At 37.4% G+C, this 57,671-nt stretch carries 65 protein-coding genes, 1 tRNA gene and 1 riboswitch (1 of these 67 running past the window's edge); of the genes, 63 read left to right on the forward strand and 3 right to left on the reverse strand.

Features of this window, described 5'->3' with window-relative positions:
* From Q7U95_RS00070 to Q7U95_RS00245, 36 genes are all read left to right on the forward strand, one after another.
* The coding region (locus Q7U95_RS00070; RefSeq protein WP_308751229.1) for an aminotransferase class I/II-fold pyridoxal phosphate-dependent enzyme at positions 1-766 on the forward strand (766 nt) is incomplete at its 5' end.
* Positions 763-2,142: a cobyrinate a,c-diamide synthase gene (locus Q7U95_RS00075; RefSeq protein WP_308751230.1), complete on the forward strand. Its 1,380-nt coding sequence runs from the start codon at positions 763-765 to the stop codon at positions 2,140-2,142. The genes Q7U95_RS00070 and Q7U95_RS00075, both read left to right, overlap by 4 nt.
* Entirely contained in the window at positions 2,142-3,197 is a 1,056-nt protein-coding gene (gene cobT / locus Q7U95_RS00080; protein WP_308751231.1) for a nicotinate-nucleotide--dimethylbenzimidazole phosphoribosyltransferase, read from the forward strand. Before Q7U95_RS00075 ends, cobT begins: the two co-directional genes overlap by 1 nt.
* 1 nt (position 3,198) lies before the next feature.
* A complete protein-coding gene (gene cobC / locus Q7U95_RS00085) occupies positions 3,199-3,798 on the forward strand; it encodes an alpha-ribazole phosphatase (protein ID WP_308751232.1) in 600 nt (199 codons plus the stop codon).
* A 129-nt stretch (positions 3,799-3,927) separates the two neighbouring features.
* Positions 3,928-5,028, forward strand: coding sequence for a histidinol-phosphate transaminase (hisC, locus tag Q7U95_RS00090; RefSeq protein ID WP_308751233.1), 1,101 nt, complete (start codon positions 3,928-3,930; stop codon positions 5,026-5,028).
* Positions 5,029-5,276: 248 nt separating this feature from the next.
* Positions 5,277-6,299 (forward strand): 3-deoxy-7-phosphoheptulonate synthase, encoded by a 1,023-nt coding sequence (gene aroF / locus Q7U95_RS00095; RefSeq protein ID WP_308751234.1) that lies wholly within the window; start codon positions 5,277-5,279, stop codon positions 6,297-6,299.
* 1 nt (position 6,300) lies between these two features.
* Positions 6,301-7,419, forward strand: a complete 1,119-nt coding sequence (locus Q7U95_RS00100) for a prephenate dehydrogenase (RefSeq protein ID WP_308751235.1) — start codon at positions 6,301-6,303, stop codon at positions 7,417-7,419.
* A gap of 28 nt (positions 7,420-7,447) precedes the next feature.
* On the forward strand, positions 7,448-8,746 hold the full coding sequence (gene aroA / locus Q7U95_RS00105; RefSeq protein ID WP_308751236.1) for a 3-phosphoshikimate 1-carboxyvinyltransferase: 1,299 nt from the start codon (positions 7,448-7,450) through the stop codon (positions 8,744-8,746).
* Positions 8,743-9,414: a (d)CMP kinase gene (gene cmk / locus Q7U95_RS00110; protein WP_308751237.1), complete on the forward strand. Its 672-nt coding sequence runs from the start codon at positions 8,743-8,745 to the stop codon at positions 9,412-9,414. Before aroA ends, cmk begins: the two co-directional genes overlap by 4 nt.
* Positions 9,404-10,027, forward strand: a complete 624-nt coding sequence (locus Q7U95_RS00115) for a lysophospholipid acyltransferase family protein (RefSeq protein WP_308751238.1) — start codon at positions 9,404-9,406, stop codon at positions 10,025-10,027. Before cmk ends, Q7U95_RS00115 begins: the two co-directional genes overlap by 11 nt.
* Positions 10,028-10,030: 3 nt before the next feature.
* The gene (locus Q7U95_RS00120) at positions 10,031-10,864 is read left to right on the forward strand and encodes a 4-hydroxy-3-methylbut-2-enyl diphosphate reductase (protein ID WP_308751239.1); all 834 of its coding nucleotides are present in this window, start codon (positions 10,031-10,033) and stop codon (positions 10,862-10,864) included.
* A 44-nt stretch (positions 10,865-10,908) separates the two neighbouring features.
* Positions 10,909-12,213: a DUF512 domain-containing protein gene (locus tag Q7U95_RS00125; protein ID WP_308751240.1), complete on the forward strand. Its 1,305-nt coding sequence runs from the start codon at positions 10,909-10,911 to the stop codon at positions 12,211-12,213.
* Positions 12,214-12,219: 6 nt separating this feature from the next.
* A complete protein-coding gene (der, locus tag Q7U95_RS00130) occupies positions 12,220-13,515 on the forward strand; it encodes a ribosome biogenesis GTPase Der (RefSeq protein WP_308751241.1) in 1,296 nt (431 codons plus the stop codon).
* 137 nt (positions 13,516-13,652) lie between these two features.
* Positions 13,653-14,324 carry a glycerol-3-phosphate 1-O-acyltransferase PlsY gene (gene plsY / locus Q7U95_RS00135; protein WP_308751242.1) on the forward strand — a complete coding sequence of 224 codons (672 nt, stop codon included), beginning with the start codon at positions 13,653-13,655 and terminating at the stop codon, positions 14,322-14,324.
* On the forward strand, positions 14,308-15,354 hold the full coding sequence (locus tag Q7U95_RS00140; RefSeq protein WP_308751243.1) for an NAD(P)H-dependent glycerol-3-phosphate dehydrogenase: 1,047 nt from the start codon (positions 14,308-14,310) through the stop codon (positions 15,352-15,354). Before plsY ends, Q7U95_RS00140 begins: the two co-directional genes overlap by 17 nt.
* A 314-nt stretch (positions 15,355-15,668) precedes the next feature.
* Positions 15,669-16,097 carry a helix-turn-helix domain-containing protein gene (locus tag Q7U95_RS00145; RefSeq protein ID WP_308751244.1) on the forward strand — a complete coding sequence of 143 codons (429 nt, stop codon included), beginning with the start codon at positions 15,669-15,671 and terminating at the stop codon, positions 16,095-16,097.
* Between the two features lie 223 nt (positions 16,098-16,320).
* Positions 16,321-16,397, forward strand: a tRNA-Pro gene (locus Q7U95_RS00150).
* A gap of 344 nt (positions 16,398-16,741) precedes the next feature.
* Positions 16,742-17,428 (forward strand): permease, encoded by a 687-nt coding sequence (locus Q7U95_RS00155; RefSeq protein WP_308751245.1) that lies wholly within the window; start codon positions 16,742-16,744, stop codon positions 17,426-17,428.
* Positions 17,429-17,540: 112 nt separating this feature from the next.
* Positions 17,541-18,503: a magnesium/cobalt transporter CorA gene (gene corA, locus Q7U95_RS00160; RefSeq protein WP_308751246.1), complete on the forward strand. Its 963-nt coding sequence runs from the start codon at positions 17,541-17,543 to the stop codon at positions 18,501-18,503.
* Positions 18,466-19,023: a CDP-diacylglycerol--glycerol-3-phosphate 3-phosphatidyltransferase gene (gene pgsA / locus Q7U95_RS00165; RefSeq protein WP_308751247.1), complete on the forward strand. Its 558-nt coding sequence runs from the start codon at positions 18,466-18,468 to the stop codon at positions 19,021-19,023. Before corA ends, pgsA begins: the two co-directional genes overlap by 38 nt.
* Positions 19,024-19,027: 4 nt before the next feature.
* Positions 19,028-21,526: a mannose-1-phosphate guanyltransferase gene (locus tag Q7U95_RS00170; RefSeq protein WP_308751248.1), complete on the forward strand. Its 2,499-nt coding sequence runs from the start codon at positions 19,028-19,030 to the stop codon at positions 21,524-21,526.
* A gap of 9 nt (positions 21,527-21,535) precedes the next feature.
* Complete coding sequence (locus Q7U95_RS00175) at positions 21,536-22,948, forward strand: phosphoglucomutase/phosphomannomutase family protein (protein WP_308751249.1); 1,413 nt, start codon at positions 21,536-21,538, stop codon at positions 22,946-22,948.
* A 114-nt stretch (positions 22,949-23,062) separates the two neighbouring features.
* Positions 23,063-23,791 (forward strand): DUF881 domain-containing protein, encoded by a 729-nt coding sequence (locus Q7U95_RS00180; protein ID WP_308751250.1) that lies wholly within the window; start codon positions 23,063-23,065, stop codon positions 23,789-23,791.
* The gene (locus tag Q7U95_RS00185; protein WP_308751251.1) at positions 23,791-24,138 is read left to right on the forward strand and encodes a small basic family protein; all 348 of its coding nucleotides are present in this window, start codon (positions 23,791-23,793) and stop codon (positions 24,136-24,138) included. Before Q7U95_RS00180 ends, Q7U95_RS00185 begins: the two co-directional genes overlap by 1 nt.
* Complete coding sequence (locus Q7U95_RS00190; protein WP_308751252.1) at positions 24,135-24,830, forward strand: DUF881 domain-containing protein; 696 nt, start codon at positions 24,135-24,137, stop codon at positions 24,828-24,830. The genes Q7U95_RS00185 and Q7U95_RS00190 overlap by 4 nt, the downstream gene beginning before the upstream one ends.
* Before the next feature lie 2 nt (positions 24,831-24,832).
* Positions 24,833-26,683, forward strand: a complete 1,851-nt coding sequence (locus tag Q7U95_RS00195) for a VanW family protein (RefSeq protein WP_308751253.1) — start codon at positions 24,833-24,835, stop codon at positions 26,681-26,683.
* A 133-nt stretch (positions 26,684-26,816) separates the two neighbouring features.
* Positions 26,817-27,248 carry an ACT domain-containing protein gene (locus Q7U95_RS00200; protein WP_308751254.1) on the forward strand — a complete coding sequence of 144 codons (432 nt, stop codon included), beginning with the start codon at positions 26,817-26,819 and terminating at the stop codon, positions 27,246-27,248.
* Positions 27,249-27,274: 26 nt separating this feature from the next.
* Entirely contained in the window at positions 27,275-27,694 is a 420-nt protein-coding gene (locus tag Q7U95_RS00205) for a secondary thiamine-phosphate synthase enzyme YjbQ (protein ID WP_308751255.1), read from the forward strand.
* A 34-nt stretch (positions 27,695-27,728) separates the two neighbouring features.
* A complete protein-coding gene (locus Q7U95_RS00210) occupies positions 27,729-27,953 on the forward strand; it encodes a DUF3006 domain-containing protein (protein ID WP_308751256.1) in 225 nt (74 codons plus the stop codon).
* Positions 27,943-29,115, forward strand: a complete 1,173-nt coding sequence (locus tag Q7U95_RS00215) for a D-alanyl-D-alanine carboxypeptidase family protein (RefSeq protein ID WP_308751257.1) — start codon at positions 27,943-27,945, stop codon at positions 29,113-29,115. Before Q7U95_RS00210 ends, Q7U95_RS00215 begins: the two co-directional genes overlap by 11 nt.
* Before the next feature lie 61 nt (positions 29,116-29,176).
* Positions 29,177-29,440: a hypothetical protein gene (locus Q7U95_RS00220; protein WP_308751258.1), complete on the forward strand. Its 264-nt coding sequence runs from the start codon at positions 29,177-29,179 to the stop codon at positions 29,438-29,440.
* Positions 29,441-29,471: 31 nt separating this feature from the next.
* Entirely contained in the window at positions 29,472-29,696 is a 225-nt protein-coding gene (locus tag Q7U95_RS00225) for a hypothetical protein (RefSeq protein ID WP_308751259.1), read from the forward strand.
* A 55-nt stretch (positions 29,697-29,751) separates the two neighbouring features.
* Positions 29,752-30,018 carry a hypothetical protein gene (locus Q7U95_RS00230; protein ID WP_308751260.1) on the forward strand — a complete coding sequence of 89 codons (267 nt, stop codon included), beginning with the start codon at positions 29,752-29,754 and terminating at the stop codon, positions 30,016-30,018.
* Between the two features lie 4 nt (positions 30,019-30,022).
* Positions 30,023-30,484, forward strand: a complete 462-nt coding sequence (locus Q7U95_RS00235; RefSeq protein WP_308751261.1) for an FHA domain-containing protein — start codon at positions 30,023-30,025, stop codon at positions 30,482-30,484.
* 18 nt (positions 30,485-30,502) lie between these two features.
* Complete coding sequence (locus Q7U95_RS00240; protein ID WP_308751262.1) at positions 30,503-31,216, forward strand: MerR family transcriptional regulator; 714 nt, start codon at positions 30,503-30,505, stop codon at positions 31,214-31,216.
* Between the two features lie 32 nt (positions 31,217-31,248).
* A complete protein-coding gene (locus Q7U95_RS00245; protein WP_308751263.1) occupies positions 31,249-31,716 on the forward strand; it encodes a Mut7-C RNAse domain-containing protein in 468 nt (155 codons plus the stop codon).
* Here Q7U95_RS00245 and ccsA read toward each other — a convergent pair.
* The gene (ccsA, locus tag Q7U95_RS00250; protein WP_308751264.1) at positions 31,713-32,165 is read right to left on the reverse strand and encodes a cytochrome c biogenesis protein CcsA; all 453 of its coding nucleotides are present in this window, start codon (positions 32,163-32,165) and stop codon (positions 31,713-31,715) included. The genes Q7U95_RS00245 and ccsA overlap by 4 nt on opposite strands.
* A gap of 80 nt (positions 32,166-32,245) precedes the next feature.
* Here ccsA and Q7U95_RS00255 point away from each other — a divergent pair, with 80 nt between their 5' ends.
* Positions 32,246-32,656: a hypothetical protein gene (locus tag Q7U95_RS00255; protein ID WP_308751265.1), complete on the forward strand. Its 411-nt coding sequence runs from the start codon at positions 32,246-32,248 to the stop codon at positions 32,654-32,656.
* Between the two features lie 78 nt (positions 32,657-32,734).
* A complete protein-coding gene (hpt, locus tag Q7U95_RS00260) occupies positions 32,735-33,322 on the forward strand; it encodes a hypoxanthine phosphoribosyltransferase (protein WP_308751266.1) in 588 nt (195 codons plus the stop codon).
* On the opposite strand, the gene Q7U95_RS00265 is transcribed toward hpt, so the two are convergent.
* Complete coding sequence (locus Q7U95_RS00265; protein ID WP_308751267.1) at positions 33,319-34,932, reverse strand: Na/Pi cotransporter family protein; 1,614 nt, start codon at positions 34,930-34,932, stop codon at positions 33,319-33,321. The genes hpt and Q7U95_RS00265 overlap by 4 nt on opposite strands.
* A gap of 112 nt (positions 34,933-35,044) precedes the next feature.
* Here Q7U95_RS00265 and Q7U95_RS00270 point away from each other — a divergent pair, with 112 nt between their 5' ends.
* The 6 genes from Q7U95_RS00270 to thiD all read left to right on the forward strand — a co-directional run bounded on the left by Q7U95_RS00270 (position 35,045) and on the right by thiD (position 41,071).
* A complete protein-coding gene (locus tag Q7U95_RS00270) occupies positions 35,045-36,091 on the forward strand; it encodes a peptidoglycan DD-metalloendopeptidase family protein (protein ID WP_308751268.1) in 1,047 nt (348 codons plus the stop codon).
* Between the two features lie 67 nt (positions 36,092-36,158).
* Positions 36,159-36,268, forward strand: a riboswitch (TPP riboswitch).
* 45 nt (positions 36,269-36,313) lie between these two features.
* Complete coding sequence (gene thiE, locus Q7U95_RS00275; RefSeq protein WP_308751269.1) at positions 36,314-36,958, forward strand: thiamine phosphate synthase; 645 nt, start codon at positions 36,314-36,316, stop codon at positions 36,956-36,958.
* Complete coding sequence (locus Q7U95_RS00280) at positions 36,945-37,718, forward strand: sulfide-dependent adenosine diphosphate thiazole synthase (protein ID WP_308751270.1); 774 nt, start codon at positions 36,945-36,947, stop codon at positions 37,716-37,718. The genes thiE and Q7U95_RS00280 overlap by 14 nt, the downstream gene beginning before the upstream one ends.
* A gap of 1 nt (position 37,719) precedes the next feature.
* Positions 37,720-39,015 carry a phosphomethylpyrimidine synthase ThiC gene (thiC, locus tag Q7U95_RS00285; RefSeq protein WP_308751271.1) on the forward strand — a complete coding sequence of 432 codons (1,296 nt, stop codon included), beginning with the start codon at positions 37,720-37,722 and terminating at the stop codon, positions 39,013-39,015.
* A 250-nt stretch (positions 39,016-39,265) separates the two neighbouring features.
* Positions 39,266-40,267, forward strand: coding sequence for a thiamine-phosphate kinase (gene thiL, locus Q7U95_RS00290; RefSeq protein WP_308751273.1), 1,002 nt, complete (start codon positions 39,266-39,268; stop codon positions 40,265-40,267).
* On the forward strand, positions 40,268-41,071 hold the full coding sequence (thiD, locus tag Q7U95_RS00295) for a bifunctional hydroxymethylpyrimidine kinase/phosphomethylpyrimidine kinase (RefSeq protein WP_308751274.1): 804 nt from the start codon (positions 40,268-40,270) through the stop codon (positions 41,069-41,071). It begins immediately after the preceding gene.
* 5 nt (positions 41,072-41,076) lie between these two features.
* Here thiD and rpmB read toward each other — a convergent pair whose 3' ends face one another.
* Entirely contained in the window at positions 41,077-41,265 is a 189-nt protein-coding gene (rpmB, locus tag Q7U95_RS00300) for a 50S ribosomal protein L28 (protein ID WP_308751275.1), read from the reverse strand.
* A gap of 149 nt (positions 41,266-41,414) precedes the next feature.
* On the opposite strand from rpmB, the gene Q7U95_RS00305 reads away from it, so the two are divergent.
* The 19 genes from Q7U95_RS00305 to fabF all read left to right on the forward strand — a co-directional run.
* Positions 41,415-41,768: an Asp23/Gls24 family envelope stress response protein gene (locus Q7U95_RS00305; protein WP_308751276.1), complete on the forward strand. Its 354-nt coding sequence runs from the start codon at positions 41,415-41,417 to the stop codon at positions 41,766-41,768.
* A gap of 27 nt (positions 41,769-41,795) precedes the next feature.
* Positions 41,796-43,376 carry a DAK2 domain-containing protein gene (locus Q7U95_RS00310; RefSeq protein ID WP_308751277.1) on the forward strand — a complete coding sequence of 527 codons (1,581 nt, stop codon included), beginning with the start codon at positions 41,796-41,798 and terminating at the stop codon, positions 43,374-43,376.
* Positions 43,377-43,430: 54 nt separating this feature from the next.
* Positions 43,431-44,282 (forward strand): DegV family protein, encoded by an 852-nt coding sequence (locus Q7U95_RS00315; protein ID WP_308751278.1) that lies wholly within the window; start codon positions 43,431-43,433, stop codon positions 44,280-44,282.
* A gap of 4 nt (positions 44,283-44,286) precedes the next feature.
* Complete coding sequence (gene recG / locus Q7U95_RS00320) at positions 44,287-46,587, forward strand: ATP-dependent DNA helicase RecG (RefSeq protein ID WP_308751279.1); 2,301 nt, start codon at positions 44,287-44,289, stop codon at positions 46,585-46,587.
* Positions 46,588-46,627: 40 nt separating this feature from the next.
* Complete coding sequence (gene rsmD, locus Q7U95_RS00325) at positions 46,628-47,185, forward strand: 16S rRNA (guanine(966)-N(2))-methyltransferase RsmD (protein ID WP_308751280.1); 558 nt, start codon at positions 46,628-46,630, stop codon at positions 47,183-47,185.
* Positions 47,186-47,195: 10 nt separating this feature from the next.
* Complete coding sequence (coaD, locus tag Q7U95_RS00330) at positions 47,196-47,684, forward strand: pantetheine-phosphate adenylyltransferase (protein WP_308751281.1); 489 nt, start codon at positions 47,196-47,198, stop codon at positions 47,682-47,684.
* A 22-nt stretch (positions 47,685-47,706) separates the two neighbouring features.
* Positions 47,707-48,165: a hypothetical protein gene (locus Q7U95_RS00335; protein WP_308751283.1), complete on the forward strand. Its 459-nt coding sequence runs from the start codon at positions 47,707-47,709 to the stop codon at positions 48,163-48,165.
* 110 nt (positions 48,166-48,275) lie between these two features.
* Positions 48,276-48,800 (forward strand): DUF177 domain-containing protein, encoded by a 525-nt coding sequence (locus Q7U95_RS00340; RefSeq protein ID WP_308751284.1) that lies wholly within the window; start codon positions 48,276-48,278, stop codon positions 48,798-48,800.
* 16 nt (positions 48,801-48,816) lie between these two features.
* Complete coding sequence (gene rpmF / locus Q7U95_RS00345) at positions 48,817-48,996, forward strand: 50S ribosomal protein L32 (protein WP_308751285.1); 180 nt, start codon at positions 48,817-48,819, stop codon at positions 48,994-48,996.
* A gap of 3 nt (positions 48,997-48,999) precedes the next feature.
* A complete protein-coding gene (plsX, locus tag Q7U95_RS00350) occupies positions 49,000-49,989 on the forward strand; it encodes a phosphate acyltransferase PlsX (protein ID WP_308751286.1) in 990 nt (329 codons plus the stop codon).
* A gap of 23 nt (positions 49,990-50,012) precedes the next feature.
* The gene (locus Q7U95_RS00355; RefSeq protein ID WP_308751287.1) at positions 50,013-51,011 is read left to right on the forward strand and encodes a beta-ketoacyl-ACP synthase III; all 999 of its coding nucleotides are present in this window, start codon (positions 50,013-50,015) and stop codon (positions 51,009-51,011) included.
* An 18-nt stretch (positions 51,012-51,029) separates the two neighbouring features.
* On the forward strand, positions 51,030-52,187 hold the full coding sequence (locus Q7U95_RS00360; RefSeq protein ID WP_308751288.1) for an acyl-CoA dehydrogenase family protein: 1,158 nt from the start codon (positions 51,030-51,032) through the stop codon (positions 52,185-52,187).
* Positions 52,188-52,204: 17 nt separating this feature from the next.
* Positions 52,205-52,990, forward strand: a complete 786-nt coding sequence (locus Q7U95_RS00365) for an electron transfer flavoprotein subunit beta/FixA family protein (protein ID WP_308751289.1) — start codon at positions 52,205-52,207, stop codon at positions 52,988-52,990.
* A gap of 40 nt (positions 52,991-53,030) precedes the next feature.
* Positions 53,031-54,221, forward strand: a complete 1,191-nt coding sequence (locus Q7U95_RS00370; protein WP_308751290.1) for an electron transfer flavoprotein subunit alpha — start codon at positions 53,031-53,033, stop codon at positions 54,219-54,221.
* 3 nt (positions 54,222-54,224) lie between these two features.
* Positions 54,225-55,178 carry an ACP S-malonyltransferase gene (fabD, locus tag Q7U95_RS00375; RefSeq protein WP_308751291.1) on the forward strand — a complete coding sequence of 318 codons (954 nt, stop codon included), beginning with the start codon at positions 54,225-54,227 and terminating at the stop codon, positions 55,176-55,178.
* Positions 55,168-55,911, forward strand: a complete 744-nt coding sequence (gene fabG / locus Q7U95_RS00380; RefSeq protein WP_308751292.1) for a 3-oxoacyl-[acyl-carrier-protein] reductase — start codon at positions 55,168-55,170, stop codon at positions 55,909-55,911. The genes fabD and fabG overlap by 11 nt, the downstream gene beginning before the upstream one ends.
* Positions 55,912-55,944: 33 nt before the next feature.
* Positions 55,945-56,181 (forward strand): acyl carrier protein, encoded by a 237-nt coding sequence (gene acpP, locus Q7U95_RS00385; protein ID WP_308751293.1) that lies wholly within the window; start codon positions 55,945-55,947, stop codon positions 56,179-56,181.
* 11 nt (positions 56,182-56,192) lie between these two features.
* The gene (locus Q7U95_RS00390; RefSeq protein WP_308751294.1) at positions 56,193-57,179 is read left to right on the forward strand and encodes a nitronate monooxygenase; all 987 of its coding nucleotides are present in this window, start codon (positions 56,193-56,195) and stop codon (positions 57,177-57,179) included.
* Positions 57,161-57,671 carry the start of a beta-ketoacyl-ACP synthase II gene (gene fabF, locus Q7U95_RS00395; protein WP_308751295.1) on the forward strand. It continues 728 nt past the right edge of the window, so the window shows 511 of its 1,239 coding nt (coding positions 1-511); its start codon is at positions 57,161-57,163; the stop codon falls past the right edge of the window. The genes Q7U95_RS00390 and fabF overlap by 19 nt, the downstream gene beginning before the upstream one ends.

Below are 57,671 nucleotides of genomic sequence, written 5' to 3' on the forward strand. Positions count from 1 at the left end.
TGCCATAATTTCTACCGGTGGCGAAAGAAAGAATCTGAATTTACAAAAGGATAAAAATTTTGCTTTCCCGCTTGATTTGACAATATCGGAACTTAATGATGTTGACATGCTTTTTCTTTGTAATCCAAACAATCCTACGGGCAATCTTTGTTCAAGGGATAATCTGGTTGAGTTGCTAGGGGAAGCGAGAAAAAAAGACGTGTTTGTTGTGGTTGACGAGGCGTTTATGGATTTTGTGTTAAAGAAAGAAGACTATACTTTAAAGCCGCTGGTAGATGAATATAGTAACTTGGCTATTTTAGGCTCGCTCACGAAGTTTTACTCGCTTGCGGGATTGAGGGTAGGATATATTGTTTCAAACGAGTCTTTAATCTTTGAGTTGAAGAATAAGACGTCCGCCTGGAATGTAAATGGACTTGCCCAAAAATCTGCTGTTCTTGCACTTAAGGATGGAGATTTCGAGAGATTTTCTTTAAAGAAAAATATTGAGGCAAGAGATAGGCTATTTTCTTCTCTGAGCAAAATTTCCGGTCTAAGAACCTATCCATCACAAGCTAATTTTTTGTTAGCCGAGGTCATATCGGCTGATTTTAATCCGGAGAATTTCCACGCGGATTTACTTGAGTGCGGTTTTTATGTAAGAAACTGCGCCTCGTTTGACGGTCTCTCAGAAAGATTTTTTAGAGTGGCCATTAGAAGCGAGGAAGAGAATTCAAACATAGTTGAGGCAATCGAAAAAGTTTTATTGGAGTGTGGACGCAAGTGAAAATTCCAAGGATTGTCATAGCCGGAACGCATAGCGGTGTGGGTAAGACCTCGGTTGCAATTGGGCTCATGGCTTCGCTTAAGAAGAGGGGGTTTAAAGTTCAGCCTTTTAAGGTTGGCCCCGATTACATTGATTCTTGCTACCATGAACTTGCTTCTTGCAAAAAATCGAGAAATCTTGATAGTTGGATGGTTGAGAGAGATGCGCTTCCGGAGATTTTTCTTCATGGCGCGAAAGGCTCGGATATTTGTGTAATTGAGGGCGTAATGGGCTTATTTGATGGGTACGATGGCACGAACGAGGTTGGGAGCACGGCTGAAATTGCAAAAATTCTCGATTCACCGGTGATTTTGGTTGTTGACGCGGGCAAGATGGCAAGAAGTGTGGCTGCTTTGGTTAAGGGGTATGCCGAATTTGATAAAGATTTAAATATTGAAGGAGTTATTTTAAATAACATTGGTAGCAAGGGTCACTATGAAATGGTTAAATCAGCGATAGAAAATAATCTTGATTTAAAAGTCTTGGGATATTTGCCACGAGATAAAAAACTTAAGATACCTGAGCGACATCTGGGTTTAATTTTCCCGAATAAAAAACCCATTGCGCGTGAGATGGTTGGGTCAATTACGGAATTTGTGGAGAAATTTATAGATGTCGATGATATAATTTCTGTTGCTCAAAGAGCACTTCCAATTGAGATGACTTCTAATAGTTCGTTTGCCGAGAATGTTTTTGGGAAAGGGATTCGTCTCGCGGTGGCAATGGATGAGGCGTTTTTCTTTTACTATCCAGAAAACCTTGAATTAATTGAGTCCCTCGGTGTTGAGATAGTTCCTTTCAGCCCGGTAAATGACGGGGATTTACCTCAAAACATTCATGGTATTTACATCGGCGGTGGATACCCGGAGCTATTCGGGGAAAAACTGGAAAAAAATATATCCCTTAGAAATGCAATTAGAACTGCGATAGAGAATAATATTCCTTCTTACGCGGAATGTGGTGGGTTGATGTATTTAGCGGAAAAACTAATTGCTTGCGACGGCAAGGCCTACGAGATGGTTGGGGTGTTTCCCGCTGTGGTGAAGATGAAATCCAAGTTGGTGTCCTTGGGTTATGTTGATATCAAAGTTGGTTCGGATAACGTGCTTGCAAAGGAGGGGTGGAGACTTAGAGGACATGAATTTAGGTGGTCTGATATTGAAGTTGGCGGGGAAATTGTAAAGACTTATTTAGCCAAGAAAAAAGGAGAACGTAAACTTGAGGGTTATGCTTTCAAAAATCTTTTGGCATCTTACGTACATTTACACTTTAGTGCAAAACCTCAGGTTGTTGAGCGGTTTGTTATGAAAATGAAAAAATTTAAGGAGGAATGTTGATGAGTTTAGAAGTTGCAAAAAATAAAATAAGAACCTTAGATGAGGGTGCCATGGAGCTTGCTCAGAAGAAGCTGGACTCTTTAACCAAGCCGCTTGGTAGTTTGGGGGTTTTAGAGGAAATAGCGAAGAAAATTGCCGGAATTACCGGAAACCCTCAACCAAAAATCGGTAAAAAGGCGATAATTGTCATGGCCGGAGATCACGGTGTTGTTAAAGAAGGGGTAAGCGCTTTTCCTCAGGAAGTGACACCTCAGATGGTTTACAATTTCTTAAATGGCGGAGCGGGAATTAACGTTTTGGCAAAACATGTGGGCGCTGATGTCAAGGTTGTTGACATTGGAGTTGCTGCTCCCCTTGAAGCGAGCGGCTTAATCTCGCGTAAGATAAAAATGGGTACCGACAACATGGCCAAAGGGCCTGCTATGTCAAAAGATGAGGCTATAGCCGCAATTGAGGTGGGGATAGATATAGCTGAAAATGCGATAAATGAAGGGGCTACCATTTTGGGAACAGGAGAAATGGGAATCGGCAATACCACTCCGAGCAGCGCGATTACCGCGGTTTTTGGAAAAGTTTTAGTTGAAGAGATTGTTGGAAAAGGAACAGGGATAGATGATGATAAGCTTAATCAAAAAATAAACATAATTAAGGAAGCAATTCGGGTTAATGAACCCGATCCAACCGACGCGATCGATGTTCTGGCTAAGGTCGGGGGATTAGAGATAGCCGGTTTAGCTGGCGTTATTTTGGGGGCGGCGGCTAATCAGATACCCGTTGTTATAGATGGATTCATTTCCGGGGCAGCCGCTTTGGTTGCTTCAAAGATTGCGCCCGAATCGGCAAACTATATGATTGCTTCGCATGTTTCTGTAGAGCCGGGCCATAAAAAAGTTTTGGAGTTGTTGGGTTTAAAGCCGATGCTTTTTATGGATATGCGTTTGGGCGAGGGGACGGGGGCCGCTCTCGGAATAAATCTGGTTGAGGCAGCTTCTAAGATAATAAACGAGATGGCAACGTTTGAAGGTGCCGGCGTTTCTGAAGCGGGGGATAAATAATATGACCAAGGTTTATTTGGTAAGACATGGAGAGACCGAGTGGAATTCAAAGGGGAAATATCTGGGTTTGACCGATATTCCCTTGAACAACAACGGGGAACGTCAAGCCAAAGCGTTGTCTTCATTTCTGTCAAAGGAACGGATTGATGCGGTTTATTCGAGTGCTTTAACGCGCACAATTCAGACGGCGAGAATTATTGCAGAGCCACACGGACTCAATGTTTGTAAAGTGCCTGGATTAAATGAGATTGATTTTGGTGAATGGGATGGGTTAACGTATTTTGAGATTAAAGATAAGTATTCAAATCTTGCTGATGATTGGTTGAACAAAACCTCGGAGGTTCAAATTCCCGGTGGAGAGACTTGGGATGATTTTAAGACACGTGTTTTGAGTGGTCTGAGGAAAATCTTAAATGAAAACGAGAACAAAAATATCCTGATAGTCAGTCACGGTGGGCCTATTAAGACAATAATCAGCGATATTCTCGGTTTAGAATTGACAAGTTTTTGGAAGATTACCCAGGACAGAGGGGCACTTAATATTGTGAAGTTTTTTGACGAGGGGGCAACAATAACTCTTCTTAATGATACATACTATTAAAACTGCAAGGAGAGAGCTTAGTGTGCTGTTAGCAGGTAATCTTATTGAGTCTACTTAATCGTTGTGTTAAAATTTATTAGTTGATTAGGCCGACACATAGGTGTCGGTTTTATTCTCTAAAGGTGAGGAATGAAAAATTTTTTACGTTCGGAGCTTGATATATTAAAATCATACAGTCCCGGAAAACCAATTTCTGACGTGAAGCGCGAACTTGGACTTAAAGAAGTTATAAAATTGGCTTCCAACGAATCTCCATACCCTCCTTTTCCGGAGGCAATTGAGGCAATTTGGTCTGCTCGAAATGAAGCTTATCGTTACCCCGATAGTGGTTGTGTTGAGCTTAAGAACAAGTTGGCGTCGTTCTTGGATGTTCTCGAGTCAAATTTAATGATAGGCAATGGCTCAAATGAACTTTTGAGATTGTTGGCTCAGGTTTGTTTAAATCCCGGTGATGAGGTAATAATGGCAAATCCATCATTCATTGTTTATCCGACCGTTACCAAAATTATGAACGGTGTTTGCAGGGAAATCCCGCTGAAAAACCATAAACACGATCTTGTTAAAATACTGGATGCGGTAAATGATAAAACGAAGATTGTCTTCATCTGTAATCCAAATAATCCTACCGGAACAATTGTTACAAAAACCGAGGTGGAAGATTTTTTGCGCAATGTTCCCGATGGAGTGATGGTTGTTTTTGATGAGGCGTATTTTGAGTACGTCGATAATAAAAATTATCCCAATGGCCTCGATTATTTTAGTGAAGATAAACAAATCGTGGTTCTTAGGACCTTTTCAAAAATTTATGGGCTTGCCGGATGCAGAATCGGTTACGGGATTGCTTCACGATCCATTGTTTCTGCCGTAAATAAGATAAGGGAACCGTTTAATGTTAATCATCTTGCCCAAGTTGCAGCAATGGCCAGTTTAGGCTGTAAAAATCAAGTGAAAGAAAGAAAGAAATTAAATTTAGAGCAGAAATTTTATTTATATAAAGCATTCGACGAAATGGGCTTGGATTATGTTAAATCGGAAGCGAATTTTATTTTAGTCGATGTTAAGAAGGATTCAAGAGAAGTCTTTGATAAACTTCTATATAAGGGCATAATTATTCGAACGGGTAATATTTTTGGTCTCGATTATGAAGATTATATAAGGGTAACAATTGGAACTCCCGAGGAGAACAAAAAATTTATAAAAGCTTTAAGAGAAGTATTAAGTAGCAGATAGCAGAGAGTGTAGAGCAGTGAGCTTAGAGAATAGAGCTTAAAAGAATTAAAAATTAAAAATTAAAGATTGAAGATTGGAAAGTTGGAAACGGAGAGTAAAGAATGAAAGATGAAAAACTACCTGCCTGCCGGTAGGCATGGTAATGTAAAATGAATAATGCTTTAAAAGCTTTTCATTTTAATTTTTTTTACTTATTGTTCTTAATTTGACATGGCTAACAACTAACGACTAATAGCGGGGTGTAAAAAATGATTGTTGTAATGAAAGAGGGCGCAAGCCAAAAAGAAATTGAGCATGTAATAGACAAGCTTAAAGAAGTGGGCGTGGATACGCATGTCTCCGAGGGAAAGTATAGGACAGTTATTGGTGTAATAGGAGAAGAGGACGTAGTTGCCGCTGTCCCGTTAGAAGTGTTTCCCGGTGTTGAAAAAGTAATGCCGGTGCTTAAGCCATATAAATTAGTAAGTCGTGAGTTTAAACCGGAAGATACAATAATTAAAATAGGAGATAGTTTAATTGGCGGGGATTATTTTGCTGTTATTGCCGGTCCTTGTTCGGTGGAATCAGAAGAGCAAGTTTTAGCTACTGCCGAGGCAGTAAAAGATGCAGGAGCTACTATGTTAAGAGGCGGGGCCTTTAAACCCAGATCTTCGCCTTATAGTTTTCAGGGTTTAGGTGAGGAAGGGCTTAAAATTTTAGCGAAAGCTCGTGATGTTACAGGCCTCCCAATTGCGACAGAAGTTATGGACACAAGAGATGTGGCGTTGGTTGCTAAATATGCCGATGTATTACAGGTTGGCGCGAGAAATATGCAAAATTTTCAGTTACTTACAGAGGTAGGGAAACAGCGTAAGCCGGTCTTGTTGAAGAGGGGTTTCAGTAACACGATTGAGGAATTTTTAATGGCAGCAGAATATGTGGCTAAAGCCGGGAATAAAGACATAATTTTATGTGAAAGAGGCATAAGGACGTTTGAAACATATACCAGAAATACGCTTGACATAAGCGCCATACCTTTAATAAAAAACTTGAGCCATCTTCCGATAATTGTGGATCCCAGTCATGCTACGGGTAGAATTGATTTGGTTGAGCCATTGAGCTTGGCCGCCATTGCGGCTGGGGCCAACGGTCTTATGATTGAAGTACATCGAAATCCGGAAGAGGCTTTATGCGATGGTTCTCAATCTTTAACACCCGCGTCTTTTGCCGAAATAATGAAAAAAATAAGTTCTTTGGTAAATACTTTTGGAAAAAAGATGAAGGTTGATTAATTTGAGTGATTTTAAGCAAGTTTCAATAATAGGAGTGGGACTAATCGGGGGTTCGCTGGGATTGGCAATAAAAAATTTGCCCAATTCTCCAAAGGTTGTAGGTGTTACCAGGCGACAAGACACGATAGATAAAGCGAAAAAAATAGGTGCCATCGATGAAGGTACTTTATCGATGGAAGAGGGAGTAAAGGGCTCGGATATTATTTTTGTTGCTACACCTGTTGGTGTTGTTGTTGATATTGTCAAAAAAATCTTACCATTTTTAAATGAAAACTGTATTGTAACTGATGTTGGTAGCACTAAATTCAATATTTGTCACAGTGTTGAAGAATTTTTACCGTCAAAAATTCATTTCATTGGCGGACATCCAATGACCGGGTCTGAGCACGAAGGAATTTCTGCGGCAGATTCTAATCTTTTTAAAAATGCTTATTATATTTTAACTCCTACTTCAGCAACGGATATGAGAGCTTTTAAACAGCTACATCTTCTTTTAACTAAAATTGGGGCAAATGTAATTGCCATTGACCCTGATAAACATGATGAATTGGTTGCGGTTGTAAGTCACCTGCCTCACCTGCTTTCAGCTACCTTAGTGAATTTGGCGCATAGCTATACAAGTGAAAAAGAAAATCTTTTACTACTTGCAGCTGGCGGGTTTCGTGATATGACCAGGATTGCTGCCGGTAATCCCTCAATGTGGTTGGATATCTGTTTTGAAAACAGGGACGCAATTTTAAAAGAAATTTGTGAATTTCAAAAAGAACTTGATGAATTAAAAGAGATAATTAAAGAAAAAGACAGAGATGGCTTGGAAGCAAAACTTGAAAGTGCAAGCATTGTAAGAAAAAATCTCCCCTTAATTCTTCATAAAGATATTTCTCAGTTTCGCGAAATTTCAATTTCTGTTAAAGATAGACCGGGAGCCATTAGTGATGTTACAGTCGCGCTTGGGAATATAGGGATAAATATTGAGGGGATAGAAATAGTTCACTTAACTGAAAGTTCCGGTTTGATTAAATTAGTGATTACAGATTCTCAAGCAGCCGAAAGAGCGGCAAAAACTCTAAAAGACAAGGGTTATAAAGTGGAGATAAAAGATGTTTATGAAAAAGAATAAAGATAAAAAATTATTTGGTGAAAAATAAATGGATTTGATGATAAACAAGGCTTCTGCCCTTAGCGGAAAAGCAAGGGTTCCGGGAGATAAATCAATATCGCACCGGGCGCTAATATTAGGGGCAATAGCTGAAGGTGAAACTCATATTTCAGGATTTTTGCCTTCGGTTGATTGTTTAAGTACTTTAAACTGCCTGCTTTTACTGGGTGTGAAAATTGAGAGATTGAGTTCAACTGAATTAGTGATTAAAGGAGTCGGGTTGAGGGGCCTCAAAGAAGCTAAAAATGTTTTAGATTTAGGCAACTCAGGTACGACAATGAGAATTATGTCCGGTATGTTGGCCGGGCAAAACTTTTCCTCGACATTAACCGGTGATGATTCTTTAAAAAGAAGACCCATGGGCAGAGTCATAAAACCTTTGCGTTTAATGGGAGCAAATATATGTGCCGAGGACGAAGGGGATAGAGCCCCGATTAAAATTACTGGACAGCCCCTTAAGGGAATTATCTATAAAACACCTGTTCCGAGTGCTCAAGTTAAAAGCTGTGTTTTACTGGCTGGACTTTTAGCTAACGGAAAAACGTGTGTTATAGAAGAAATAAAATCCAGGGACCATACGGAACGGCTTTTGAAACACATGGGGGTTGATATTGAAATATCCGGTAACGAAGTATGTGTTCGAGGGGGTAGCAGACCTAAGGCGGTGAAAATAGAAATTCCCGGTGATTTTTCATCAGCTTCATTCCTTATCGTGGCGGCTATTCTCACTGAAAAATCGGACATAATCATCAAAGATGTTGGCATTAATGCTACCAGAACGGGACTTTTAAGTGTTTTGACAGAAATGGGCGCTAACATCAATATTTTAAATGAGAAGACGATATATGAGGAGCCTCGAGCGGATATTTGGGTAAAATCGAGCAAATTAAAAGCTTTGACAGTCGGAGGCGAACTTATTCCAAGACTGGTAGACGAGTTACCAATTTTTGCTGTTGCCGCAACTCAAGCGAGTGGGACCACTATTGTTAAAGATGCTAAAGAGTTGAGAATAAAAGAGACAGATCGCATAAGGGCAATATGTTCTGAGCTTAGAAAATTGGGAGCTGAAATCGATGAATTTGAAGATGGTTTTGCGATTCACGGTCCTTGTAAATTAAAAGGAAATATTTGCTCATCTTTTGGGGATCACAGGATGGCAATGGCGCTTGCAGTTGCCGGAATGTGTGCTGAAGGAGCTACCATAATAAAGGATTCGGAGTGCATAGAGGTGTCATTTCCGGGATTTGAAGAGATCCTTAAATCTTTGGTAAAGGGGAAAAATACTTGATAATAGCGATTGATGGGCCGGCTGCTTCTGGTAAAAGCACCGTAGCCAAAGAGATAGCAAAAAGATTGAGCCTTTACTATTTAGACACTGGTGCAATGTATCGAGCTTTAACTTGGAAAGCGCTTCAAGAAAAAATTAACTTATCCGACGAGGCAGCTCTTGTAAAACTTGCAAATAATGTAAAAATTTCTTTTAAAGAAGATTTTGTAAATGAGAAATTACAGGTAAAAACATATCTTGACGGGTGCGATGTAACAGACGAAATTCGTTTACCTCAAGTAAGCAATTGTGTTTCAATTATAGCCAAGGTGCCAGCTCTAAGAAGAGTTATGGTGGAAATTCAACGAAGAATGGCAAAAGGTAAAGATGTTGTTGTGGAAGGTCGCGATATTGGGACATGTGTATTTCCTGAAGCTGATTATAAATTTTTTCTTAATGCTTCAGCAAAAAAGCGTGCAAGAAGAAGATATCTTGAACTGAAAAGCAAGGGTCATGATGTAGAAATATCATCATTAGAAAAAGAGATAGTTTCTCGTGATACAATTGATAGTACCAGGCCAACCAGTCCTCTTGCCAAAGCTTGTGATGCTTATGTGATTGACACCACAAAAAAGACGATTGAACAGGTAATTCAAGAAATCCTTCGGATTGTAGGGGATGAGAGTTAAATTGGAGGAAAAGAAAAACTTTTTTTATACTTTTATTATCTGCTTGTTTTTTGTTGTCTTAAAACTGTTTTACAGATTAAATATTATCGGCAAGAAAAACATTCCAAAGACCGGGCCGGTTATTTTAGTGTCAAATCACAAAAGTAATATTGATCCTTTTGTAGTGAGCGCGGTATTGTATCCCCGTAAAATCCATAGCATGGCAAAAGAGGAACTGTTCCGAAATCCAGTGCTAAGTTTTTTTTTCAGGAAGCTCGGTGCTTTCCCAATACACAGGGGAAAATATGATAGACAAGCTTTTAAAAATTCACTTGAAGTTTTATCAAAAGGTCAGGTTTTTGCTCTTTTCCCTGAAGGGAGAAGAAATCGTTTAGAGGATGATAAATTAGGGCCTTTGCACAAAGGAGCCGCCCTCATTGCGATTAAAAGCGGCGCCCCGATTATTCCTATGGGAATCAAAGGGACCGGAAAGATATTGCCTAAGGGGAAGTTGATACCAAGGTTCCCGAAGATTAAGGTTAAGATTGGTGAACCGATACCATTGATTGACGATAAAACAAAACTTACCGAAAAAATCGGTGAAGCAATTTCATCAATTTTAGGAGAGATATAAACAATGAAGGTAAAAGTAGCTAAAGAAGCAGGATACTGTTACGGGGTGGAGAGAGCACTAAAACTTGCTCAAGAGGCAGTTGGTAAACTACCTGAACCAATTTGTACTTTGGGGCCGATAATTCATAATCCCCAGGTTGTTGATTGGCTTAAAGGTAAAGGGATTGTGTCAGTAGATAGTTTAAATCAAATTGATAAAGGGACGATAATTATTCGTTCTCACGGTGTTGATCCGAAGGTAAAGATTGAGGCAAAAAAGAAGGGGTTAGAAATTATCGATGCTACTTGTCCTTTTGTAAAAAAAGCTCAACATTGTGCCAGAAAGCTTATAGAAGAGGGGTATAATCTTGTAATTGTCGGAGAGCGAAATCATCCTGAGGTAATTGGGATTTTTGCTTATGCCGGGGGTAAAGCGGTTGTGGTTGAGAACGTTAAGGACATTAAGCAGCTTTCTAACTTTAAAAAAGTAGGTATTGTTGTTCAAACTACCCAGCCGATTGAAAATTTAAAAAAAGTTATAAACGCGTTGATTCCAAAAACGGAAGAAATTAAAATATTTAACACAATTTGTGATGCTACAGTTAAAAGGCAGATAGCTGCGAGGAATTTAGCACAAGATGCTGACTTGATGTTGGTTGTTGGTGGGAAAAATAGCGCCAATACTTCAAGGTTGACTCAAATTTGTGCTGAAGTTAATCCAAAAACATATCATATTGAAACTGCTTCAGAAATTAAAAAAGAATGGTTTAAGGGTGTTAATTTTGTTGGAATTACAGCTGGAGCATCTACTCCCAATTGGATTATTGATAATGTGGCAAAGGTTGTTAAAAAGCTGTAGTGAGAAATTGTTTGATTATTTTAATAATACAAGGGCGTTTAAATATGATTGCAAAAATTGATAAAGTAAGAAAAGGTAGTATCGCTGACATGGCCGGAGTTCGAGTCGGCAATATTTTAGAGAATATAAATAATATTCCTCTGAGGGATATTATTGATTTTCAAATTTACTCTGACCCTTCAAAGCTTAATCTTAACATCTTACGCAACGGGCAAAAACTCTGCATTAAAATAGAAAAGGCGGAAGGCGAGCCGCTTGGGGTTAAATTTTCGTCATCAATTTTTGATAAATTAAAATTCTGCAAGAATAGGTGCCTTTTTTGTTTTATAGACCAACTGCCGCCTCGCGTTAGAAAAAGTTTGCTTATAAAAGATGATGATTATCGACTTTCTTTTTTGTATGGAAACTTTGTTACGTTAACAAATTTAAGTGATTCGGAATTGGAAAGAATAATTGAACAGCGCTTAAGCCCGCTTTATGTTTCACTTCATTCTACCGATTTAGCGATTCGTTCTAAACTAATTAGACCAAGGGCTGGAGATAAGGCCCTTGAATACCTTAAACGTCTCTTAGACGCGGGCATACGTATTCACATACAAATTGTTCTCTGCCCAGGCATAAATGATGGTGACAACTTAATGCACACCCTTATTGATCTTTCCACTAATTATTCAGGGATTGAATCAGTGGGAATTGTACCGGTCGGGCTTACGTCTTATAGAGAAAAACTCTATCCATTGCGCTCCTTTACCCCAAATGAAGCTGGTTCGTTAATTGAAGAAATAGAAGTTTTTCAAAAAAAATTTTTAAAGACTAGGAATTTGTCCCGAGTTTTTCTTGCGGATGAATTTTATTTAATGAGTGGCAAAACTTTGCCCGACAAGGAACATTACGGGGATTTTCCTCAAATTGAAAATGGTATTGGTTTAGCCCGCCTTTTTTTAAGCGATTTTGAGGAGGCATTAGCGAAACGCGCCAATGCTCTTAAGCCTTTAACCGGAACCGTGCTAACCGGAGAGATGCCGGAGTCAATATTAAAAGAGGCGTTTGCCAAACTAAAAAAGTTTAATATTTATTTAAAAGTAAAAAAAGTTCCTAACAAGTTTTTTGGCGGGGAAGTGAATGTGACCGGGTTGGTTACGGGCTCTGATATTTTAAATACTGCAAAAGATGAAGATTTTGAAGCGCCTCTTTTTTTACCTGATATTATGTTGAATGAAGGTAAGTTATTCTTAGATGATATAAATCTCAACGAACTTGAACAAAAATTAAAGGTTCCGATTTGTTTGGTTTCGACCAACGGAAAACAATTTATCGAAGATTTAATTAAAGTAAGCAATAGGAGTTGATGCGTTTTGTCTTTGGTCGCAATTGTGGGTAGGCCAAATGTTGGAAAATCTACCATAGTTAACAGAATAGCGTCTGGCCAACCTGCCATCGTTGATGAATTAAGTGGAGTGACAAGAGATAGAAATTACATAAAGACGGACTGGTCAGGAAAATCTTTCACTATAGTGGATACGGGTGGTCTTATTTTTGATGATAAGGAGAATCTCATTGAATCTATTCGACAGCAAGCTTTTCTTGCAGTAGAAGAGGCAGATGCGATAATTTTTGTTGTCGACGGCAAAACTGGCCTTCTTCATGACGATAAGGAGATTGCTAACATATTACGTCAAAAAACAAAACCAATTTTTCTTGTCGTGAATAAACTGGATGATATTAGCAAAGAGCTTGATAAATTTTCTTTTTATTCTTTAGGGCTTGGTGAACCACATGCAATTTCAGCCATGCATGGATTAGGTATAGGAGATTTACTGGATGAGTTGGTGAAAGTTCTTCCTCCGGAAAAAGTGGAGAAAGTTGAAGGGGTTATTAATGTTGCCATAATTGGGCGGCCAAATGCTGGGAAATCATCTATATGTAATCGATTACTTGGGGAAGAAAGAGTAATTGTAAGTAATATTCCCGGAACAACCAGAGACACCATTGACACAGTAGTTGAACGAGGCGGAAAGAGTTATTTGTTTATTGACACAGCCGGCCTTCGTCGTCGGAAAAAAATAAAAGGGGTAGAGTATTACGGGATGGTGCGTGTTCTCAGGGCTATTGATAGGGCCGACATTGTTTTACTTGTTTTGGATTCTTCAGAGGGGGTAACCGGGCAAGATCAAAAAATTGCAGAAATAGCTAATGACAGAGATTGTGGTGTTATGGTTTTATTAAATAAATGGGATTTGATAGATGCCGAGAATCTTAACAATCTCTATCACAGTTTGGAAAAAAAATTAAGATTTATAAGTTATGCTCCCGTTCTTAAGGTTTCCGCTCTTAAAAATAAGGGGATAAGCAAAATTTATCCAATGATAGATAAAGTTGCCAATGAGTATTTTAGACAAGTTTCAACACCCCAGCTTAATAATTTAGTTCAAGCGATAAAAACAAAAGGTCATACGGTATCCAAAGGGAGGAAAAAACTTAATTTATTATATGCGACGCAGATTAAAACAGGCCCACCGACTTTTTTATTTTTTGTCAATGAGCCAAGCTTAATTAATGTGTATTTTAAAAGATATCTGACGTCAGAGGTTCGTAAATTCTTTTCTTTTAAAGGTGTTCCCGTGAAATTGCTTTTTAGAAAAAAGAGTTGATTGTCATTATAAAAAACCCGGTAGGATAAACTAAAAGCAGAGAGGATAAAGAAGATTAATTAGCGAATTTGCAACCGGCAAAATCAAACTTTCGATTGAAAAATTTTAATTTTAAAAAGAAGGGACTTAAGTTTAACGTGAGTATTTTAATAAAAGCATTATTTGTTATTGGTGTAAGCTATTTAATTGGCTCAATTTCATTTGCATTGCTAATTGGGAAAGGTTTTTATGGAATAGACATAAGAGAGCAAGGAAGCGGAAATCTTGGAGCCACCAATACCTTTAGGGTATTGGGCATCACCCCGGGTATTTTGGTGCTTATATGTGATATCCTGAAGGGTGTTGTCTCGGTTGGTCTTGCAAGCTTATTCTTCAGGGACGCGCCCACTCTCTTTAATTCTTTTCTTCAGACTGGAACAAGTTTTGCGAGCTATTCGATGCTGGACTCAACGGTTATTGTAGCCGCCGGGTTTGCTGTTATTGCCGGTCATAATTGGTCTATATTTCTTAGGTTTTCAGGTGGCAAAGGGATGGCCACTACTACTGGTGTTTTACTGGTTATTGCTCCAAAAATAGTTTTTGCTTTGTTTTTAATTTGGCTTATTGTTTTTGCTTTAACAAGATATGTTTCGCTCAGTTCAGTCATAGTAGCTGCTACATTTCCGTTTTTTATGATATATTTTTATCGGGGCAATTATCCTTACATAGCATTTAGTTTAATTGATGCTGTGGTCACAATTTATAAACATAGGTCAAACATGAAACAACTTTTAAAAGGTAAGGAGTCTAAAATTGGCAAAAAAAGTTAATTTATTCAGGTTAACGGAGAAAAAAATTGCTGTTATAGGGGCTGGGAGCTGGGGAACAGCTATTTCAATTCTTTTAGCGAAAAAGGGTTTTGTCGTTTCATTGTGGGCAAGGGATGAAAAGTTTGCCTGTGAAGCACAATCCAAAAGAAGCAATCCACGCTATCTTCCAAATGTGATTTTTCCCGAAAATCTGGATGTATCTTTTAAAATGGACGATGTTGTAAAAGGGGCCGAAGTTATAGCGCTGGTTGTTCCATCGCACGGGATGAGAGAGGTTGTTAAAAAGTTAAAGAGTTTTCTTAAAGATCAAATTATTATAAGTCTTGCTAAAGGGATAGAAGTTGATACTCTCATGCGTATGTCTGAAGTTATTGCTAGTGAATTGCCCGAGAAATTTTTTGAGAAGATTGCAGTTATTTCGGGTCCCAATCACGCAGAAGAAGTAAGTCTTGAAATACCGAGCACAACAGTTGTTTCGGCACATAAAAAAGAAGTGGCCTTAAAAGTTCAAAATATGTTTATGACACCTTATTTTAGAGTTTATACCAATCCCGATATTATTGGGGTTGAAGTTGGGGGAGCTACAAAAAATATAATTGCTTTAGCTACAGGAATGTCCGATGGATTAGGTTATGGTGATAACACCAGGGCTTCTTTAATGACGAGGGGGTTAGCTGAAATGACTCGGTTAGGGTTAAATATGGGGGCTCAATCTTCGACTTTTGCCGGTCTTTCCGGGATGGGCGATTTGATAGCCACATGCACGAGCCGTCATAGCAGAAACAGAAACACCGGAGAAAAGATTGCTAAAGGAATGACATTGGAAGAAGTTACCGCAGAAACAAAGATGGTGGCCGAAGGGACAAAAACTACCAAAGCGGTATACAGACTGGCCGAAAAGAGATGTATTGATATGCCTATTACCAGGGCTGTTTATCAGGTTTTGTATGAAAACAAGCGTCCTCTCAATTGTGTTTCCGATTTAATGATGCGTGGGGCAAAAGATGAATTGAAAGCATTTGGCTACTGATCAATCTCGTTACATGTGAAAAAATACACTGTTTATCCTTTTTAAATTGTTTGTCTTTTTGTTTGCCCAAAGAATTAATTTTTTGTGGGTTATTCTGGGCTCTTAATTCGAGCATTTTCCCTCGCCCTTGATGGAGGGGAGGGTGATGAGGTTTTGCTCTTAACATTTTTAATTTTTCTATTTCGTTTTCATTTTTATTTCTTATTTTGAAATAGCTGATAGAAAATTCGAATATTGGCAAATTGAAAGACGATTAGATATAATGATATATAATTATATATCATTATATAAACTAAGTTATAGTGAGGTTTGAGATGGAAAAGGAAAATAAGCTTTATACTCCAAAACAAGTAGCCGAAAAATTAAACCTTAAGCCCACAACCATTCGAGAATGGTGCAAAACAGGGAAAATAGGTCGCATTAAATTTGGGAAAGAATACCGTATTTCAGAAAAAGATATAGAGGATTGGATTTCGAAAAGAAAAAAGCAGTTTAAGCCCGATAAAGACCTCTTAGATCGGAATTTGTTATGTATTATGCTCTATCTTAATTTAAAGGAAAAAGGCGAAAGTTATATCGCAGATTTATATCGCGCCTACAAGGAAGAAAGTACCGCGAAAAGCATATATTATTTAGACGATATACTTGACATATTAAATAAATATGACGAAAAGATGCCGGGATTAACTGATGATGTTTTCAAATTATTGAGAGAAAATGGATTTTTAAAAACAGAAGATTAGGTGATATAAAAAGCATAACCTCAGTTAAGTAGATATGTTGATTGAGTTGAATAATTGCTCTCTTTGGATGGTAATCAGGATAAATTGTTACATTCATTGTGTAGGGAAATTAACTTCCGGGGAATACAATGCCTAAAATCATCTTGAACGAAAATAGCGGCTTAGATATAATGAGTTCGCTGTTTTTTATTGGCTCAAAAAGGATAATGTAAACTATTGTTATCGGGGCGTGGCGCAGTTTGGTAGCGCACCAGGCTGGGGGTCTGGTGGCCGCTGGTTCGAATCCAGTCGCCCCGACCAAAAAAAACGGTTGATAGTAAAATCAAAAAAAACCATAATATCTACCATTTTTCTCATTTGATGATTGTTTGTCTGTTATTTCTATCGAATTTGTAAAATTTCTTTTCCTGTTTTGTTATTGTAGAATTGAAACATGATGATTGTAGAAATATTAAAAAATACATGGGTCTTCACTTTAATGGCTTTACCTTGGCTGGCAGTTGGGTATTTATTTGCCGGCTTGCTTAAAGTTTTAATTCCGGTCGGTTTTTTAGAAAAACATATTGGCAGTGGCTTTAAGTCATTGATTTACGCTACTTTAATTGGCATCCCTTTGCCTTTATGTTCTTGTGGCGTGGATTCCCATGGCAATGACTTTAAGAAGGCGTGGGGCGAGCTTGGGAGCGACTATCTCCTTTTTAATTGCAACTCCTGTCACTACTGTAACCACGTTATTTTTGCTTTATGCTTTCTTTGGTTGTAAATTCGTGATTTTAATGGTGTTTACGGGGTTTTTTATAGCCATTCTTACAGGTCTTTTTGTAGATATTTTCGTAGATTCATCGAATGTGGAAGTTAAGAAGAGAATTAAATGCTCTCATTGTGATGTTGTCTGTGAACATAAGCGCTATTTTGGGTTTACCGAGAAGCTCAAAGAAGTTTTTAGGTACGGGTTTTTGGAGATAGGAAGAGATACATTAGGTTGGATTTTTCTTGGTTTGCTGGGTGCGGGGATAATTGCTACCCTTGCCCCTAAAGAAATAATCGGTCATTATTTAGGGACGGGATTTTTGCCGCTTATTTTAATGGTTATTATTGGCGGTCCCATGTATATTTGTTCTACTGGTAGCATTCCTTTTGTTGCGGCTCTTGTTTCAAAAGGTTTAACCGTAGGTAGTGCCGTTGTTTTTCTGATAGTCGGCCCCGCAACCAACTTGTCTACTTTTTTTGTTTTAGCCCGCAAGCTGGGCAGAAAAACGGCAGTTATCTATATTGTTTCAATAATAATGTTTTCTTTAATCTTGGGGTATTTAATTCAATTAATAGTTTAAGGTTGAATGAGTAAAATTATTTTTTATGTATCAGTTTCGGTTTTGAATGTATTTTTAACTACTAGTAGGATTTTTTGCTGTTTTATCGAATTAAAGTTCCTGGAGGGGCGCCATGATTAAAACTTTAGTATATGTTCCAGGCGAGGGGATAAAAGAAGGTGTTCCTTTTGGAAACATAAAAGAGTTTGTAGATAAGGATAGTTGTTCTATCTGGGTAGATTTAGAGGAGCCCACAGAAGACAATTTCAAAATCCTTGCTGACATATTTAACCTCCATCCGCTTGCTATCGAAGATGCTAAAACGAAGTTCAATCTTCCAAAAATTGATGAGCATGTGGGATATCTTTTCATTGTATGGCATGACCTTTTAGGTTCCTCTGGTTTAGATAAAATGGAGACTGCTGAAGTTGATATCTTCTTAGGTAAAAATTTTTTTGTAACAGTTCATGATAGAAAGATGAAAAATCTCGACTTGATTTTCGACCACTGCAAACAAGCCCCCGATTTTATGAGCAGGGGAGCAGAATGGGTTTTGCATCACCTGCTTGATGTGATGGTCGACGGAGACTTCCTTTTGGTCGATAGAATAAGCAACGAGGTTGACGAGCTTGAAGATAGAATATTTGAGGTTCCCACGCAGGAAAATCTCAAAGAGTTGTTTTTATATAAACGTCAGCTTATCACCATACGTAAAATAGCTGCTCCACAAAGGGAAATAATTAGTGTTTTGTTGAGACACGAAACTTTTATTGAGAGACATGCTTATATCTATTTTCAAGATGTTGCTGACCATTTGATAAGAATCGTCGATTCTGTTGATACAGCTAGAGATGTTATAAGTGGAGCCATGGATATCTATTTAAGCAACGTTTCCAACAGAATGAATGAGGTAATGAAGAAGTTGACTATAGTTGCGACGATTTTTATACCGCTTACTCTAATAACCGGTATATATGGGATGAATTTTAAGAATATGCCTGAGTTATACTGGACGTATGGTTATTTTATTGTTTTGATTGTTATGGTGTCTTTTGTTTTTGGAGTATTCATTTATTTTAAATCTAAACGGTGGTGATGATTTCTTGGGAATTGCGAATATCTTGACGATTATCCGATTAATTTTAATTCCCTTCTTTATCTATTTTTTTCTTTTAGGTTATAATTATATTGCTCTATTTCTGTTTACCCTGGCTGCGCTCACCGATTGGCTAGATGGTTATTTAGCGAGGGCTTTTTCTCAAGTAACTAGTTTCGGGAAATTTATCGATCCTCTTTCGGATCGCTTATTAATTATAAGTACCTTGGTTGTGTTAGTGGTAAAGGATTTCTTACCTTTACTTGCCGTGATTATAGTAATTTCGAGAGATTTATTTACAATGATTGGTTATCAGTATATGCAATGGCGCGACAAAGAGGTGCCTGTAACTTACCTTGGAAAAACTGCAACTGCAATCTTGATGAGCTCGATAATTTTAATAATAGCCGGTGTAAATTTTGGGGTTTTGCTTTTTTACTTTGGAGTTTTTCTATCTGTTGCGTCATTTATAGATTACGTTCGAAGAGCAACTTTCGTGTTGAAGTATGAGGAGAGGTGATTTTTTGAAAGCAGTAGTTATGGCAGGAGGCGAAGGTACAAGGCTTAGGCCGATTACAAGTAATCATCCAAAGCCCATGGTGCACATAGCAAATAAACCGATCATGGAACACATCATCGAGCACCTTAAAAAACACAAGATCACAGACATTGTAGCCACTCTACAATTTCTTCCAAGTGTTATTAAAAGTTATTTTGCCGAAGGGGAAGAGCTCGGTGTAAATTTAAGTTATGCAATAGAAGATGTTCCTCTTGGAACGGCTGGCAGCGTAAAAAATGCTGAGGATTACTTAGATGATACATTCATTGTAATAAGCGGAGACGCATTAACTGATATTGATTTAACAAAAGTTGTTAATTTCCATAAAAAAAACAAATCGATGGCTACCATAGCTTTAAAAAAAGTGGAAAATCCCTTGGAGTTTGGAATTGTGATAACTAATAAAAAAGGGCGTGTCGAGCGGTTTTTAGAAAAACCCTCATGGGGCGAGGTTTTTAGCGATACCATTAATACCGGAATTTATGTTTTAGAACCAGAAATATTTAAGTATATTCCCGAAGGTAAACCGTTTGATTTCAGTAAAGACCTTTTCCCCTATCTTTTAAAGAATGGGTTTCCGCTATACGGTTTTGTTGTCGATGATTATTGGTGTGATATAGGGAACATTAAACAATACATCGAGGCCCAGCGAGACGTGTTAGACGGTAAAGTAAATATAAATATGCCCGGAATTAAGATGGGGGATAATATATGGATTGGCGAGGGAGCTTCAATCGGTCCCAATGCAAAAATTTTAGGTCCGGCGATAATAGGCCATGACTCAATGATTGAGAATGACGCGGTTATAGGCAGGTATTCTGTTATTGGGAACAATGCCATTGTTAGAGAAAAAGCTAAAATTTATAGAGCCATTGTTGGAGAAAATTCTTATATTGGTTCAAATGCTATTCTTAACGGATGTATTGTTGGAAGAAACTGCGATGTCAAGAAATCGGTTCGGTTGGAACAAGGAGTGGTTTTGGGTGATGATTGCCGTGTTGAAGATAGCGCTGTTATCAATCCTGATGTAAAAATTTACCCTTTTAAAGTAATAGACGGGGGAGCTACCATTAACCGAAGTATTATTTGGGAATCTAAAGGGACTCGCACCCTTTTCGGCCGCAATGGTGTTTCAGGAATAATTAACATAGATGTTACTCCGGATACGGCTGCGCGGTTAGCTATGGCTTATGGGACTTCGTTAAAAAAAGGGTCTTATGTTGCGGTAAGTAGAGATTCAAACCGGGCTTCACGAATGATTAAAAGGGCGATAGTTGCCGGTCTTGGTTCTGCGGGAATTCATTGTCAGGATTTGAGGATGTCTCCAACTCCAATAAATAGATTTGCAATTCGCTCTATGCGATGTGCTGGAGGAATTCACGTTCATATTTCACATTTTGACCCCCAATTAATTGAAATTATATTTTTTGATTCAAACGGAATTAATCTTTCTAAAGGTGAACAGAGAAAAATCGAACGTTATTTTTACCGAGAAGATTTTAGGCGTGCTTTTCATAACGAAATAGGAGAAACTTCATTTCCAACACTTACTTATGAGTACTATGCCAATGCACTATTAAAAAAGATAAATAAGACCGAAATAAGAAAGAAAAAGTTTAGAATTATAATAGATTATTCATATGGGAATTCTGTTCTGGTATTGCCCCAGCTAATTGGGAAGTTAGAATGTGAGGTAATTTCTTTAAACGCATTCACAGATGAGGATAAATCAACTTTGAGCATTAGAGAGTTCGGGCAATCACTTGAACAATTAGGCAGAACCGTTAATACATTTAAGGCCGATTTAGGTGTTTTAATTGATGCCACATGTGAAAGATTGCTTATGATAGACGAAAAGGGAAACAGGATTAGCTATGACTCGTTATTGCTTTTACTTATTGATTTAGTATCTCGATTTGGGCAAAAAGGTAAAATAGCAGTACCGATTACTGTACCAAGTGCCGCTGAGAAAATTGCCGAGAAAAATAGGCGAAAAATTTTAAGAACCAAGCTAAGCGCAACTGATTTGATGACTACCGCCTTAAGAAAAGATGTTGTTTTTGCTGGAGCGCAAGGCGGACGTTTTATTTTTCCGCGATTTCTTCCAGCGTATGATGCGATGCAATCTCTTTGTTTGTCGCTTGAATATTTAGCAAAAGCAAAGACTCCGATTTCCAAATTAATAGAAGGTTTACCGAAATATCATCTTGCACAAAAAAATACGTTTTGTGCTTGGGAAAACAAAGGTTTGGTTATGCGTAGCTTGTTAGAAAAAACTAAAGGCAAAAAAATTGACTTAACTGATGGTATCAAAATTTTTGAAGATGACTATTGGGTACTTGTGATTCCCGATCCGGAAGAACCAGTTTGCAGAGTTTATTGTGAAGCCGAGTCAGATGAGGAAGCAATGGCCCAGGTAGATAAATATTTGAGCTTAATCAGCAAAATTATTTGCACACAATAAGGAGGAAACATGCGGGACACTATAAAATTTGGGACCGATGGTTGGCGAGCTATCATGTGCGATAGCTTTATCTTTAAAAATGTAAGAATAGTGACTCAGGCGATAGCCAATTATCTCCATAATTGTGGTTTATCCGAAAAAGGGGTGGTTATCGGTTACGATAATCGTTTTTGTTCTGAAGATTTTGCCGATGTTTGTGCTTCGGTCTTAATCGGAAACAAAATTCCTGTTTTTTTAATTAAAGACTCAACACCGACACCTGTCACTGCATGCTCTATAAATTTTTTTAAGGCCGCGGGGGCAATTATGTTAACGGCTAGTCATAATCCAGCAAAATATAATGGCCTTAAGTTTGTTCCAGAATATGCCGGTCCAGCCACTTCGGAAATAACTTCGCAGATAGAGAAAGAAATAAACTTGATTTTTAAAAATAAAAAAGTATTTTTTGATGACACCAAAGGTAATGATTTGCTGCATGTTATCGACCCGGTTGATAGATATTTAGAGCACTTAAAGGGTCTAATTAATTTTGAAGTAATTCGAGAAGCCAAATTGAAAATTGCTTTTGATCCCATGTATGGTTCGGGCCAGGTTGTGATGAAAAAAGTGCTTGAAGAAGCAGGTTGTGAGGTCTATCCAATTAATGATTATCGTGATGTGCTTTTTGGCGGCAGATTACCCGAGCCGTCTTTAGAAAACTTAAGCGAACTTCAGTCTTTAGTTTTAAGCAAAAAAGCTGACCTTGGTTTGGCGTTAGACGGAGACGCGGATAGGTTTGGCACAATTGACAATAAGGGGTATTTTCTTTCATCAAATCAAGGCCTCTCGGTTTTATGTTCATACTTACTTGGGGATCGTAAATCAGACGGTAAGGTGGTTAGAACCATATCAACCACTCATTTACTTGATAAAATTGCGGCAAAATTTGGTGTAAAGTTTGAAGAAACTCCTGTTGGTTTTAAATATATTGGTCAGATAATGCTAAAAGAACCAGTAGTTATAGGAGGGGAAGAAAGCGGTGGTTTGAGTATATTGGGGCATGTGCCTGAAAAAGATGGAATATTGGCCGGCCTGTTGTTTTGTGAGGTTACCGCTAATAAAAATGAATCCTTATCGAATTTACTCGATGAAATTTATTCAGAATATGGACATTTTTATAATTACCGCTTAGACATTCATTGTTCACAAGACAAAAAAACAAAATTGTTGCGCGATTTGAAAAACAACCCCCCTTCTTCGATAAGTGGTTTGAAAGTTAACGAGGTTCTATTGAAAGATGGTGTTAAGTTTCTACTTGAGGGGGACAGTTGGATTTTAATAAGGCCATCAGGCACGGAACCCCTCGTTAGGATTTATATGGAAAGTTGTTCTACAAAGACCCTCGAGAATCTTCGTCAATACGCGGAAACTCTTCTTAATTAAAACAGTATTCCTCAAAATCTCTTTAGTAAGGAGCTATTATATCTTTTTACAATAGGGTTTTTATTGGTTATACTTACTTATTTATTAAATTAAAATTTTATTGAAGGTAAGATTATGCAATTTACAAAATGGCGCATTTCTCTAATGGTTGGATTTATAGTTTTAGGGATACTTCTTGCAACCTCTTTCTATTCACAACAAAAGTTTAAGGAAACCGGTCCATCATCTAGAAAAGAGGGGCTTATGGAATCAGTTGAAGCACTGGAAGTAGAACGCGAACGATTAAAGAATGAGTTGTCAAAAACGCGTAAAGAAGTAGAAGATTACGAGAAGCAAGCCGCTGCCAACGAGGGCATTCTTACGTCTTTTACCCAAGAAAATGAAGAATTAAAAAAAGCGGCCGGATTAACTTATTTGACGGGGACCGGGGTGGAGATAACTCTTGCGGATAGTTCACAACTTCCTGAGTTTGAAAATCCCAATAACTATATTATCCATGATTATGATTTACGTCTAGCCGTTAACGCGTTATTAAGCGGTGAAGCGCGGGGAATTGACGTAAACGGTCAAAGACTCATTTCTACCAGTGCCATTAGGTGTGCGGGAAATACGGTTATGATTAATTCCACTCGACTCTCGTCTCCCTACAAAATTAAGGCAATTGGGGAACAAGACAGATTACTTAAAGCTCTTCAAGAAGATGAAGGTTTCGCGCAGCTTTTGCAAAGTTACGCAAAAGCTTTTGGTTTAATTGTCAAGGTTGATAAAATTTCTGAATTAAGATTACCGTCTTACAAAGGAAGTTTGCATCTTGAATATGCTGAATCTGTGGGGGAAAAGTAATGTTGCCATTAATTGGTTTGTTGATAGGGGTAGCACTTGGTTTAATTTTAAAAATTCCTGTGCCGCCTTCTTATGCCAAATATTTAGGAGTAGCGACCTTAGCTGCCTTAGATAGCGCGTTTGGCGGAATTAGGGCTAGCTTGGAAAAAGAGTTCAATGACAAACTGTTTATTTCGGGCTTCTTTAGTAATACCATTCTTGCGGCTTTTATTGTGTATATGGGAGATCGTTTAGGCGTTGAACCTCTTTATTACGCCGCTATCGTAGCTTTCGGTGTTCGCTTGTTTCAAAATATTGCGGTAATCAGACGTATTATTTTTGAAAGAAAGTATTGGGGACAAGAATGAAAGATATTTTTCATGTTTATAATGTTTATGATCGTTTACAGACGAAAAGGATGCAGGTTGCTATAGCAGTTATTTTTGCTATCATTGGCATGCTTTTGGTGACCCAGCTTCAAATTCAAAGTGGTATCTCTAAAAAATTGCAGCAAGAATCTAAACAAGACCTGGGTGAAATTATTAGAGATTTGGATATAGAAGTAAGAGCATTGCAGGAAGAGAGAAGAGATTTAGAAATAAGACTTGTTAAATATCAGAACGCAACCGAAGACCAGCAATTAATTTTAAATGAAGCAGCTCATAATCTGGAGAATTTAAAGATATTTGCCGGGCTAATAGGGGTTAAAGGTGAGGGTGTTGAGGTGGTAATCGAAGACAAACAACAATTTTTAGACTGTTATGATCTTATAGATGTTGTCAATGAACTTAAAGCGGGAGGGGCTGAAGTTCTTTCAATAAACGGAATACGTATTACGGCTAATACAAGTTTTGCTAATGAATCAGGAGGTCAAATTGTTATTGATAAAAAGAAAGTTAGCCCCTCTTTTATTATTAAAGCAATAGGAAATTCAGAAACGCTTTCTCAGGCCGTTGGTTTATTAGGTGGGATTCAGTATACTTTGACTTCCTACGAAGGGGTGACTTTTGAGGTTGCAAGGATGGAGAGTTTAGAAATACCGCCAACCGATTTTAATTAAATATGGATATATTAAAAGCAATTAAGTTATTTAAAATTAAAAACTTTTTTAAAGCCAACAAGAAAACCATTGTAGTTTTGGCGGCTTCAATTATAATGCTTGTGGCTTTGCCAACTTTGGCAGATGCTGTTATTCATTACGGTAAAATTCACCATGGCATAAAAATAAATGGCATCAACGTCGGTTATCTAACTCCTCAAGAATCCCAAAAAAAGGTTTCTCAAGAGATGGAGCATGTCTTAAGTAAATCCGTTATTGTTCAGCACGAAAACATGGAGTGGAAATTAACGCCCACCGACATTAAAACAAACTTAAATGTTGCAAAAAGTGTCGAAAAAGCCTACAACGTCGGAAGGAAGGGAGGTTTTATCTCTTGCTTTAAGATAAGATTTTTAACTTGGTTTTCGCCAATTGAATCCCCGCTTATTTGTTACACGGATAGTCGACTCATAAATTCTTTTATTAATAATATCGCTAAAGAGGTTGATAAAGAGCCGAGGGACGCGGGTTTAGAGATTAATGGAACAGATATTGAAGTTATAAAAAGTCAAATTGGAATAAAAGTAAAAAAGACAGATTTATTTTCTCAAATTAAAGATAAGGTTGTTTCACTTGAGAACAGGAAAATTAATCTTCCCACAAGTATTTCCCCGGCCGTTGTTGCTGATGATGGCGTTGAGCAGGCCAAGGCGGATCTTGTTAAGATGCTTCAAGCTTCTCTAATCTTAAAATATTCGGATAAGCGCTGGGAAGTTGGGCCTGAAAAAATAGGGGAGCTTGTTGCATTCAACAAGACAGATGAATTTTTTAATGAGAGGAAAAAAGTTGTTCTTAAAGCAGCTTTAGATAAAGAGAAAGTTGAGTCATACATAAAAGAAGTTACCCAGGATATTAGCAAAAAAGCAGAAGACGCAAAATTTGAAATAATTGGTAAGAAAGTAAAGATTATTCCGAGTGTTGATGGGAATAAAATCGATACGGCTGTTGCATATTTAGAAATTGAGAAAGTTATAAAAAGTAATCCACCCCGTGAAATAATTTTAAAGATGAAAACAGTAAAACCAGATCTTGCTACCGAAGAAGCTCAAGCGATGGGGATTAAAGAACGAGTGAGTGTTTTTAAAACTTATTATAGTGCAGGCAATGCTCCGCGAGTGAATAATATTCATTTGCTTGCTGGGACCTTAGATGAAATGCTTGTTGCTCCAGGGGAGATTTTTTCATTTAATGAATTTGTGGGGCCACGGACAACCGAAAAAGGTTATCAAGAAGCGGGAACCATAATAAACGGTGAGGTGGTTCCTACTATAGGCGGAGGGGTTTGCCAGGTTGGGACAACTATATTTAATACAGCATTTTTTGGTGGATATCCAATTATAGAGAGAAGCAATCATAGCTTTTATATAAGCAAATACCCAACCGGAAGAGATGCAACTGTATCCTATGGCGGTCCGGACTTTAGATTTAAAAATGATACCTCTGCCCATATTTTAATTAAAACTTCTTATTCAAATTCCTCTGTAACTGTTTCTTTTTACAGTACGGGTTTTGGGATTAATGTATCGTATGATACTTCTCAATTTTCAAATATAGTTTCATGCCCTATTGAATATGTTGAAGATTCAACTATTAATAAAGGAGAACAGAAAATTGAGGAACAAGGAATTAATGGTTTTGATGTGACCGTATACAGAACTGTTACGAAAAATGGTGAGACAATACGGAAAGATAAATTTTTTAGCCGTTATAAACCCAAAAAAGCAGTCATTTTAATTGGGACAAAGGACAATTTTGAGCAAGAAGAAGATGGTGCAGTTCCAAAAGATTATGAGGAAACCACTTCAACAGCTTAATTTTTAAGAGGAAATTTGTAATTTAAAACAAGGAACTTAAATGAGTTGAGCCGAAGATGATTGAAAGAGGCGCGGGCAAATCAAAAGAGTTATTAATAAATGAAAAGTTTAATTCAATACAAGGAGCAAAAGGGTGAAAGCGAAACAAATTTCGGTTTTTCTTGAAAATAAGTGGGGGAGACTTGCCGAAGCAACAAAAGTTTTGGGAGATAACGATATTAATATTCGCGCTTTAAGTGTTGCCGATACTGCTGATTATGGCGTACTAAGAATGATTGTCAATAAACCAGACAAAGCTTATACAGCTCTTAAAGATAAAGGATTTATTGCAACCAAAACAAACGTGTTTGGAATAAAGATTTCCGATAAGCCAGGTAGTTTAGCAGGGATTCTTGAGGAATTAAAGAAAAAAAGTTTAAATGTAGAATATATATATAGTTTTTCAGAAAAGAGTCATGATTCTGCTATCCTTATTTTGCGGGTTGAAGATATTGATGAAGCGATTAAAACACTACAATCAGCGGGTGTAAAAGTTATTAGAGCTAAGGAATTATACACGCTTTAAATAAAATTATTTTTAGGAGGAGAAAGATGGTTGTAGGTAGAGAAATTTGTTTTTTAACTAAAGGGAATGTAGATATTGTTGATTTAACGCAACAGATAGAAACAGTCGTCAAAGAAAGTGGTATATCAAACGGAATGGTGAATATTTTTGTTCCGGGTGCAACGGGTTCGATAACTACCATAGAATGCGAAGCTGGTTTGTTGGATGATTTTAAAAATATCATTGAAGAATTAATTCCTCAAAATCATCACTACTATAAACACAACAATGATTTAGGCGGACAAAACGCCCACTCTCATTTAAGGGCATCACTGCTGGGTCCTTCACTCACGGTGCCAATTGTAGATAAAGAGTTAACTTTAGGAGCATGGCAGCAAATAATTTTTATAGACTTTGATGACCAGCCAAGAAACAGGTGTCTTAAGCTTCAACTAATAGGTGAATAGGAAGCATATAATTTTAAATAAATTAGGAGATTTGTTGAAAAAAATAGCTTCAATTGACCGATTTGAAAAAGATGTTGCAGTTCTTCTTTTTGAGGGAGTTGAAGGGTCCTATGAATTTCCCAGAAAAATATTGCCACCTGAGTGTAACGAAGGAGACATTATAATAGTAGAAATTGCTCTTAAAGAAAACGAGTCAAAGAAAAGGTTAAAAAAATCACTTAATTTAATTAAGAGATTAACAAATCATAATGAAGAGTAAAAAATGCAAGTTTTTAACATTTATCAAATTTACTGCAGTTATCTTCCTAGCGTTTATTGTTTCTCTTTCTCAGCCATGGCCGGTTTTAGCAAGCGTTGACCCTCTGCAAACTAGCGCTTCTTCAGGATTATTAATGGATGCAGAAACAGGACGAGTTCTTTGGGAAAAAGAACCGAATATTAAGCGTTCCGTGGCAAGCACAACCAAGATGATGACGGGTATTGTCACCATCGAAAACGCTTCCTTTGATGAAATTATTACAATCAGCTCTTTGGCCGCAGATGTTGGTGAGGCGGAGATTTATCTTTCTCCTGGCGAAAAGAGATCCGTTGAAGATCTTTTGTACGGAGTGCTTTTAAAATCGGGTAACGATGCTGCGGCTGCTTTAGCTGAGCATGTTGGAGGAAGCGTCGAAGATTTTGTGAAAATGATGAACGAAAAGGCCAATAAATTAGGGACAAAAAATACTCACTTTATGAACCCGACAGGCCTAGAACAAGATGGACATTATTCATCGGCCTATGATCTTGCGTTAATAGCAAGATATTGCCTGCAAAATGAGAAATTTGCGGAAATTGTATCAACAGAAAAGCACACCATTCCTTGGCCAGATAATCCTTATCCTCGTGTTTTAACGAATCATAATAAGCTTGTTTTAGAATATGATTACATTAAAGGTGTTAAGACTGGATACACCAAAAAAGCAGGTTATTGTCTCGTAGCTTTGGCTACGAAGGATGGTAAAAAAGTAATTTCTGTAGTTTTAAATGCACCGACAAGCGAAGACTGTTATACAGATTCCAAGAAAATTTTAGATTATGGACTCAACGAGTTTGAAATGAGAAAAATTGTGAGAAAGGGAGAATCGGTTGAGTTAATACCGCTTATTGTATGGAAAGATAGATTAAACTTAGTTGCGGATAAAGATTTTTATTTACTGACCAAAAAAGAACATCCTGAATTAATTAAAATCATTTCAGTTAAATACCCGAAACTTCCTGTTTCTAAAGGTCAAAAGATTGGAGAAATACAAATTTTTGATGAACAGCAAGAATTAGGCAAGGTTAGCCTACTGGCTGATAAAAATATTTTCAAAAGTGGTTTTTTAGAGCAATTTCTCGACCACATACAGTCTTTTTTTGAAATTTTATGGAAAAAATAAGAAGTAGTTTTTTATAATAAGAAAAATGATATATACTTAGATATAAAGAGAGGTGAGATAGTTGACCGAGACAAAAGGGTTTTTAAGTCAAGATGACATTCTAATTAATTTGGATAAAAAATCTAACGAAGAATTAAAAGAAATTCTAAGAAAAATAGGCGAAGAAGAAGAAAAGCTCTCATGTCAAAGAAGGATTTTGCATGGGAAAATAGATATAATTAGAGCTGAATTAGTAGATAGGCTTAAGAAGAACAAGGGCGATGTCTCCAAGAAAGATATTGACCGTTTGAGTGAGATTCTTGCTAAAGGTGTAAAAGGATTTTAAGATAAAGAAAAAGTTGAGTGAGGAGGTTTTTATGGCTGACAAAGATACTCAAAGAAACGTTCGTTCTAGCACTAAAGAAGCTTTTCTAACTCCAACGCAAAAGCACTTTCATTCCTTGAGCGAAAAAGGAAACGTGTTTTTTGGCAAACACCAAAACCAGGAGAAGATTGTAAAGAAAGATATCTTAAAAAAATTTAAAGAACGAGAAAAAGGTGTTAAAAAAAGCGAAAAACATGAAGGGAAAGAGGAAACTTAAGTAAAAAAGATGAATATTAAGCATGATTGCAAATATATCAGAGGAGGTAGCAAAGTTGCCGGAAAGTAAGTTTTTTGAAGCAGTAAAAAAAGCGTTTGAAGAGATGAGTTTAAACATTATGGAGGAGAGGGTAATAAATTATGTAGTGAAAGAGCTCCACGCGGGAAGAAATCTCTCCTCAATCTTGCAAGATGCTTATGTGAAAAATAGGGTTGATGAAGAAAGGTTAACTCACATTTTGGGAGACCCGGAAATTTTAAGAGCGATTGACGATGAGCTTAAAAAAGCATTCTTAGAGCAAGATTTCAAATTTAAGGAGTAAAAAAGTGTTTTGCAAAAAGTGTGGATATAAAAACAAAGATTTGGATGAATTTTGCCAAAAATGTGGCTCTCAATTAAAAGAAAACACAAACCCAGAAAAGACAATATCTTTTAAACCCATTACAGATAAACAAAAAGAAGTTGAGGTGGGGATTAATGAAGTGCCTGAAGAAGGGGCACTTTTGATAGTTAAAAAAGGTTCAACTGCCGGACAAAAATTTTTGTTGAATAAAGACAAAATCACGATTGGGAGGCATCTTGGAAGCGATATTTTCTTAGATGATATAACAGTTTCGAGAAAACATGCTGAGATAAATTTTGATTCCGAGGGGGCAATATTAAGAGATATGGGGAGCTTGAATGGCACCTATATTAATAATGAGTTGGTAGAAGAAGTCAGATTAAAGAACACCAATGAAATTCAAATTGGAAGATTTAAGCTGGTTTTTTTAACTAAACCAAGATAGTTGGAAGGTGATGATGAAGTGTTTAGGTCTTCCGAGAGAGATTATGCAACAATTAGCGAAGTTGTTAAGGAGCTTCGTAAAGATTACCCTGATCTTTCAATAAGTAAAGTTAGATATTTAGAGGAAGAAGGGTTGATTAAGCCGGAGAGAACCTCGGGCGGTTATAGAAAATTTAAACCAGTGGATGTAGATAAACTTCGAACAATATTGCGACTGCAAAAAGACAATTTTCTTCCTTTAAATATAATAAAATCCAAACTTAAGTCGCTTTCGTTTGGCAAAGAAGTTTATTCGGATACAGCAGAAAATTTAGCATCATCTTTAGATGAAGAGACTATTTATCAGGAACAAAAAGGGGTAAAAATAGACGATGTTCCCAATATATCTAATTTGTCTTTTGAGGAAATTAAAAGACTTGAGACATACAATATACTTCAACCCGAAGAAACCGAAGAAGGGAAAGTATATAGCTCCGTTGATGTAAAAATAATGAAAATTGTAAAACAATTAGCAGATTTTGGCATAGAACCTCGTCACATACGTTTTTACGAAAATTTTGCCGAGCGAGAAGCTTCTTTTTACCAACAAATTCTCTTACCCAGTTTTAAGCAAAAAAGTGAGGAAGGTAAAATTAAAGCCATGGAGGAACTTTCTGCTCTTATAAAACTAACACAAGAACTTAAAAATTTACTTTTACAAAAGTCCATAAAAAATTATTTTCAAACCTCTTAGGTTAAAATTTCTCTAAAAACATGTTGAAAAATGTGGAAAGACCAAAATTTATCGTTAATCAGATGTGCGGCCGTCTTGCTAAATGGTTGCGTTTAATAGGTTATGATGCAGTTTATTTTAGTGATATCGCGGGTCGAGAATTGATAAATATTGCCAAAAAGGAAAGTCGGATTATCTTAACTCGAGATACGGAATTAATAAAAAGAAGCATCATTGCAAAAGGTATCGTGAAAGCATTAATGGTAAATTCCGACAATTTGGATGTTCAGCTTGCTGAATTGATTAAAAGTCTTAAATTAAACTGTTCCCAGAGTCTGAAAAGGTGTATTGAGTGTAATGTTGAGCTTAAACCAATTCCTAAGTCTGAAGTAAAAAGCGAAGTTCCTCTTCATGTTTATAAAACACAAAATAATTTCAGTGTTTGTCCATTGTGCGGGAGGTATTACTGGAAAGGGACACATTGGAAACATATTCAGAACAAACTTAAAAATATTTGTTAAAGAAAATGATGTAATTTAGAGAATATATTCAATACAAAAATATTAACACTCATGATGACAATCCCGCTTATCATCAGCCAAGAAGAGATGCTGGTCGTATTTTTCTTTTCAAAAAACGATAACCAGCCGATTGTCAGCAAGGTAACAAAATAATAAAACCACAAGATGACAGAACCTATTTGCTTAACATCCCAACTCCAATAAGCTCCCCACAAATTTTTAGCTTGTATTAGCCCTATGATAAAAGAGGTTGTAAAAAAAAGAAAGCCAATAATTAAACAGACAAGATTAAGTTTGTACTGTTTTTTTAAAAAAAAATCCTTTGAAGTGGAGTCTGGACTTGTCTTTTTTAAAATTAAATACAAACCGCTTCCAAGGCCAGCTATTAATAGACTAATTTGACTCAGTGTCGCAAGGATGTAATGTGCAATGCATTTGTCTAGTGTCATAAAGCACCATTTCTTTTTAACTTAATAAAATATTTTATAAGAAAAAATTATTAAGTTATTATAAGATATTGTTAAGGAGGATGGAAGAATTGTCTGATAATTTAAAAGCTTTTGAGAAAAAAGAAGAGGTTGTTTTAAGGTTTATAAAGGCAGATGAAGTTAAGTTTGCTCATCCCAGCGAACGTGTTTGCGCAAGTATTCTTGATTTTTATCACATTCGGTGGCTTTATGAGCCAAAAACATTCCCAATAGAATGGGACAAGAAGGGCAATGTTGTTCAGAGTTTTACTCCGGATTTTTATCTTTCTGATCTTAACTTATATATTGAACTTACAACGATGAATCAAAAATTAGTAACTAAAAAAAACCGAAAAGTAAGAAGATTAAAAGAGTTATATCCCGATGTTAATATAAAGATTTTTTATCAGAAAGATTTCAAAAATCTGTTGATAAAATATGGGTTTCATGGCAGCGAGAAAAACAAAAATTAATTTACTTCTTTGTTCCTAAACACCTTCTATAGTAATATGTATTAAATTTATTAATTTTTTTTGTAAGGAGAAGCTAAATTGGTTGAAAGTTTGCAAGGCAATAATTTAAGCGATGACATTGAGAGAGTTTTTTTTACGAAACAAGAAATTCAAGAGAAAGTTGATTTTTTGGGTAAGAAAATTAGCTGTGACTATAAAGGTAAAGACTTGCTTTTAATAAACATATTGAAGGGTGGGGTAGTTTTTCTTTCTAATCTCATAATGAGTATTGATATAGGTATATCAATAGATTTTATGGCGATTTCAAGTTATGGCCCATCTTCAGAGACCACAGGTGCGGTAAAGTTAATCAAAGATTTAGAAGAAAGCATTGAGGGCAGGAATATTTTGGTTGTAGAAGATATAATTGATACCGGTTTGACGCTAAATTATCTGACTAATAATTTAAAAGCCCGACAGCCCGCAAGTTTAAAAATTTGTACTTTATTAGACAAATCAGTTCGTCGGATTGTCGATATGCCCATCGATTACAAGGGATTTGATGTCCCTGATGTTTTTTTGGTTGGATATGGGCTGGATTATAAACAAAAATATCGAAATTTACCCTATATTGGAATTCTTAAAAAAGAAGTATATTTGGACAAAGATCCGATGTTAAATTATTAAAGTTTTGTTATTTCTCCTCGAGTTGCGTAACCAAGATTATTTGCAAGGTCTCCAATTCTTTCGTAATGATTTATTATATCTAAAAACATGATTCCGGCCTGAGTGAAGCAGACACCATCTTTTAATCTTTTTATGTGTTCAAGGTGAGCATTACGAGCTATCTTGTCAATTTTATTTTCAAGTCTTTGATATTTCTTGGCTTTTTCGGCATCATCTTCCTCGAAAGCGACTACCATATTGCTGTACATTGTTTTAACGTGGGAGTGTATCTTTTGTATTTCATCCTCAGCATTTTTGGAAAATGGGATTTTTTCAATGTTTTTTTCGTCAACAATTTTCATGATATTCTCAGCATGGTCACCGATTCTTTCAACGTCATTCACAACATGCATAAGAATAGTAAATCTTCTTGATTGCTCGGGGCTCATTGAGCTTTGAGAAACCTTAGTAAGGTATTTTGTTATTTCGGCTGCTAAATTATCAACAGCTTCTTCTCTTTGCTCAACGTGTTTTCTTGAATTCTTCTTTGGATTAAACATAATCTCTAAATCATAATCGATCATTTCAAGAGTTAAGCGAGCCATTCGGGCAATCTCTTTAGTTGTTTGTCCTAGCGCGAACGATGGAGCGTTTAAAATATGAGGGTCTAAATAAATGGTTTTCCGCTCAACAATTACTTCTTCCCCGGGTACCAGAATGGTAACCACTTTTGAAAATAGGCCAACCAGAGGTAACCCTATCAAGGTACACATTATATTTAATGATGTTTGAGCATTGGCTATTTGTCTGGCGATATTAGTGGAGGTAAAAGTTGCCATTTTAATAAAGAACGGTAAGATAGTTAAGAATATTACAGTTCCAAGAACATTAAACATTAAATGAGCTACGGCGGACCGCCGGGCAGCAAGTGATGTGCCAATGCTTGCCAGCATGGCTGTTATACAAGTACCGATTTCTGCTCCCAAGACAATGGGAATTGCGGAATTAATGGTAAGCAAGCCGGATGTTGCGGCAGCGATAACGAGGCCCATTGTGGCGCTGCTGCTTTGAATTACAGCTGTAATAAGCATTCCGGCAAGTACTCCTAAAAGTGGTTTTTGGCCAAAATTAGTTAGAAAGGCAATCAATTCGGTGCTTTGTTTTAATGGAACCACAGCATCCTTCATAAGGTTAAGACCGAAGAAAAGTAAACCAAATCCTAAAATTGTTTCTCCGATAAATTTAAAAAGTTTTCGTTTGCTAAAAAAAGTTAAGGCAAAACCAATTGCGATAGCAGGAAGCGCAAATCGGTCAATTTTAAATGCAATCATCTGAGCGGTAATAGTGGTTCCTACGTTTGCTCCCATAATTACGCCAATTGCTTGCTGAAGGTTCATTAACCCCGCATTTACAAAGCCGACCAACATAACCGTGGTAGCGCTACTGCTTTGAATGAGAGCTGTTACGCCAGCCCCAACCATAGCCCCTCGCCATGGTTTGGTGGTTAAAACTTCCAATACTTTACGCATTCTATCGCCGGCTATTTTTTGGAGTCCGTCTCCCATTTTTTGAATTCCGTAGATAAAAAGGGCTAATCCTCCAACTAAACTCATAACTATTTGAGCGTTCACTTTGCCTCCAACTTGTTTTATTTTTTAAATCGAAAAAAGTATAACATAAACAATTTTAAGGCAAAAATATTTTGTAGGTTAACTTAAATTGCTTGCAGTTTCGTCTTGTAATATGATTATAATAATTTGCGAATCTTTGGAGGAGATAAGAATTCGACAATCAAAAGTTTTTTTTGTTACGGTTATTTCTTTATTATTTATTTTATTAATTCCTTCTGTTGGGGCGTGTGTCACTTTAAGCAAACAAAAGCAAGCTGAAAAGTTTAAAGAGGAAGTTAATGGTTTGCAGACGCAACTTAACAGAATAACGAGGGAATATAATTCGGCTTATAACGAATATATCGAAACAATTAACGGTGAAGAAGAGACAATGGTGAAACTTGAGTTGATTGAAAAAGAGCTCAAAACAAAAGAAGCATTATTAGATTTGCGATTAAAAGCTATTTATACTCAGGAAAATCTGAGTTTCTTGAAAGTCCTATTGAATTCAACTGATTTTAACGATTTTTTAACTTGTTTTTATTTATGTGAGAGGGTTGGCGCGTGGGAAGCAAGGGTAATTAGAGAAGCAAGAGAGCTGAAGATTGAATTAAAAAAGCAGAAAGCAGAACTAGAAGAGAAACGAACTCAACAAAAGGCATTATTGAAGAAATTGGACAAAAAAAAGGAAGAATTGGATGAGAAATTTAAAAAATCAAAAAGCTTATTCTCTGTAATTGAAAAAGAGTTAAAGAGTGCTCCACGTGTTACTCCGCGCACCATTAAGGGAGTTAAGATAAGTTGTTTCCCTGTTTCCAGGCCTTACGCATACAGCGATACATGGTTGGCTCCTCGAAGAGGTCATCTTCACCAAGGATGCGACGTTTTTGCCGCAAAAGGGACACCTTGCTACGTTTGCGTTAGCGGGAGAGTAAAAATGAGTTCTAGTCGGAATGGGGGAAAAACCATATATCTATCCGGCGATAGCGGGGATCTTTTTTATTACATGCACTTGGATAAGTGCGCTGTAGCAGGAGGACACGTGGAGGCCGGACAGGTTATTGGCTATATTGGTGATAGTGGTAATGCGAGAGGCGGGGTATGTCATCTCCATTTTGAGGTTCATCCCGGCGGAGGAAGAGCAGTAAACCCGTATCTGATTTTAAGAAGCATTGAATAGGTTAGGTAACCGTTAGCCAGGTTTGACGGATACACGAAGTCGCGATAGTATTTAGTTATAATTTAATAAGGATTGCAAGGGGAGCGTTTGCTGAGAGTTTTTCGTTGTAGTTTGGCGAAAAAGACCCTTTAAACCTGTTTGGATAATACCAGCGAAGGGATGCAGATATTTAATAATGTGTAGTCCGCTGGTTAGCGGATTTTTTATTTTTGTGAGGTTGATATGGATTTATCATTTTATGTAATTACCTGTGAAGTGCCCAATTTAAAAAGAAGTCAATTTGAGGTTGCCAAAGCGGCAACTGAAGGTGGCGCGACGGTTATTCAATATAGAGAAAAAAATAAATCTTCTAGAGAGTTGTTAGAGATGGCTTGTAAGATTCATAAAATTACACAAAGAGCAAACATCCCCTTAATAATTAACGATAGGCTCGATATTGCCCAGGCAGTTAAGGCCGAAGGGGTTCATCTTGGACAAGGAGATATTTCTGTTAAGACTGCTCGTATGATACTTGGGCCAGAGAGCATAATTGGTGTGTCCTGTGGAAATATTGAGGAAGCAATTGAAGCTGAGCGTGATGGAGCATCTTATATTGGAGTTGGCCCGATTTTCCCGACTTCAACTAAGGATAATGCGCGTAAACCCATAGGGATTAAAGGGCTGATTGAAATCAAAAGAAGCGTTAACGTTCCGGTGGTAGGTATTGGTGGAATTTCAGTTGATAATGTGGGATCGGTATTAAAGTCAGGAGTGGATGGTGTTGCGGTTATTTCGGCGGTGGCTTTTGCTTCTAATATGAAAGGAGCCAGTTGTAATTTGTCTAAAAAAATAAAAAAGGTTAGGGAGGCTAATCATGAGTTTAAATGAGGTTACAATCACTAAAGCGATAGTTGAAGAATTTTTAAGTGTTTTTATAGAGTATTCTGAGGTCGATGTTGCCCTAGTTGGGGGAGGTCCGGCAAATTTAGTTGCAGCTACTTGTTTGGCCAAAGAAGGGGTCAAGACAGTTTTGTTTGAGAAAAAGTTATCTGTAGGAGGAGGAATGTGGGGAGGCGGTATGATGTTTCCTCGTATTGTAGTGCAGTCGGAAGCTTGCAGAATTTTAGATGATTTTGGAATACATTACACCGAATATAAGCCGGGTTATTACATTGCCAGCTCGGTGGAGTCGGTTGGAAAGCTTATAAGCCGGGCTTGCGATTTTGGAGTTCAAATTTTTAATTTAATGAGTGTTGAGGATGTAGTAATAAGAGAAAATGATGCTATTACCGGCTTGGTGATAAACTGGACAGCAGTTGATATGGCCGGTTTGCATGTCGATCCTTTATCGATTTCCGCTAAAGTTGTTATAGATGGGACGGGACACGATGCCGAAGTTTGTCGGGTGATTGAAAGAAAAATACCCGGGGTGAAGTTGAACGTTAAGGGCGAAAAACCGATGTGGGCTGATGTGGGTGAAAAAATTCTTTTGGATACAACCAAAGAAGTTTACCCCGGTCTTATTGTTGCGGGGATGGCAGCCAATGCAGTAGCCGGTGGCCATAGAATGGGGCCAATCTTTGGCGGAATGATGTTGTCCGGAGAAAAAGCGGCACAAATTGCTTTATCAAAACTGGGAGAGGATTAAAGTGACCTTAATTAAGAGAATTCAAGCAGGCGAAGTCCCTGAAGTTGTAAAAAACATTGCTAAAAATGAATTAATCGAGCTCGAAATTTTATTGGAAAGAATTGCCGATGGGAGAGTAGTGATACCCAACAATATCAATCATTCTATTAGCAAGTTTGTTGGTATTGGCAAAGGTCTTACGACAAAAGTTAATGCCAATATTGGAACATCGGAAGATTATCCTTTTCTTGAAGAAGAGTTAAAAAAATTAGAAGTATCGGTTGAGGTAGGAACCGATACAGTTATGGACCTCAGCACGGGAGGAAATTTAGATTCAATTCGCAGGGAAATACTGAAAAAGTCAACCGTTCCAATTGGAACGGTTCCAATTTATCAAGCAGCCGTTGATGCTAAATTTAAACTTGGAAGCATTGTTGAGATGACTAAAGAGCATATTTTTGAAGTTATCAGAAAACAGGCAAAAGACGGTGTTGATTTTATGACTATCCATTGTGGGGTAACACGCAAAGCCTTAGATGCTTTAAATAAAGATGGTCGAATAATGGATGTGGTGAGTCGTGGCGGGGCATTTACAATAGGCTGGATTTTGCATAACAACAGGGAAAATCCACTTTATGAAGAATTTGATGAGCTGTTAAATATTGCGAAAGAATACGATATTACCTTAAGTCTCGGAGATGGGATGAGGCCCGGTTGTTTAGCTGATGCTACTGACCGTGCGCAAATTCAAGAACTCTTAACGCTTGGGGAATTAGTGGATAGAGCTCGGGAAGCAGGAGTACAAACGATGGTTGAAGGGCCGGGCCATGTGCCTTTTGACCAAATTGAAATGAATATTAAACTGGAGAAAGAGATATGCAAAGGTGCTCCATTTTATGTTTTAGGACCCATAGTAACTGATGTTGCGCCGGGATATGATCATATTACTTCGGCAATTGGAGGAACTCTGGCGGCCTCGGCAGGTGCGGATTTTTTATGTTATGTCACTTCACGTGAGCATCTTGGCCTACCGACAGTTGGAGATGTAAGAGAAGGGGTGGTTGTTTCAAGAATAGCTGCTCACGCAGCTGATATTGCAAAAAAGATTCCTGGAGCAAAAGATTGGGATTTGGAAATGGCTAAAGCCAGGCGGCGCTTGGATTGGGAAGAAGAAATAAAGCTGGCAATTGACCCCGAAAAAGCAAGAGAAGGATATGAGGAAAGAAAAAAGAAAGGTGAAGATGTTTGCACGATGTGCGGAGATTTTTGCGCTTTAAAGGTTATTGATGAATATTTAGGAAAAACAAGACAAGGGTAAAGGGTAATGGATAATGGGTAAAGCTGGAGATGAAGAATGAAAAATGAAGAACGAAAAACGATAATGAAAAAATAAAAATGGTTTCCAAGCACAGCTTGCCTAACAACAGATGCTGGTCTAGTGATAAATATTATCTTTAAGGGTTTTCCGTTTAAATTATTCTATACCGTGCTTATCGACAAGCAGGTAGTTTTAAATTTTTCACTTCTAATTTTTAATTTAAATAACTGAGAGTTGGGTGTAAAAGCATATGTATATTGAAGATATTGGGGAAACAGGAATAATTGAGAAAATTGCCAATTTAGTTGGTGTTGAAGATGAAGATATAATTGTTTCCATTGGTGACGACGCAGCCGTTGTTCGCTCCCCTTCAAATTACTATACCGTTTTGACCACCGATTTTATGATAGAAAAAGTTCATTTTGACTTGTCCACCATATCCGCTTACCAATTAGGTCGCAAATCGATGCTGGTTAACATCAGCGATATTGCAGCAATGTCGGCTATACCCACCTACGCTCTGATTTCTTTAGGTATCAAGCCCAAAACGAAGGTTAATTTTATAGAAGAGTTATATGAAGGAATGGTTGATGTATCTAAAGAATACGATTTTAAAATAGTAGGCGGCGATACGGTTGCTTCTCCATGTTCCTTGTCAATTAATATAGCGATGGTTGGAAAAGTAGAGCCCCATCTTTTAAGAAAACGGGCTGACGCGAAGGTTGGTGACAAGGTCTTGGTAACCGGCAAGTTGGGTGCATCTTCAGCCGGCCTTTTTCTGTTGAATTCAAAAATTAAAGGTGACGAATATTTGATAAAATCTCACCTTGAACCAGTTCCTAGATTAAAAGAAGCAAGGCTTTCAGCAATTTGCGGAGCACACGCAATGGAGGATATAAGCGATGGCCTGGCTAGCGAAATCTATCATATTTGCAATGCTAGCAGAGTAGGGGCCGTTATCCATGAAGAGAGTTTGCCTATTGCGAATGGAGTAAAAGGTGTCGCCGAAATTGCCAAAAAGCCATCTGAATATTTTGTTCTTTATGGTGGAGAAGATTATGAGATTGTTTTAACGGTGGGCTTAGAAAAAATGGAGAAACTTATTCATCGGGTTTATTCTGAAACAGGAACAACATTAACTTTGGTCGGTGAAATTATTGATGAGCAAAAAGGTGTTTATGTCTTGAAAAAAGATGGCTCAAAAAGACCGCTAACCAAAGGATATGATCATTTTAGAAAAGAGGAGCTCTAATTGAAAGGAAAGAAGATATTGGTTATTGGGGGCTCGGACCCGAGCGGGGGAGCCGGAATTCAGGTAGATAGATTAACCTGTGCCGATTTAGGAGTATACCCTTACAGTATTTTAACTGCAGTTATTGCTCAAAATAGTTCTAAGGTGTTGAGCATAGAGAGATTGTCTTCTGATATAATTTCCAAACAGTTGGAAGCAGTCTTTCTTGATACGCGAATTGACACTGTTAAAATTGGAGCTCTTACTTCTATAGAAGCAGTTGAAGTTGTTTCAAGTTTTTTTGAAGAGCTTAAAGTGAAAAATATTGTGATTGACCCCGTGATTCAATCTTCCAGTGGGACATCTTTTCTTTCACCATCGGCAGTATCTTTAATGAAGATTCGTCTGTTTAGAATCGCTCGGGTTGTTACACCAAACATCCCTGAAGCTGAAAGACTTACTGGATTTTCGATAAAGAATTTTGATGACATGAAAAAAGCAGCTGAAGCGATAAAAACACTTGGCCCGGAATGGGTGCTAATCAAAGGAGGGCATCTTCAGGGCGATGAGTGCACGGATTTTTTATTCAACGGAAATATTGAGCGGAAATATTCAAGCAAACGAATAAATAAAAATGTCAAAGGGACCGGTTGTATCTTCTCTTCCGCATTGGCTTCTCAGCTTGCTTTAAATAAAGATGTACCTGAAGCGGTAGAGTTGGCTAAACTATATGTTACTGAGAGAATTTCAAAAGCTATTTCTCTTGGAAAGGGTAACTTTCAATCCATTCCGTCTTTTTTTGAAAATTTTGAAGTTAATTGGTGAGGTTTTTAAGCTTTTGTTACTTTGTTGGACTTGATACATCTTGTGCAAACATTTGTTTTTTTAGTTTCCCCGTCTTCAACTATCCGTATTTTTTGTATGTTGGCTTTCCACTTTTTTAACGTTTTTTTATGTGAATGGCTCACGTTTTTTCCAAATAACGGGCCTTTCCCACAAATTTCACATTTCTTTGACAATTTAAACACTCCTGTTTTAATATCTTTTATGCTCGAGAAATATTAGCATTGTAAAAAGTTTTTTGCAAGAAGGTTTTGGTTTTTATGTTTTTTTATTATATTATAATCATCAAATATTATATATGATTTAGTTCAAGGTGGTGACTGCAATGAACAAAAAAGAAGAGCATCTTGGGCAAATAAATGTTGCCAACGATGTAATAGCAGATCTAGCCGGTCATGTGGCGCTTGAAAGTTATGGCATTGCGGGGATGGCTAGTCCAAGCGCCAAAGTTGAAGTTGCTCAAATATTGACACGTGATAAATTAAAAAAAGGTGTCAATGTTAAAGTTTTAAACGATAAAGTTGAGATTGATTTATATATAATAATTGAACATGGAACAAACTTAAGCGAGGTTGCCCGGAATCTTGTTGAACGTGTTAAGTACGAGGTTGAGAAATATGTCGAACTTGAAGTAGATAATGTAGAAATTCATATCCAAAGAGTTAAAACAAGAAAGTAACTTCACGAAAAGGCTCACATTGTGTTAATGCTGACTACAAAAGACCTACCAAATCTAATAAGAGCTTCTTTAAGTGCTCTTAAACGACACCAAGAAGAGATAAACAAGCTCAATGTTTATCCTGTTCCTGATGGTGACACCGGAACAAATATGGTTCTTACAATGGAAGCTGTTTGCAACGAACTTTCAAAGACTAAACCTGACACGATGGAAAAAATCTGTAAAACGATTACATATGGTTCACTCATGGGTGGACGGGGAAATTCAGGCGTAATACTTTCTCAAATAATTAAAGGCTTTTGTGAAATTTTATCTTCGAAAGAATTCGTTAATTCAGTTTTTCTGGCAGAGGCATTAAAGAATAGCGTGCAGGTTGCATACAGAGCTATTAGAAAACCCGTAGAAGGAACAATGCTAACCGTAATTAAAGATACAGCCGCTGCTTCAAAAAAATTTGATAAGGAAGTTGAATTGGATGTGTTTTTAGAATATATCCTTAATGAGGCAAAGAAATCTGTTATGAGAACACCCGAGCTTCTGCCCGTTCTTAAAGAAGCGGGAGTTGTTGATGCAGGCGGTTGGGGATTAGCGATTATGGGAAGCGGCATTTTATCTGCGATAAAAGGTGAGGCGGAACATGAGGAGCTGACAGAATTTAATGTGCCAGTTTTACAGCCCACAGAAGAGATTTTTTTAGAGTACCAATATTGCACCGAGTTTATTTTAAAAAGCAGCGGAATTGAGCTTTCTAAATTTGAGGAACAACTTGCCCCTTTAGGGGATTCGCTCTTAGTTGTTGGTTCTGAAACATTAACCCATGTTCACATACATACCAATGAGCCGGGCACGGTTTTAAGCTTGGCAACAAATAAAGGTTCTGTATCGGAAATTAAAATAAATAACATGCAAGAGGAGGCTGCGATAAGAACCGAAAAAATTATGGCAGATACAGGTAAAGTTGGACTGGTTGCGGTGGCAAGCGGTGAAGGTATTAAGAAAATACTCTCAAGTTTAGGCGTGCAAAGGATTGTAAACGGGGGGCAAACTATGAATCCAAGTACTGCCGATATTTTGAAGGCAGTTGAAGATGTTAACGCATCAAAGGTTATTATTCTCCCAAATAATAAAAATATAATTATGGCTGCTCAAAGAGTTTCAGAACTTACAAAAAAAGAGATTGGTGTTGTTCCAACGAAATCTATTCCTCAAGCTTTATCGGCTCTTTTGGCTTTTGAAGAAGAAAAGCCCTTTGCTTTAAATGTTAAAAACATGATGAGTTCTTTGTCTAATGTAAAGACCGGTGAAATAACAAAAGCGATTCGGAATTCAAAAAATTCAATTGGTAAAATTAAAAAGGGTGACTTCATTGGTCTTATTGATCACGAAGTGAACGTTTCTGGAAAATCTTTTGTAAAAATAGCTACTAAGCTAATAAACAACATGCTTGATGACGAAAGTGAAGTGGTCACGCTTTTGTTTGGAGAAGGAGTAAAAGAAAAAGATTTAGAAGAGCTATCTAAAATTATTTCAAAAGAGTATCCCGACATAGAAATAGAAATTCATGAAGGAGGACAAGCTCTTTATCCTTTAATTATCGGAGTGGAATAAACAAGCAGAATGGATAATATTTGAAATTTAACGTAAAAAAAGGGGTTGATTGAGATGGAGACAGAGAATGTTTCAATTGTAACAGACAGTACTGCTGATTTTGAACTTTCTTACTATAAAGAACATGATGTTTACATGGTGCCTTTAATGGTTCGCTTCAAGGAAGAGTCGTTTAAAGATTGGGTCGACATCAAACCAAAAGAATTTTATAGGAAATTAAAGGCCTCAGATGTTCTTTCAAAGACATCTCAACCAACTGTTGCTCAATTTGAGGAAGTTTATAAAAAACTATCTCGTGACCACACACATATTATTTCAATTCATATTTCTTTAAAACTGAGCGGCACAGTTCAATCTGCTCAGATAGCCAGTGAAAATATAAATATACCGGTTACTGTAATTGACGGAAAATCAGCGTCTTTATTAACCGGCATTTTAGTTGATTTGGCCGTTAAAGCGCGAGATGAAGGAAAAACTGCCGAGGAAATTGTTCAAATTGTTAATAAAGCACGGGATAGAGCAAAGATTTTATTTGTTGTTGACACTTTAAAATATCTTCATTTGGGCGGACGCATTGGAAAAGCGCAAGCGTTAGTTGGTAGTTTGTTAAAAATTAAGCCGATTCTTACGCTGGAAGATGGCCTGGTGGCGCCTTATAAGAAAGCGAAAGGAACCAGAAAAGCCATACAAGAAATTGTTTCTATTGCGAGAGAAAACATAGATCAAGACAAACCATATCGTTTAGTCGTTGCGCATGCCGATGCTCCTGACAATCTAGCGTATTTAAAGGAACTTCTCTTGAAAGAAGGATTTAAATCAAACCAAATAATCGAGGGCGAGGTTGGCGCTGTTATCGGAACATATACCGGTCCCGGTGCTGTCGCATTAGTTTATTACCAGGAATAATTTTATGGCTGAAAAGTTTTTAAATAAGTTAGTAGAGCTTGAGGAAAAATTTGGTATAAATAATACCTCAGTAATTGGGGGACTCGCTAAGTACCTTCAAGGCATCGATTGCGCATTGCCCAATGTTAAATTTAATCCAGTTCCCAAGCAAACAAATAATTTAAAGGAGCTTAAGAATGTGGTTCCATCCTTTAAGAGTTCTTCAAAATTTGACTCAATTGAAAAAATTTTATTGCTTGATAAACCGATAGAAACGGTCAAGTATGTGGGAACCACAACCGGTAAACGGTTTAGGCGGTTGGGTGTCGAGACTTTGGGGGATCTTTTATTCCATTTTCCGCACAGATACCTTGATTTTACTAAGATAAAAAAAGTATCGAACGTTAAGGTTGAAGAAGAAGTTACCGTAGTCGGTATCGTTAAGAACATAAGAAAACATATTGGCCGAAACGGAACCCGGATTTTAAGCATTGGAATTTTTGACGGTACCGGTTACGTTTACGGTACGTGGTTTAACCAAAACTACATTGCCAATAAATTAAAAGAAGGCATGCAGGTTGCTTATAGTGGTAAGATTGTTTATAGGTTTGGGTTGATGCAAATTCAAAATCCACTTTTCGATGTAATTGATGAGAGACAGGCTGAATCGGTTCATACCGGCCGCATTATCCCAATTTATCCAGCCACTCAAGACCTTTCACCGGTACTAATAAGAAGAATTATTAAAAATTTATTAACTGAGTTTCTCGATATTCCTGATTACATGCCCGTTGAATTAAGAAAAAAATTAGAGCTCTCAAATATCTCGTTTAGTTTACAAGAAATTCACTTTCCTTCGTCTAAATCCAACTTAGAAAAAGCAAAAAAGAGAATGCTTTTTGATGAGCTTTTTTTGATGCAATTAGGGCTGGCAATTAAGAAAAAGAGATTTGAAAAAAATGTGGCTGGAATTAAGCATGTTATTAACGAAGAAAAACTTAACCAATTTTTTAAATTGTTGCCCTTTGAGTTAACTGCTGACCAAAAAAGAACCACTAATGATATTGTCAATGACATGGCAAGTTCGCGTCCGATGAGTCGCTTATTGCAAGGGGAAGTTGGCTCTGGCAAAACAGTGGTAGCTTTAGCTGTTTTACTCACGACGGTTTTTTGCGGTTATCAGGGAGCTATTATGGCTCCAACAGAAGTGCTTGCTAATCAACATTTTCTTAAAACGAAGGAAATTTTAGATAAATTGAATATCGTCTCTGCAAATTTAACAGGAAGTATGCCTGCCAAAAAGAAGGAGGAGCTTCAAGAGGAGATACGTAAAGGAAATATTGATATTGTCATTGGCACTCACACCTTAATCCAAGAAAAAATTGAATTTAAAAATTTAGGAGCAGTTGTTGTAGACGAACAACACCGCTTTGGTGTTGAGCAAAGAATGAAATTAAAAGAAAAAGGAGCTTGTCCTGATGTTTTAATAATGACAGCAACTCCTATTCCGAGAACTCTATCACTTACATTATATGGTGACTTAGATGTATCTATTATAAAAGAACGGCCCGGTGGAAGAGATTTTTCCGAACACGTTGAGACTTATATATGTAATAACCGGCACAGAAAAAAAGCGTACGAAAAAGTGAGAAGCGAAGTAAAACAAGGCAGACAAACGTATATAGTTTGCCCTTTAATTGAAGAGTCCGATAAACTTGAAGTAAAAGCGGTCATGGACGAAGTTGTATATCTAAGAGAAAAGGTATTTCCGGATCTTAGGGTTGACGTAATTCATGGAAAACTTAAATCAGAAGAAAAAAATAGAGTGATGGAGAGGTTCCGCGAAGGTAAGGTTGATATACTTATTTCAACTACAGTTATTGAAGTTGGTATTGATGTACCAAATGCTTCTGTTATGTTAATTGAAAACGCGGACAGATTTGGCCTTTCACAGCTTCATCAATTAAGAGGAAGGATAGGTCGAGGTGAGCATAAGTCTTGCTGTATATTATTTGCCAATCTTTCTACTGAAGAATCGAAAGCCAGAATGAAAGCTATAAAAGAAATAAAAGATGGCTTTAAACTGGCGGAGGTGGATTTAGAGATTAGAGGGGAAGGTCAACTTTTTGGCACACGTCAATCCGGTCTTCCTGATCTTAAATTAGCTAAATTAACACGGGACATTGATGTTCTTCTCAGGGCCAGGAAAGAAGCTTTTGCTATAGTGGAAGAGGACCCAGATTTAAGTTTACCCATCAATAAACCGTTAATGAGAACAGTTAAACAAAGATTTTCAAAAAACCTGGATTGGTTGTTTCAAAACTGAGGATTGTTTAATTAAATTTTTTGGAGACTGAATTTAAAAAATGCGTGTAATTTCAGGTAGCACTAAAGGACACAAGTTAATAACACCGAAAGGATTAGGCACAAGGCCCACATCTGATAGGGTAAAAGAGGCGCTTTTTAACATAATTTCAGACAAAGTTGTGGGAGCGCGGGTTCTTGATTTGTATGCTGGTTCGGGAGCATTAGGTATTGAGGCCTTGAGCAGAGGGGCTCAAAAAGCTGTATTTGTTGATAGTAGCGCCAAAGCAGTTGAAGCAATTTGCGAAAATCTTAACAAAACCTTCTTATCAAAAAAAGCGGTAGCATTGAAGATGACTACACAAAGTTTCCTAAAGAATTTTTCTTCTGAAAAAGAACAATTTGAATTAATTTTTTTAGATCCGCCTTATAAAATTGAATCCGGTATGCTAAACTCCATATTTAAAGAACTTGTCTTGAAAGATGTTTTGAGCGAAAATGGTTTAATTATTTTGGAACATTCTTCGAAAAGAATTCCGGAGCAAACAGAAGAAAAATTAGGCCTTAAATTTACACGTAAATATGGAGACGCAAGCTTAAGTTTTTATGGATTAACTTGAGAGGAGAAATATGAAAGTTGCTGTTTGTCCGGGTAGTTTTGATCCAATAACGAGCGGACACCTTGATGTTATTGAAAGAGGGGCCTATCTTTTTGAAAAAGTTGTGGTAGGTGTTTTCGAAAAAACCGAAAAAAATCCATTATTTTCTTTAGATGAGAGGATTGGTTTTATCGAATCGGCCATAAAAGAAAATTCGAAATTAAGCAATGTTGAAGTTGAGTCATTTAACTCACTTTTAATTGATTTTGCGCATAGACACAAAGCTTGTGCGATAATTAAAGGATTAAGGGCAGTTTCTGATTTTGAACACGAGTTTCAAATGGCTCAATTTAACCGTAAATTGGATAAGAGTATTGAAACAATATTTGTTATGGCAAGTCCAAAATATGCCTATTTAAGCTCAAGTGCCGTTAAGGAAATTGCAAAATTTGGTGGTTGCATAGAAGGACTTGTTACCAAAGAAGTCGAAAAAGGATTTAGAAAAGTTTTCAAACTTTAAAATTTAGAATGGAGGATTTTGAATGGATATAATGACTTTAATTGATAAAATTGAAGATATTATTACCACAGCACGAAGGCTTCCTTTAGGTAACTCAATAATGATAAATGAGCAGAAGCTATTTGATATCATAGACGAGATGCGTGCGTCTATACCCGATGAGCTTAAACAAGCAAGGTGGATTGTCAAAGAGAGACAAGAGATGTTAGCTGAAGCTGATAAAGAAGCAAACGCAATCATTGAAGAAGCTCGTAAAAATGCTGAACAGGTTGCATCAGAGCAAGAAATAGTAAAGATGGCCGAAGCCAAGGCCAATGAAATTATTTCAGATGCAAAAGAAAAGGAAAGAGAAATTCGTTTAGGTGCAGAAGATTATGCTGACGAGATGCTTGCAAATCTTGAAGTTAACTTGGGAAAACTTCTTGCGGCAGTTCAAAGAGGTAGAGATAGGTTGCAAGGAAAGATACAGCCTAAATCTTAAAGTTTGCTATGTAGTTTATAATTCAAAAGTTCTTGTAAAAAGACCTGCAAGAACTTTTTTATGTATTAGCTCAATTATGTTAAAATAACTAAGTTTAATTTAATAAAAATATGAACACATTAATTATTGATGTATCTGATATTTTAACAACAGTAGGGACCAAAAAAGAGTTTAAGTTCGAGAATGAATTTAAGCCATTATATGCTGGAAAAAAATTAAACTTTACCGGTCCGCTAAATTTCAATTTTTTTATAGAAAATGTTGGTTTAGAGCTGCTGGTTAAGGGAGATGTTCAAGGGAAACTGAGGTTTACATGCAATCGGTGTTTAATAGAGTTTAAAGCTAAAGTGAAAGTAAACCTTGATGAAGTTTTTACACTCGAAAAAAATGAATTTGATACCAAAGAGACCTTTAAGGTTGTTGATAACAAAATTGATTTACGGGGTGCTGTTGAACAGGCCTTTTTGCTTGAATTGCCAATAAGGCCAATTTGCAAAGAAAATTGTAAGGGACTCTGCTTTAAATGTGGGCAAAATTTAAATTTAAGTAAATGTAATTGTTTAGATGAAAAGATTGATGTAAGGTTGTTAAAGTTGAAAAAACTCAAAGAAGAATTGGAAAAAAACAGGGATTAAGAAGGAGGTTTTTTAATTGGCAGTTCCTAAGAGAAGAAAGTCTAGGGCGAAGCGTGATTCAAGGAGATCCCAGAATAAAAAAATTAAAATAGTTGTAACATCTGAGTGTCCTCAATGTCATCAACAAAAATTGCCGCATCATGTTTGTCCGGAATGTGGATATTATGACGGTGAACAAGTTTTGGAGGTTAAGTAATAGGTGCATTGCTCTTCAGTTACTATCGCGGTTGATGCCATGGGAGGTGATTTTGCTCCCAGAGAGATAGTTAAAGGTTCCTATCTTGCAGCTCAAGAGCCGGGAATTAATATAATATTGGTTGGCTTAGAAAGTCAAATAAAGAGCGAATTAAATAAACTTGGTTCAGCTAAAAATATTCGTATTGAAAATGCCCCAGACATAATTAAAATGGAAGAACATGCAGCCAGAGCTGTTAAATCTAAACCCCATTCATCAATTTCAATTGCCGCTCAACTTGTAAAAGAAAACAAGGCTAATGCTATGGTGTCAGCTGGTAATACAGGTGCGGCCATGAGCGCTGCTTTGTTAAAAATTGGACGGATTAAAGGTGTTTCCAGGCCGGCAATTGCTGTTGTTGTTCCAACCTTAAATAAACTCGTTGTTCTTTTGGATGCTGGAGCAAATGTCGAGTGTAAGCCGCATAATATATTTCAATTTGCGGTAATGGGGAAATCATATGCATCAAAAGTTTTAGGAGTTAATAAACCGACAATTGGCTTGTTAAATATTGGGAAGGAACACGAAAAAGGGAGCGAATTTCTTCAGAAATCACATAAATTATTAGAATCTATTGAGGGTTTTGTGGGCAACATTGAAGGAAATGATATTCCTGAAGGAAAAACCGATGTAGTTGTATGTGATGGCTTTATCGGAAATGTGGTACTAAAATTAATGGAAGGTATATCTTCGGTGTTTTTTTCTGAAGTAAAAAGAGTGGTTAACGCTTCTGTTTCTGGAAAAATTGGCGGATTTTTAATTACTCCTTCTTTTAAAATGATTAAAAACAAGTTGGATTCCGAGGAATATGGTGGAGCTCATCTTTTAGGAATCAACGGAGTTTGTATTATTGGTCATGGAAATTCAAACGCAAAAGCTTTTAAAAATGCAATCATGGTTGCCAAGCGAGCTGTTTTGGAAAATATCGTTTCTGAAATCAAAAAAGATATTTAGGGGGAAACATTTTAAACAAAGAAATGTCTGTCGGGATTATTGGAACAGGTTCTTATTTGCCAAGCAAGGTTCTTACCAATTTTGATTTGGAAAAAATTGTAGATACAAGCGATGAGTGGATTAAGACTCGTACCGGTATTTCAGAACGAAGAATTATTGATGATAATGCTAATATTTCTGATATGGCTGTTGAGGCGAGCAAGAAGGCTCTTTTGGATGCCGATCTTGAAGTTTCCGACATTGATTTAATAATCCTGGCAACCTGTTCACCTGAGACATTAATGCCCTCGACATCTTGTCTTGTTCAACAAAAATTGGGAGCGAAAACTATTCCGGCTTTTGATGTATCCGCGGGCTGTACGGGATTAATCTATGCAATTACTATTGGAACTCAATTTATAGAAACAGGCATGTACGAAAAAGTTCTGGTTATTGGAGCCGATGCTCTTTCGAGGCATCTTGATTGGACTGATCGTACAACGTGTGTATTATTTGGTGATGGTGCGGGAGCCGTTATCCTTGGTAAAGTTCAAAAGGGTTATGGGATTATCTCAAATTATTTAGCAGCAGACGGAAAGGGAGCCGACCTTTTAAAAATTCCGGCTGGTGGATCAGGCTTGCCTGCGACTGAAGACTCATTTGAAAAAAAACTTCATTGTGTCCAAATGAGCGGAAGCGAAGTTTTTAAATTTGCAACCAGAGCATTACCTCGGGCTACAAAAGCAGCACTTAAAAGAGCAAATCTAACAATAGATGACGTAAAATATATAATTCCTCATCAGGCAAATATAAGAATACTTGAAAATGTTGCTAAGAAATTTGGGGTTGGTTTTGATAAACTCATCAAAAATATTGATAAGTACGGAAACACATCGACAGCTTCTATAGCAATTGCTCTTGATGAACTTCAGAGGGCAAATAAGATACACGAGGGAGATATTTTGCTCCTTGTTGGTTTTGGTGCGGGCTTAACCTGGGGAGCTAACGTGATTAAATGGGTTAAGTATAAAAAAAGTAAATGATGGTAAAGGGGTGCCGGTGTGGATTATTTTCTAACAGAAGAACAACAAATGATAAAGGAACTAGCAAAAAAAATAGCTGACGAAAAAGTGATTCCGGTAAGAGCCAAATTAGATGAAGAAGAGGAATTTCCTTGGGCTATTATGAAAGATTTAGCTCAGGCAGACCTATTTGGTCTTTATATGCCGGAAGAATACGGAGGAATTGGTTTCGGTTGCTTTGAAACGGTTCTCGCGGTTGAAGAGTTGAGTAAAGCATGTTGTGGAGTGGCAGTAAGTTATGCGGCAAGTGTTCTCGGAGCGTATCCTATCCTTTTATTTGGCTCAGAAGACCAGAAGAAAAAGTATCTACCGGATTTAGCATCTGGTAAGAAGCTTGGAGCTTTTGGTTTAACGGAAGCCAATGCGGGAAGCGATGCTTCGGCAATTCAAACAAAAGCCGATAAAGATGGAGATTTTTACGTCCTCAATGGAACTAAACAATGGATAACCAATGGTGGCGAAGCGGAAACTTACACGATAATCGCCATGACAAATAAAAACAAAGGAAGCCGAGGAGCCACTGCTTTTATTGTTGAAAAAGGAACGCCTGGCTTTTCGTTTGGGAAAAAAGAGAAAAAACTTGGAATACGATGCTCGGCAACAAGAGAGCTGGTTTTTGAAAATTGTCGAATACCCAAGGAAAATATTTTAGGAAAAGAAGGAATGGGTTTTATAGTTGCCATGAGAACCTTAGATATGACCCGTCCGGGGATTGGAGCTCAAGGCGTTGGTGTTGCTCAAGGAGCCTTCGATGCCGCTCTTGATTATTCGCGTCAAAGGATGCAGTTTGGTAAGCCGATATCTTCATTTCAAGTAATCCAGCATATGTTTGCAGATATGGCTATTCAAATTGAAGCTGCGCGCGCGCTGGTTTACGCGACTGCAAAAATGATTGATGGTGGAGCTAAGAATTTTTCGAAAGAATCCGCCATGGCTAAAACCTTTGCTTCTGATATGGCGATGGAAGTTACCATTAACGCTGTTCAAATAATGGGTGGTTATGGTTATATGCGTGAGTACCCGGTTGAAAAAATGATGAGGGACGCAAAAATTATTCAAATTTACGAGGGGACAAATCAAGTTCAGAGGAATGTAATTGCCCGGCAATTAATTAAAGAAAATATGGGTAAAAAATAGATATTTGGAGGACGGTTTTGAACATTATCGTTTGTATAAAACAGGTTCCTGATACAACCAAAGTAAAGATAGACCCAGAAACCAATACCTTAGTAAGAGAAGGGGTAAAGAGCATAATTAACCCGTTTGATATGTATGCGTTGGAAGAAGCAATTAGAACAAAGGAGAAAGTTGGCGGAAATATTAGCGTGTTAACCATGGGTCCTCCCCAGGCCGCAGAGGCATTAAGGGAGGCAATTGCAATGGGTGTAGACGATGTTTATTTGTTATCGGATAGAGCATTTGCCGGGGCCGATACCCTCGCAACTTCTTATACTTTATCAAAAGGCATAGAAAAGATAGAGCAGTTTGACCTCATAATTTGCGGAAAACAGACAATAGATGGAGACACGGGACAGGTGGGCCCCGAGGTTGCTCAGAAATTAGGAATACCGGTTGTCACATATGTGAGCAAAATTGAAAATATAAAAAATGGTCAAATCAAACTTAAGCGAATGGTAGAAGACGGTTACGAAGTAATTGAGGCAGAAACACCTTTGTTGATAACGGTTGTAAAAGAGATAAATGAACCCAGGATGCCATCTCTTCGGGGGACAATGAAGGCAAAGAAAGCTGAGATACCAACATGGAACGCAAATGATATTGGGGCAGAAAGTGAGAGAGCGGGTCTTTCCGGCTCTCCAACCCAAGTCGTTCGAATTTTTGCTCCAGAGATTTCCAAAAAGTGCGAGATTTTAGAGGGAGAACCAACGGAAATTGCTGAAAAGCTTATTAAAAAGTTAAAAAAGGGAAAGGTTATCTAAGTAGTTTTTGGGCCAAAACCTTATTTACCGGGAGGAATTTTTGAGTATTAAAGTTGATTTGAGCAAATGCAAGGGTTGTAAACTCTGCGCAAAAGCTTGTATGTATGGGGCAATTGATATTGTTGAGAAGAAAGCATATATAAACAACAACTGCACCCTGTGTGGCGCGTGTGTCTCGGCTTGTAAATATGGAGCCATTTCTATCTCAAAGAAAAAGAAAACAGCTTTCAATGAAGGCGATTATGAGGGAGTTTGGGTTTTTGCTGAGCAGAAGCAAGGCAAATTAGCCGGAGTAGCTTTTGAGCTTCTTGGTGAAGGGAGAAAGTTGGCCGATGAGTTGGGAGTTAAGCTTTCTGCCGTCTTATTGGGAGAAAAAATTAGCGATTTAGCCAATGAACTTATATTTTATGGAGCAGATAGGATTTATATTGTTGATAACCCAATCTTGAAAGATCGTCTCGATGAACCTTATGCAAATACTCTTGTTCAACTAATTCACGAGCATAAACCGGAAATTTTTTTAGCCGGGGCAACTTCTTTTGGGCGTTCATTAATTCCCAGAGTTGCGGCAACTTTGGAAACAGGGCTTACTGCCGACTGCACAAGTCTTGCTATTGATAAAAAAAATAAATTTTTATTACAGACTCGCCCGGCATTTGGCGGAAATATCATGGCTACCATAATTTGCCCGAACAAGAGACCGCAAATGGCTACGGTTAGACCCAAAGTGATGAAGTGTGCTCAAAGAGACGACACGAGAAGTGGTGAAATAATTGAGGAGACAATATTGAAACCCACTTCTTTAAGGGTAAAGTTGTTGGACTTTATGGAGGAGCTAAATAATAAGGTAAACTTAGAAGAAGCAGAGATTGTTGTCGCGGGTGGAAGGGGTCTGGGTAAAGCCGAGAATTTTAAGCTTATTCACGAGATGGCCTCGATTTTAGGGGCAGCTGTGGGTGCTTCAAGAGCGGCAGTTGATGCTGAATGGATACCCTATTCTCATCAGGTTGGACAAACCGGCAAGACTGTTTCTCCAAAACTATATATTGCTTGTGGAATTTCCGGAGCTATTCAACATCTTACCGGTATGCAAACTGCCGATAATATTGTCGCCATAAATAAAGACCCGGATGCTCCAATTTTTAATGTTGCCAACTATGGTATAGTTGGTGACTTATTTGAAATAATTCCGGCCATCACAGCTAAACTAAAAGAGGTTAGCGGGGGTTAATGATTGAGTAAAAAAATTGCTTTCATCTTTCCAGGACAAGGTTCTCAATATATAGGAATGGGAAAAGATTTAAAGGAGTCCATTAAAGAGTTAGCCGATATTTTTAGGCAAGCTGATGAAGTCTTAAAAAGGAAGATATCAAGTATTTGTTTTGAGGGTCCCGAAAGTGAGCTCGGCAAAACCATTAATACTCAGCCTGCGATTTTTGCAGTTAATCATGTTTGTTACGTTGCATTAAAATTAAATGGAATAGAGCCAGATATAGTGGCCGGACATAGCCTAGGAGAGTATAATGCTCTTGTTGCAGCTGATGTTATTGATTTTAAAACCGGTTTGCGGCTAGTTGAAAAAAGAGCGCAATTTATGGAGAAAGCGGCCTCAAAAAGACCAGGCAAAATGGCTGCAGTTATTGGATTAGATTCAAAAATTGTTGAAAAAATAATTGAACCACTAAAAAAGAGAGGAATAATTAATATAGCGAATTATAATTGTCCAGGGCAACTTGTGGTATCGGGAGAGAACTTGCTTATTAAAGAGGCTAGTTATCTCTTAAAGCAAAGTGGAGCAAAAAGGGTTATTGAACTTTCGGTAAGCGGTGGATTTCACTCTAAATTAATGGACGAAGCAGAAATTGAATTCTCTGAAGTTTTAAATGGAGTATCTTTTTCTAAACCCGGACGTGGCATAGTTTCAAATTATACAGCGGAAAGTTCAACCAATCCATTGGAGTTAAAAGAGGCCTTAAAATGCCAAATTACAGGATCGGTTCGTTGGGAGCAATTAATTAAAAAAATTCAAACTTTTGGTGTCAATAAATTTATCGAAGTTGGTCCGAAAAAAGTTTTAACGGGTCTGGTTAGAAGGATTGCACCTGAAGCAATTTTATTTAATATAGAAGATGTTGATAGTTTAAAAGCCACCGTTTCCAAGATAAGGGAGGTGAAGAGTGACGTTTAAAAATAAAGTTGCTCTTGTTACGGGCAGCACAAAAGGAATAGGCAAGGAGATTTGCCTAAAATTTGCTGAATTAGGAGCGGATATCGTCGTAAATGCTCGCAGTAGCGAGGTTGAAGCGGAACCACTTATTAATAAGATAAAAAATTTGGGCAGGAAGGCAATTTTCATTCAAGCCGATGTTAGTGTTTTTGATGAAGCATCGTCCTTAATTGAACAAGCCATTCAAAAAATGGGCAAGGTAGATATTTTAATCAATAATGCAGGAATAACTCGTGATAACCTTATAATTAGAATGAAAGAGGATGAGTGGGACTCTGTATTGAATGTAAACTTAAAAGGGACATTCAATTGTATAAAAGCAGTATCGCGACATATGATAAAAAGGCGTGAGGGAGTAATAATTAATCTCTCGTCTGTTGTGGGGCTTATCGGCAACGCGGGGCAGGCAAATTATTCTGCTTCAAAAGCCGGTGTAATAGCTTTAACAAAAACAGTGGCAAAAGAGTTTGCCTCTCGTGGAATTAGGGCCAATGCCGTTGCTCCGGGATTTATTCAAACAAAGATGACGGAGAGGTTATCGGATGAGGTAAAAAATAAAGTGTTGGAGAATATTCCGCTTGCTAAATTTGGTTCTCCTAGAGACGTGGCCAATGTAGTGGCCTTTCTTGCATCAGATGATGCAAGATATATAACCGGACAAGTTATAAGTGTTGATGGTGGAATGATAATGTAACTTATATTTATTAATTCAAAGGAGGAGATTTAAGTGTCACAAGAAAATTTTGAGAAGGTTAAGGGAATTATAGCGGAGCAATTAGGAGTCGATAAAGATATCATTAAAATTGAGACATCTTTTGTTGACGATCTCGGAGCAGATTCATTAGATATTGTTGAGTTGGTTATGGCTTTAGAGGAAGAATTTGGTTTAGAAATATCTGATGAAGACGCGGAGAAGATAACAACTGTCGGCCAGGTAATTAAATATATAGAAAACAAGTCATAAAGGAGAGAAGCATGAAATTACCGGTATTGGAAATAGGTAAACTTCGAGCGCCTGTTCCCATTGTTCAAGGAGGGATGGCTGTCAGAATTTCTCTTGCACCTCTTGCAGCGGCTGTAGCCAATGAAGGGGGAATTGGTTTGATTGCGGCTTCAGGAATTCACCCCCCGGAGGTTTCAGAGCAAATTAAAAAAGCGAAAAGATTGACCGATGGAATAGTAGGCATAAACGTAATGGTCGCGGTTAAAGAATTTAAAGATATTGTTACAACAGCCATACATGAAAAAGTTGATTTAATAGTTGCCGGTGCCGGTTTTTCTAGAGATATTTTTATTCTTGGAAAGGAAAACAATGTTCCAATTGTTCCGATTGTTTCGTCGGAAAGAGTAGCTCGTCTTGCAGAAAAATTTGGCGCGTCGGCTATTGTGGTTGAAGGGAAAGAAGCAGGCGGTCATCTTGGCACAGATAAACCTCTTTTATCGATACTGCCTGGAATTATTAATAGTGTGAAGATACCGGTAATAGCGGCGGGAGGAATTCTTAAGGGTTCAGATATAGCCCGGGTGCTTTCTATGGGGGCGAAGGGTGTTCAAATGGGGACTCGTTTCGCAGCTAGCGATGAGAGCAGCGCGGCTTCGGCCTGGAAAGAAGCATACGTGAACGCAAAAGCTGAAGACGTTGTCATTATTGAAAGTCCGGTTGGGATGCCCGGAAGAGCTTTAAGAACAAAATTTGTTAAAGATCTTTTTGCGAACAAAGTTCCTACCTTTAAAGATATAAAAAAATGTGTAACTTGCTTAAAACACTGCAAGAGAAATTATTGCATTATGCAGGCGCTTGAAAGTGCTCGAATGGGTGACCTGGAAAAAGGCCTTATTTTTTGCGGTGAGCGTGTAGGGGAAATAAATGATATTCTTCCGGTTAAAAAAATAATTGCTAATCTTATTAAAGAATTTAATGAAAGTGTTGGAGGTGCAAAGGAATGCCCCGAAGAGTTGTAATTACCGGCCTTGGGCCTGTTACTTCTATTGGTATAGGCAAAACTGCTTTTTGGGAATCGCTGATTAAGGGAAAATCAGGGATAGGAGAGATAACTTTTTTTGATTCAAACGATTTCAGCTCTCGAATAGCGGGCGAGATTAAAAATTTTGAACCGAAAGATTATCTCGAGGCAAAAGAAGCGCGAAGAATGGATAGATTCTGTCAATTTGCTTTGGCGGCTGCAACACTAGCTCTTAAAGATGCAAATTTAAAGATAACAGACTCAATTGCTGATAAAGTTGGAGTTATTATAGGGTCAGGCATAGGCGGGATAAAAACGTTAGAAGAACAACATAAAATTTTATTGCAAAAGGGGCCTAAAAGAGTTAGCCCATTTCTTGTGCCAATGATGATTTCCGATATTGCGGCTGGCAATGTCTCAATTGCTCTGGGGGCAAAAGGTCCAAATTTTTGTACCGTATCTGCTTGTGCCTCCGCAACACATGCTATTG

Source organism: Candidatus Oleimmundimicrobium sp. (assembly GCF_030651595.1).
Taxonomy (GTDB): Bacteria; Actinomycetota; Aquicultoria; order UBA3085; family Oleimmundimicrobiaceae; genus JAUSCH01.

Coding starts and splice junctions, on each gene's coding strand:
- Q7U95_RS00145 (WP_308751244.1), top strand. CDS start 15,669: ATGGAAAAGGAAAATAAGCTTTATACTCCAAAACAAGTAGCCGAAAAA.
- Q7U95_RS00125 (WP_308751240.1), top strand. CDS start 10,909: ATGATTGCAAAAATTGATAAAGTAAGAAAAGGTAGTATCGCTGACATG.
- cobT (WP_308751231.1), top strand. CDS start 2,142: ATGAGTTTAGAAGTTGCAAAAAATAAAATAAGAACCTTAGATGAGGGT.
- Q7U95_RS00280 (WP_308751270.1), top strand. CDS start 36,945: ATGAGTTTAAATGAGGTTACAATCACTAAAGCGATAGTTGAAGAATTT.
- Q7U95_RS00355 (WP_308751287.1), top strand. CDS start 50,013: ATGTCTGTCGGGATTATTGGAACAGGTTCTTATTTGCCAAGCAAGGTT.
- Q7U95_RS00340 (WP_308751284.1), top strand. CDS start 48,276: ATGAACACATTAATTATTGATGTATCTGATATTTTAACAACAGTAGGG.
- ccsA (WP_308751264.1), bottom strand. CDS start 32,165: ATGACACTAGACAAATGCATTGCACATTACATCCTTGCGACACTGAGT.
- Q7U95_RS00175 (WP_308751249.1), top strand. CDS start 21,536: ATGCGGGACACTATAAAATTTGGGACCGATGGTTGGCGAGCTATCATG.
- thiL (WP_308751273.1), top strand. CDS start 39,266: ATGTATATTGAAGATATTGGGGAAACAGGAATAATTGAGAAAATTGCC.
- coaD (WP_308751281.1), top strand. CDS start 47,196: ATGAAAGTTGCTGTTTGTCCGGGTAGTTTTGATCCAATAACGAGCGGA.
- Q7U95_RS00315 (WP_308751278.1), top strand. CDS start 43,431: ATGGAGACAGAGAATGTTTCAATTGTAACAGACAGTACTGCTGATTTT.
- aroA (WP_308751236.1), top strand. CDS start 7,448: ATGGATTTGATGATAAACAAGGCTTCTGCCCTTAGCGGAAAAGCAAGG.
- Q7U95_RS00185 (WP_308751251.1), top strand. CDS start 23,791: ATGTTGCCATTAATTGGTTTGTTGATAGGGGTAGCACTTGGTTTAATT.
- Q7U95_RS00115 (WP_308751238.1), top strand. CDS start 9,404: ATGAGAGTTAAATTGGAGGAAAAGAAAAACTTTTTTTATACTTTTATT.
- Q7U95_RS00215 (WP_308751257.1), top strand. CDS start 27,943: ATGAAGAGTAAAAAATGCAAGTTTTTAACATTTATCAAATTTACTGCA.
- Q7U95_RS00155 (WP_308751245.1), top strand. CDS start 16,742: ATGGCAATGACTTTAAGAAGGCGTGGGGCGAGCTTGGGAGCGACTATC.
- hisC (WP_308751233.1), top strand. CDS start 3,928: ATGAAAAATTTTTTACGTTCGGAGCTTGATATATTAAAATCATACAGT.
- Q7U95_RS00195 (WP_308751253.1), top strand. CDS start 24,833: ATGGATATATTAAAAGCAATTAAGTTATTTAAAATTAAAAACTTTTTT.
- cobC (WP_308751232.1), top strand. CDS start 3,199: ATGACCAAGGTTTATTTGGTAAGACATGGAGAGACCGAGTGGAATTCA.
- aroF (WP_308751234.1), top strand. CDS start 5,277: ATGATTGTTGTAATGAAAGAGGGCGCAAGCCAAAAAGAAATTGAGCAT.
- Q7U95_RS00180 (WP_308751250.1), top strand. CDS start 23,063: ATGCAATTTACAAAATGGCGCATTTCTCTAATGGTTGGATTTATAGTT.
- Q7U95_RS00310 (WP_308751277.1), top strand. CDS start 41,796: ATGCTGACTACAAAAGACCTACCAAATCTAATAAGAGCTTCTTTAAGT.
- Q7U95_RS00190 (WP_308751252.1), top strand. CDS start 24,135: ATGAAAGATATTTTTCATGTTTATAATGTTTATGATCGTTTACAGACG.
- Q7U95_RS00335 (WP_308751283.1), top strand. CDS start 47,707: ATGGATATAATGACTTTAATTGATAAAATTGAAGATATTATTACCACA.
- Q7U95_RS00390 (WP_308751294.1), top strand. CDS start 56,193: ATGAAATTACCGGTATTGGAAATAGGTAAACTTCGAGCGCCTGTTCCC.
- recG (WP_308751279.1), top strand. CDS start 44,287: ATGGCTGAAAAGTTTTTAAATAAGTTAGTAGAGCTTGAGGAAAAATTT.
- Q7U95_RS00205 (WP_308751255.1), top strand. CDS start 27,275: ATGGTTGTAGGTAGAGAAATTTGTTTTTTAACTAAAGGGAATGTAGAT.
- thiE (WP_308751269.1), top strand. CDS start 36,314: ATGGATTTATCATTTTATGTAATTACCTGTGAAGTGCCCAATTTAAAA.
- corA (WP_308751246.1), top strand. CDS start 17,541: ATGATTAAAACTTTAGTATATGTTCCAGGCGAGGGGATAAAAGAAGGT.
- rsmD (WP_308751280.1), top strand. CDS start 46,628: ATGCGTGTAATTTCAGGTAGCACTAAAGGACACAAGTTAATAACACCG.
- Q7U95_RS00270 (WP_308751268.1), top strand. CDS start 35,045: ATGATTATAATAATTTGCGAATCTTTGGAGGAGATAAGAATTCGACAA.
- Q7U95_RS00120 (WP_308751239.1), top strand. CDS start 10,031: ATGAAGGTAAAAGTAGCTAAAGAAGCAGGATACTGTTACGGGGTGGAG.
- Q7U95_RS00305 (WP_308751276.1), top strand. CDS start 41,415: ATGAACAAAAAAGAAGAGCATCTTGGGCAAATAAATGTTGCCAACGAT.
- Q7U95_RS00225 (WP_308751259.1), top strand. CDS start 29,472: ATGGCTGACAAAGATACTCAAAGAAACGTTCGTTCTAGCACTAAAGAA.
- Q7U95_RS00255 (WP_308751265.1), top strand. CDS start 32,246: ATGGAAGAATTGTCTGATAATTTAAAAGCTTTTGAGAAAAAAGAAGAG.